Below are 54,698 nucleotides of genomic sequence, written 5' to 3' on the forward strand. Positions count from 1 at the left end.
GCAACCAGATCAGGGCCAGACTATCGACCAGCCCGATGAGAATCCCGCCGGCCATCGCCCCATATATCGAGCCGATGCCGCCGACGATGACAGCAGCGAAAATAAGCAGGAGTAGAATCCAGCCGAAGTTGAACGATATCGTGCCGCTTTCGAGCACAAGCAGGTAGCCGCCGATGCCTGCCAGGCCGCCGCCGAGAATCCACGTGAGCCGGATCACACGCTCGGTCGGAATCCCGGTCACGCGTGCGAGGTCTTCGTTGTCAGCCATCGCGCGCATCGCTTTGCCGAGCTTCGTCCGCTGTAACAGCAGGTGAACGCCCAGCATCAACAGGAGCGACACCACCAGGAGAGTGATCTCGTTGTCGGTTATCGAAATCATCGAGAACAGCGTCACCCGAAGCCCACCGCTTGCGACTCCGCTTGTCTGTGTGCCGAAGACGAACGCGATGAGATAGCGCAGTGCGAGCGCGACACCGATTGACGCAATCAGCAAAGAGATGTTGTCCGTATTGCGCATGGGGCGATAGGTGAGGCGGTCGACGAGCAACACGACGGCGACCGACCCGATACCGGCGACGACGAGTCCGAGAAGCACCGGAAGGAACGTCGAAACAGTGCTCAACTGCCGCCCCGAATTGAGCATGAACAGTTCGGAAATCGGGGCTCCGGTCCCGAGGCCGGCGGTGGTGTACGCGGTGACCCATCCCAGAAACGCCCCTGCAGTCACTGTGTCCCCGTGTGCGAAGTTGGCGAAGTCGAGGATGCTGTATGTCATCGACAGGCCGATTCCGGCGAGCCCGACCGCCAGTCCGACGAGCAGTCCGTCCACCACCATCGAGAGCAACGAGCCCACGGTGAGGGACCCACCCAGTAACCTGGTCCCGAGGAAGAACACGGTTGTCCCAGCGAGCTTTGCAACTAAATCCAGCAAGAGGAAGCCACTTACGGCGGCCACCACTGCTGCCCCCGGCCGGTCACCCATCACCACACGGCCATCTCTTGCGAACTCGGCAATTCCCATAGGTTACCGTTCGTTGGACCTTCCTGTCTAAATAACCCACCGGAAATTCATGTGAAATACCGGTGTAGAAGCCAAGACACCGGTGTCAAAACAAGAATCGCCCCCTCCCATGGTCGCGTGTCGAGCGAGAGACTAGTGATACCACGGTACAGACTGGCGAATAGAGCCACTTCGAACCCAGTGCGGACCGGGATATTCGAGCGCTCGTACGGCGCGCGATACCAGTTTCGGTCACCACCGATTTGAGCCGTACCGGTCTCGGAAAATCACCGGACACTGGCCGGATACTGGCTGAGAACAGTGCTATTCACAGCGCTTTTATGCGGTCCATCGATGATATACGACAGATGGTACGCCTGGTCGTCGCCAGTCTTGTGCTGGTTCTCCTGCTGGGGAGCGGTGCCGCGCCGCTGGCGATGTCACAGCCGGCCGACGAGAGCGTCGGCGTCCAGACGCCCGACAGGTTCGACCGGACGACGTTCCAGGTTACGCTGTATCAGAACGGGTCCGCGGAGTGGGCAATCATCCACAGGACCCCGCTCGAGAACGAATCCGAGCAACAGCAGTTCGAGGAGTTCGCCACGGAGTTCGAGCAATCGGAACAGCCACTGTACCGGAATTTCGTCGAGCAGTCGACGCTGCTGACACGGTACGGGGCGAACGTGACTGGCCGGGACATGAGTGCGACCGACTACGACCGGTCGGCGACAGTCGACCCGCTTCAGAACACTGGCACAGTGCGGATGTCGTTCCGCTGGCGTAACTTCGCGGTCGTCGAGGGCGACGCAGTCGAGGTCAGCGACGTGTTCGACGGCGGATTCTACATCGGATCGAGCCAGTCGTTCGTCTTCGAGCGCGGCCCTGGACTGAAATTCGCCGACGTCCGACCGACGCCGGACTCACAGAGCGCTCCCGATTCGCTCGAAAACAGCGAGAGCGTCACGTGGAACGGCGAGCAGTCGTTCAACGACCGCCGGCCTTACGTGGAACTGCAACCGCGCGAAACCGGTCAGAGCGCTGGCACTGAGCGAGCCACCACGGCGGGCGGTGACACAACTGGCGAGGCCGCCAGCGGTCCGTCGTGGATGCTCCCGGCCGCTGTCGTCGTGATCGTCATCGTCACCGGCGGTGCGGCCGCGTGGCGGTCCGGCGCACTGGGACAGATGCTGGGGCGTGACGACGACGAACCGCCCGCTGCGTCACCGTCGGCCGCTACGGACACGGAGCAGTCGTCGACGGCTCCGCCGAGTGATACTGCAGCAAACACCGACACAACGGAGGAACCGGCAGTCCCCGATGAAGAACTACTCACCGACAGCGACCGCGTCCGAAAACTGCTGGAGGAGAACGGCGGCCGAATGAAGCAGGTCGACATCGTCGACAGCACCGACTGGTCGAAGTCGAAAGTGAGTATGCTCCTCTCGGACATGGAAGACGACGGCGATATTTCGAAGCTCAGAGTCGGGCGTGAGAACATTATCAGCCTCGCCGGTCAGGAGCCCGACGCCGCCGGGTCGCCGTTCGACGACGAGTGATCCTGTTAGCTGTCCGTCTGTATAGAGCGGATATCTTGCCATAGTTACAGCCAACAGTATGAGTAACCAACACAGGGCGGGGCCGAAACGCAATGATTATACGTATCTCCTCGCTACGGATTTGTGTACGCTCCGTTGGTGTAGTCCGGCCAATCATATCACCCTCTCACGGTGATGACTAGGGTTCAAATCCCTGACGGAGCATTTCTCTCCGATTCAACGGATACACAGTTACTACGTTCTGTGACCGACAGTATTTGTGTCTCCCAGTCCAATCGGGCGATATGCGCGTCGCGGTAGTCACCGTCGGAGACGAACTGCTCAGTGGCGAGACGGTCAACACGAACGCCGCGTGGCTGGGACAACAGCTCGCGGAGCGTGGCGTCACTGTCGGCCGAACGACGGTCGTCCCCGACGAGATCGCGGATATCGCCCGCGTGGTCAACGAGTACCACGCGGAGTTCGACGCCGTCATCGTTACCGGCGGCCTCGGACCGACGCACGACGACAAGACAATCGAAGCCGTCGCCGCGGCGTTCGGGCGGGACGTCGTCGAGAGCGAGGACGCCCTCGCGTGGCTTGAGGAACACGGTGGGTACATGCGCGACGACCTGACCGACGGGACGGGGGACGTGCCGGAGGGGTCCCGTGTCTTGCCCAACCACGAGGGCGTCGCGCCCGGCTGTGTCGTCGAGAACTGTTACGTCTTGCCGGGCGTGCCAGCCGAGATGAAGCGGATGTTCGAGGAGGTTGCGGGCGAGTTCTCCGGCGAGCAGCGGTACGTTCGCACCGTCGACGCCGATGAGCCCGAGAGCGCACTGCTTGACCGACTCGCCGAGGTACAGGAGCAGTTCCCGGTCAAGGTCGGTAGCTATCCGGGCGACCACGTCACTGTTCGGTTCGAGGGGACAGAGGAAGAGCTAGTCGACGAGGCGGCGACGTGGTTCAGTGAGCGCGTCGAGTCACCGACGGCGGAGTGATTACCGGTAGAGGTGGTTCAGCCAGAGAAACGTAAGCAGCAGGCCGCCGAGCGTGATGACCGCGCCGGACGCGTTGATGATTCCTGTCTGGACGCCACTCTGGAGTACGACTGACATAGCAGTGCGTTCTGCGTGGGGTGGCTTGAAAGGCACGCTCCCGGGCCGCTTTTGCCGCGGGGTCGCGTAGTGACGGCGAATGCGACGAATCGGTGTCGTGGTCAACCCCATCGCCGGCATGGGCGGCCGCGTCGGCCTCAAGGGCACTGACGGGAAGATTGCGGAGGCGCGCCGCCGCGGTGCGGAGCAACGCGCACCGGACCGGGCACGAACAGCACTGGAATCGCTCGCCGAGGTCGGGGCGGACGTGGAACTGCTCGCGTACGGCGACCCGATGGGGGCGGGACTCGCCCGCGAGACAGGGTTCGACCCGACAGTGGTCGGCTCCCCGGCGAATCCAGACGAGACGACGAGCGAGGACACACGAGACGCGATCCGAGCGTTCGTCGAGGCGGACGTGGACGTGATTCTGTTCGTCGGCGGCGACGGCACGGCCGTCGACGTGGCGACGACGCTTGACGGACTGAACGCGGACATCCCGATTCTGGGTGTCCCGGCCGGCGTCAAGGTGTACTCCTCCGTGTTCGGCGTGTCGCCGCGCGCGGCCGGCCGAATCGTCGCCCGCTTCTCCAAGACGGAGCGCGCGGAGGTCAACGACATCGACGAGGACGCTTTCAGAGGTGGAGAAGTGGTCACTGAACTCCGGGCCGTCGCGGAGGTCCCCGTCGCTGACCAGCGCCAGTCCGCCAAGCAACTGGGCGGCGGCAGTGTCGACTCCCTCGCCGAGAGCATCGCCGACGCCGTCGAACCGGGCGTCACGTACGTCCTCGGGCCGGGGAGCACTGTCGGCGCTATCAAGGAACAACTCGGGTTTGACGGGACGACCCTCGGCGTGGACGTATGGCGTGACGGCAAGGTACTCGCTCGCGACGCCGCCGAATCGGACATCCTCGACGCCCTCGGGGATCGAAACGTCATCGTCGTCTCGCCCATCGGCGGGCAAGGGTTCGTGTTCGGTCGGGGGAACCAGCAGCTATCGCCGGCGGTCATCAGGCAGTGTGACCTCGAAGTCGTCGCCTCCCGCCGGAAACTGGACGGCATCGGCACGCTCCGCGTCGACACAGGTGATTCGGACCTCGACGAGGAACTGCGCGGCTGGCTGCGGGTCCGCGTCGGGCAACATGAACGGCGACTCGTCGAAGTCGTCTGATACGGATTGCTGTCGTGATTTACTGGCATGTGTCGATTTCAGACCGACACTATTCGGAAATAATCTATAATACTGTGTATAGGCCCCCTCAACCCAAAACAACAAGCCATGATACATCGCTCGCGGTATTTTATCATGTATAGTCAAGATTAAGGTATCTCACGCCCCACAAAGGACATATGGAAACCCGGAAAGTCCAGCGATTGGGACCGTCGACGCTCGCGATGACGTTGCCGGCGGAGTGGGCCAGTGAGCACGACGTTGAAAAAGGCGACGAGGTGTCGCTACGAATGGGCGGCAAAGGCACGCTGACAGTCATGCCCGAGTCTGTCCAGACTGAGGAATCAGAAGCTATCATCCACGCGGAGAACCTCGACGCCGATTCCGTCGAGCGGGCTATCGTCGCCCAGTACGTGCTCGGCCGGCGCGTCATCCACGTCGAAGCCCCGGAGGGCGAGACGCTGGAATCCTCGCACATCAACGCCGTCTACAACGCCGAAACCCAGTTGATGGGTCTCGGTGTTATCGAGGAGACGCCGGACCGGATCGCGATCCGCTGTTCCGTCGACCCGGAGGACTTCACGCTCAACAACCTCCTCGAACGGTTGGAATCGACCGGCTCGACGATGCGAAACGAGGCAGTGAAGTCTCTCGCTCACGGCAACCCCGACCTCGCGCAGCGGGCGCTCAACCGCGAGCGACAGGCGAACAAGATATTCGTCCTCCTGTTGCGGCTCATCTTCACGGCCTACCAGAACCCGAACCTCGCGCGGGCCATCGGTCTCAACGACGGCTTCCCGCTCATTGGCTACCGCTCCATCGCGAAGAACCTTGAATTGACGGCGGACAACGCCGAGGACATCGCCGAGATCGCGCTGGAGACTGACGACCACTCCCTCAACGTCGACAGTTCGACGATGCGGCGTATCCGCGAATTCACCGACCAGGTCAACGATATCACCGAACTGGCGGTGCAGGCGGCTGTCGACCGCAACTACGATACCGCGATTCAGGTCCGGGAGCTGTACAAGGACATCGGCGACAAGGAACACGAAATCCTCGACGACCTGCCCGAAATGGACAACGAGGCGCTACTGGAAGTGCGTGAAGTACTCGTCAGCCTCCAACAGACGGCCGAGTTCGCGGTCCGGAGCGCAGAGATCGCGACGAATCTCGCGCTCAACGAGGAGTCTGAACACACGACCATCGAGTGAGGCGGCTATCGCGGGAGGCGGTCGCAGTTCGCAGCGACTATCCTGTTTTCCGACTCCGTCGCCACGTAAATGAGGTTCACTAGTACGACAGGCTGCTGTGAAAAACACCTGTAGCTTTGATTGGTGAGGCTGAAGACTTCAGTATGCAGCGGCCTATTGACCCATCGACACCCATTCATGTCGCCGTCAAAGAAACGGTCGCGGCGCTCGAGGACTGTCATCCCACACAACTCGGGAGTCTTGACATGGCTGTCGACGGTGAGCGACTGGACGCGGTGCTGGACACCGCCCCAGAGGAGTTACCGATGCTGTTCCAGTACTGTGGCTACACAGTAACAGTCGATGACACAGGGACGCTCTGTGTCGAGAACTGAGGGAGCAGACAAATACTACCGGCTACCCGAGGAGGCCGTCATCGTCTGTCTCGGTTTCAGTCGGCGTGGCCGTCTCCGTCGCGGTTTCCGTTTCTGTCTCTCCACCATTCAGCAGACCCTCATCCGTTTCTGTGTCCCCTTCGCCCAGTAGTCCGCCGTCTGTTTCGGTTTCCGTGGGTGTCGGCGTTGGGGTTGCAGTCATGCTGTCGCCTGTCGAACTATCGGACCCATCGCTGGGGCTGCCAGCAGTCCCATCGCCGGTCGGGTACTGCGTCTTGGTGCCGAAGATATCTGTCTCTATCTCCTGTTGGTAGTCGATGGAGTCCAGATCGACTCTGAACTGCTCGCCGCCGCCCTCAAGCACGAGGTAGAAATCGATGTAGAGATCCGTCTGCTGATTTCGCTGGAGATGGGTCACCCACCAGCGGTCAAGGTTCTCGTTCTGAATGGCAGTGTTCGCTTCGAGTGTCGTCTCCTTGCCGGGGCTGAGGACGTAGCCACGATCCGTCTCGCCTTCGCCGACGGTCACGTCGTTCATCCGGATGGTGTAACCGACCTTGGTGATCGTGTAGGGGTACGGCTTGGGGTTGTACACGTCGAATGCAAGGTCAAGCGGCGTCTCGGACTGGGTGAGGTTCTCCGGATCCCACGTGCCGCGAGTCTCGTTGATGTAGAGAACGGGGTCCGAGACGAGCGGCTGGTCGGCCTCGACGGGACGTGTCTCGGTGGAGTTGAACTGGCTGATGAGGTCTGTCTCGATAGTGCGTTCCTGGCTAAATGACACTGACCGACCGCCGAGCGACGAAGACGTGACGGTAGCATCGATACCTACTGCTGTCGTCTCGCCGTTGTCGATGTGGGTGGCCCACCACGGCGGGATGCGGTCGTTTTGCATCTCGGTGGTGAACTGCAGCGTCGAGTTGCCGGTGCCGAGACCGATGCCTTGCCTGTCGCCCTGTGCTATCTCCACGCCGTTCATCGAAATGGTGTAATTGAGTCCGACACTGCCCAGCTGGACGCCGACGGGGTTGGGGTTGCTCACAGTCAGATCCGTCGCCACGGTGGTCGTCTGGTTCGAGATGCCCGCGAAGTGGTTGTCAACAGACGCGACGCTGGGTGTTCCCAGAACACCGAGCGCGACGCTGCCCCCTGCGACAGCGGCGACCGCGACGACCAGAACTCCAACCATTTTCAACCGTCCCATAGTTGTACACCCATCTTCTACGGGCCGGTATATGTCCTGTGGCCCCAGCCCGAATGAACTAAGTGGGCAACACCGAAAGCGTCGTACATGAGTTCCAAGGCGTCCAAAAGCGACATGGGGATGGGCCTGGCCCTGCTGTTCGGGCTCGTCTCGGTCGGCGCGGCCCTGTTCACAGCAACCAACAGCTACAACTACGCGATTCTGCACGCACAGGAGCTTGAGACGGGGAACCTGCTCGTGACCTCCGGCGGCGCGTTCGGGCTCGCGATGCTGGCCGCGGCCGTGGCTATCGTGGCGATTCACGCCTACGACGCCTGATATCGGTATCAGCCGCGAGACTGCGAAGGGAACCGTTAAAAACGCAGAGACCGTATCTCTTGTATGGCCGATTACAGCGAGGAAGACCGACGCATTCTCGAATATCTCCGGGACAGCGTCTCGCGTGGGGAGAGCTACTTCCGCGCGAAGAACATCGCTGAGCAGCTCGGCCTCTCGTCGAAGCAGGTGGGCGCGCGACTCCCGCGCCTAGCTGAGGAGGCCGACGAAGTCGAGATCGAGAAGTGGGGGCGGGCACGGTCGACGACGTGGCGCGTCACACCGACTGGATAGTCGCCGCTGGGTTTTGCACACTGTGACAATCGGTGGATTCATCGGCCAGTAGTCCTCAGTACCTTCCATGACTGTCCGGGTCGAACGAACGATGACTGTGCCGGCCACACCGGAACGTGTCTGGGAATTCATCACCGACCCGGATAAACGGGCCCGGCCGATTAGCGTCGTTACAGACTGGGATGTCATCGACGACACACACGCGAACTGGTCGATCGAGCTCCCGATTCCGGTGGTCAGCCAGACGATGGCGGTGAAAACCGAGGACGTCGAGCAGCGTCGCCCGGAGTACGCCCGCTTCATCGGTCGCTCGAAGGTGATGACCGTCCAAGGCGAACACGAACTCGAAGAGACAGCCGACGGCGGGACGAAACTGACGAACCGGTTCATCGTCGACGGCAAGCTGCCCGGCGTCGAGCGATTCTTCAAGCGGAACCTCGACGACGAGATGCAGAACCTCGAACAGGCACTGCGGGACGACCTCGAAGTCGAAGCATGAGGCTCACGCTTGCCCAGATCGACGTGTCGTCGGACTCGGTGGCCGAGAACGTCGGCCGTGCAACGACCGCCATCAGAGACGCGGCCGCGGACGGCGCGGACCTCGTCGTACTCCCGGAGCTGTTCAACGTCGGCTATTTCTCGTTCGACCGATACGCCCGTGACGCAGAGGGGCTGGACGGCGAGACGCTCAGCCAGATTCGCAGCGTCGCAACAGACAACGACGTGGCGGTGCTGGCCGGGAGCGTCGTTGAGGATCTATCGACGAGCGCCGACAGTGGGTTCGACGTGCCCGCAGATGAGGGGCTGGCGAACACCGCTGTGTTCTTCGACCGCGACGGGGAGCGCCGGGCGGTGTACCGCAAGCACCACCTGTTCGGCTACGACTCTGCGGAATCCCAGTTACTGGAGCCGGGTGAGACGGTTCCGACTGTCGACTTCGAGGAATTCACCATCGGAGTCACCACCTGCTATGACCTCCGGTTCCCGGAGCTGTACCGCCACCTCGTCGACGAAGGCGTGACGCTGACGCTCGTGCCCAGCGCGTGGCCGTATCCGCGCATCGAGCACTGGAAACTGTTCGGCCGCGCTCGCGCCGTCGAGAACCAGCTGTACGTCGCCGCGGCGAACGGTGTGGGGGAGTTCGAAGACGCGGAACTGCTGGGACGGTCGACGGTGTACGACCCATGGGGAACAACGCTCGCCAGCGCCGACGACCACCCCGCGCTGGTGACCGCCACCCTCGACCCGGCTCGTGTCGAGCAGGTGCGCGAGGAGTTCCCGGCGCTTGCTGACCGCCGGACGGACTGGCCGTAACTGCAGTCGCTGTTTGACAAAAAGCGGTTTTTGAGCGTTCGCTGTCGTTATGCTCCTCTCAGAACGAATCCATGCCGTATGGCTTCGCGAGTCAGGGTCCTCGCTGTCGTCGCGCTCCTCCTCCTTGCCGGCTGTGCCGGGTTGGGTGGGAGCGGCGACGCGAGCGAGGCACAGGGCGGCGGTGACGGCGCACAGATGTCCAGCGGCGGCGACGGATCAAGTCAGCCTGTCGCGGCGGATTCCGGGGCGAGTGCTGGCGATGACGGAAACATTCAGGCCGGCGACGCGGCGGCCGACCGGGCCATCATTCGGAACGGACGGATGGTGGTCGAGGTGGAGAACTACTCCACGACAGCCGACGCAATCGCCGCCCGCGCTCGCACGTCCGGCGGGTACGTGAGCGACTCCAACCGCGAACTCCACCGAAATGACGGCGAGACGTGGTACACCGGGTACATCGTCGTCAGAGTGCCAAGCGAGGAGTACGAACCGACGCAGTCGATGGTGGCCGAACAGGGAACGGTCCGCTCCGAGGAGACGACGACGAAAGACGTAACCGACAAGCTGGTCGACCTCGAAGCGCGATTGACCAACCTCCGGGAGCGCCGCGACCGATTGCGAACCTTCTACGAACAGGCCAACAGCACGGAGGAGCTGCTCCGCATCGAGGAAGATCTGTCGTCGGTCCAGAGCGATATCGAACGCCTCGAAGCACAGAAGCGCTCGCTCGAACAGCGGGTCGCCTATTCGACGCTCCGCGTCGAGATTCACGAGCCAGCACCCGAGCCGTCGGCGCAGCAAGTGCCGTACCACGAGCGGTCGCTGGTCGCTGCGTTTCTCTCGTCAGTCACCGACGTGTACGTGTTCACCCGGAGCCTGCTGGTGACTGCCGCGAGCCTCGCGCCGTGGCTCGTCGTCCTCGCCGTCCCAGTCGTCGGCGGCCGTCGACTCCTCCGCAGTCGGTCGCTCCCGCTGCTGGGCCGACGTGGCGGGTCGAAATCGGCCACAGAAGACGGCGACGGCGGCGGTGACGCCCCACAGCAGGAACCCACTGGCGAACCGACTGGTGAGTCGCCCGACGACGACGCGTAGCCGGAACCCGACAACCGGGCCTTTTTTGCGTGTGCATTTGCTACAAGTATCTGCCGGCAAGGCGCTTTTCACGTCGATGCCGGCGCTAACGCCCGTCTCGCTGCTCGGCCACTCGGCGTCGCTCGTCCGCCAAGGCTGTCCGGACAGCCTTTTCACTCCTCTCCCGGAGTCGACCCTTTCGCCTCTCCTCGCCTTTCCGACGGAATCGCACGGAGAAGTATCTCAGCAATAGGAACTGGCAAGCACGGTTCGACTGGGCCACGCCGCCCGGAGTATTATCGGGCCCGTTCCCGCTCCAGCGCTTTGCTGAAGTGCTCGGGTGTGATCTCCACTTCGTCGGCGTTTTCGGTGGCTTCCTCGGGTCCATAGGCGGACGCCATCTCCCGGATGGCCAGCATCGACGCTTCGCGGACGACGGCCTCCAGCTCTGCGCCCGAGAAGCCATCTGTTTCCTCGGCAAGGTCCCCGATATCGGTGTCAGCAGCGAGTGGCTTTCCGGCGGTGTGGACGGAGAGAATTTCCTCGCGTGCTTCACGGTCAGGGTTCGGGACCTCGACGTGCTGTTCGAGGCGGCCGGGTCGCAGCAGCGCGTCGTCGATCATGTCCCGGCGGTTGGTCGCGGCTAGCACGACCAGATTGGGGTTCTCGGTGATGCCGTCCAGTTCGGCGAGCAACTGGGAGACGACGCGCTCGGTGACTTCGTTGCCTTGGCCGCGGTGGCTGGCGATGGCATCGATCTCGTCGAGGAAGATGATGCTCGGCGCGGTCTGTCGGGCGCGCTCGAACAGTTCCCGGACCGCTTCTTCGCTCTCGCCGACGTAGCGGTCCATGATTTCAGGGCCGGCGACGTGGATGAAGTTCACGTCGCTCTCGCCGGCGACGGCCCGAGCAAGCAGCGTCTTCCCCGTCCCCGGCGGGCCATACAGCAGGATGCCGCTCGGTGGGTCGGTGTTCGTCGCGGTGAACAGTTCTCCGTACGACAGCGGCCACTCGATGGTCTCGGTCAGCGTCTGCTTGACCTCGGACAGCCCACCCACGTCGTCGAAGGTCGCCGTCGGCGATTCGGCGACGTACTCCCGCATCGCGCTTGGGTCGACAGTGGCGAGTGCGGTCTCGAAGTTGTCCTGGTGGACATCGCCGCCGTCGCGGTCTGCTCGGAGCGCAGCCATCGCGGCCTCGGTGGTCAGCGACGCGAGGTCAGCCCCGACGAAGCCATGGGTCTGGGCAGCGATGCGGTCCAGATCCACGTCATCGTGTAGCGGCATGTCCCGCGTGTGGACGTCCATAATCTCGCGCCGGCCGTGCTCGCCGGGGACGCCGATCTCGATTTCGCGGTCGAAACGGCCACCGCGGCGCAGTGCCGGGTCGATGGCGTCGACGCGGTTCGTCGCGCCGATGACGACGACCCGGCCCCGGTCTTCGAGGCCGTCCATCAGCGTGAGCAACTGGGCGACAACCCGGTTCTCCATGTCGGCGTCCTCGTCCCGAGATCCGGCAATGGAGTCGATCTCGTCGACGAAGAGGATAGCCGGCGCGTTCGCTTCTGCCTTCTCGAAAGCCTCCCGTAGTCGCTCCTCGCTTTCGCCTTTGTACTTGGATACGATCTCGGGACCGGAGATGGTGTCGAAATAGGCGTCGACTTCGTTGGCGACGGCACGAGCGATGAGGGTCTTTCCCGTCCCGGGTGGACCGTGGAGCAACACACCACTCGGTGGGTCGATACCCAGACGGCGGAACTCCTCGGGCTCCGACAGCGGCATCTCAATCATCTCCCGGATACGGTCCAGTTCCTCGTCAAGGCCGCCGATGTCTTCGTAGCTCACTCCGGACTCAGTCTCGGCGGTCGGTGTGTGCGCCGTTGTCGCCTCCTCGGACGACGACTGGCTTGCATCGCTGCCACCGTCGAGGCCGGGCAGCACAGTTACTGCTGTCGTGCCGGTGACTCGTACCGGTCCCGAGGGAGAGGTCTTGCGAACGAGGAACGTGCCTAGCCCTTCGATGTAGGTCCGCTCGTCGGCCTGGATTATCTGGTCGACAAGACGTTTCCTCACCAGACTGTCGTAGTCTTCGCTTTCTGGCATCGGTTCGACCGGCTGGACGGCGATTTCGATGGCCTCTGAGACCGACCCGCTTGTCACCGTGACCGTGTCGCCGATGTTGACGCCGGCGTTCGCCCGGGTGTCCGAATCGATGCGGACGAATGAGCCGTCATCGTCAGCCGGCCAGACCTTCACCACAGTCATACCATCCCCGTCAATGATGACGGGCGACCCGCTCAACACGCCCAACTCGTTCCGTGCGGACTCCGGTAGCCGTGCGATACCGCGCCCGGCGTCGCGCTTGTTCGCCCCCTCGACGGTGAGTTCGATACCGGCGTCAGTGGACCCGCTCATGCCGCCTTCTTGCAATCCGACTCCCTTGAGGGTTCTCGTTGTGTTGCGGGAAAATAATATACGGACGGCAATTCGAGTCTCTGATATGGTTGTCCAGACCGAGCGAGACGAGGTCACGTGGTACAAGTGCGAGACCTGTGGCCTGATGTTCGACGACCAGAGCGACGCGCGCCAGCACGAGGAGAACTGTGACGACGAAGACCCGTCCTACATCCAGTAACGGTTCTCACCCCACACAGTCGCACCTGCCCCACCGCAGGGCTCACCCCTCGACGATTTCGTAGCTCCGTTCGCCGAGTTCGTCCTCCTCGAAGACGAACACCCGGCCGTTCGTCACGCCGTAGTCCACCTCGACTTCCGTCCGCATCTGATTATCCCGGACCGTGACCCCCGGGAACAGTTCGTCCTCCTCACCGTCGTCGAGAATGACCCGTCCGACGCCTGTTTCTTCGAGAATGTCGTCGTGTGTCCGGAGGTCGTTGACATACACAAGGATGCCCGACGTCTCCGTCTCGTCGGTAATTAGGACGTGCGTGTCTTTGCCCGGCGCAGTCTGGATACTCCCTTCGACCGTCGTTGGGACGCCGTGGTAGAACGCTTGACGGCCGTCGAGGTACTCCACGACGACGCCGTCCTCGGTCAACTCGACCGAGACGGTGTCCGGTGCGATGTCCGACCGGTTGCTCATACCAACTGTTCCGGCGGCGCGCTCAAAAGTGACGCGTTGTCCGTTTCGGCCCGTAGTCGCCCGGCGACCCATGTCTGGAACGGGTGCGAAAGGGACTAGTGACTCGCCTGTCTCCGTCTCACCATGACGAAGACCCTCGTCGTCGGACTCGACGGTGCGAGCTGGGAACTGCTCGACCCGTGGATCGAGGCCGGCGAGCTCCCGAACTTGGCCGCGCTGCGGGACACCGGCACCTGGGCGGGGACGCGGAGTTGTCTGCCGCCTGTGACCTTCCCGAACTGGAAGTGCTACTCCTCGGGCAAGGACCCCGGTGGGTTCGGTGTCTTCTGGTTCGAGAACATCGACCTCGCTGCGGGCGAAATCAACGTGATGAACGGCAGCGACTACGACACCGCCGAACTGTGGGACTACCTCAACGACGAGGGACAGTCGGCCGGCGTCGTCAACATGCCGACGATGTACCCGCCGCGGGACATCGACGACCTCGTCGTCGCCGGCGGTCCGGACGCCGTCGAGGGGGAGTACAGATCGATCAGCTCCGGGTACACCTCGCCGCCGGAACTGGCCGAGGAACTCGAATCGCGGTTCGACTACAGCGTCCACCCGGAGCCGCTACTGTCCTCGAATGACGAACGCGGCGCTGAGGTCGAGGCTATTCTGGACCTGCTAGAGAAGCGCTTCGAGGTGGCGACGACGCTCATGGACGAGCGGGACCTCGATTTCGTCCACGTCACGCTGTTCTATCTCAATGTCCTCCATCACTTCTTCTGGGACGACGAACCAAGCCTGCGCGCGTGGCAGCTGGTCGACGACTGGGTCGGCCGGCTTGACGACCGCGAGGGCCTGAATCTCGTCCTGATGTCCGACCACGGCTGTGACGCGACTCAGACGGAGTTCTACATCAACGAGTGGCTGGCCGAGAACGGCTACCAAGTTCGGGATACGAGCGTCGACGCGCTCCTCACCCGAATCGGGCTCGACCGGGAGAATCTGCTTGCGGTCGCAAAACGCGCTGGACTGGTGGACACGCTCGCCCGCGTCGTCCCGGAATCGATCCAGCAACTCGTCCCGCAACGCGACGGCGTCAAACGAGATCGCAAGCTCGAAGCCATCGACTTGGAGCAGACGAAAGTCGTCGCCAGCGGACAGGGACCGGTGTACATCAACCCTCGATTCGACGTGGAATCGGTTCGTGAGTCGCTGATGGCCGACCTGCGCGAGGTGGAAGACGAGCACGGGCCGCTGTTCACTGACGTGTACAGCGGCGAAGACGTGTACAACGGCCCCTACGTCGATGCGGGCCCTGACGTGGTCGTCGACCAGCGCCCGGGCGTCCACGTCAACGACGGCATCGGCGGCGGGACCATCCAGAGCGGCCCGGACCGTTGGGCGGCCGAGAACACACCCTACGGTATCTTCGCCGCCAGCGGCCCGGATTTCGAGCCACAGGGCGAACTCGACCGTATCAGCATTCTCGACATCGCGCCGACGGTGCTGGCCGCCCACGGCTGTGCTGTCCCGACTGATATGCGCGGCAAGGTGCTCCCGGTATTCCCCGATGACCCTGATGTCGGCGAACGCGACCCACTCAGTATCGATGATGCACTCGGGAGCGACGATGGCGACGCCGTCGAAGACCGCCTGAAGCAGCTGGGATACATGGAGTAGTCCCGTCTGTGAGTTCGACCGGCGTTCAAATGAGCGAACCCAATGGGATAAGTAGCCGCTCCCGATACACACCGGTATGGTTAGCATCGATCTGAACAACAGCCAGCGAACGATGCTTACGACGCTGGTAAACAGGTATCAACAGACCGGTGAGGCAGTTACCGGCGAGACAATCGCAGAGGAGATCGACCGGAACCCCGGAACGGTACGGAACCAGATGCAGAGTCTGACCTCGCTGGGACTCGTCGAGGGTATTCCCGGACCGACTGGTGGGTACAAGCCGACGTCCGAGGCGTTCGACGCAATCGACCGCCAGCAGATCGACGAGGCCGAGAGCGTCGTCGTCGCCCACGACTACGAGCGGGTCGACGTCACCGTCGAGGAAATCAATTTCACGAACGTCCACGACCCGGAGAAGTGCCGCGCCCGGTTCCACCTCCAGAGCTCGGTTCAGGACTTCAGCGAGAGTCAGGCGGTCATTCTCGGACCGACGCCGATCTCGAAGCTCGTCGTCGCCGGGACGGTCGTCGCGGTCGACGAATCGAACAGCGAAATCCTCCTCGACGTCGCGAAGATCGAAGCGCCTGTGGAAGAACCGGAGAAATAAGCGTTCCGCGGGACCGCGTAGCGTGCTGTAGCGGTTTCAGGGGTCGACGCGGTCGATCCACAGCGTCGGTGTCTCTATCTCGTCTTCGGTGGGCAGCGTGTCCGGTGAGTCCCAGACGCGCCCCGCCGCAGCGACGCCGCGGGCATCGGCGACTGTGTCGAAGAAGGCCTTCCCGCGTTCGTACTGCTGGCGTTTCATCCCGAGGCCGAGCAGCCGTCGCATGAGCGATGCGATGGGGCCACGTCCCTGCCGGCGCTCGTCGACTTTCCGCCGCAGGTCGTCGTACTCGTCGTCGAAGGCACGGTCCATCAGCAGTTCCGCGTACCCCTCGACGGCAGTCATCGTCGTATCGAGTTCGCCAAGCGTCGCCCGGTCGATGTTGCCGTCGGTGAGGTTGTCGATGGCATCCTCCATCGCCGTTTCGAGGTGGTCAGACAGCCACGGGGCCGCGCCGAACTCAGCTGCGTGCGTGACCTCGTGGAACGCGATCCAGCGGCGGAAGCGGTCCCGCTCGACGTTCAGCTGGCTGGCGACCCGGTTGATGTTGGGGCGCACGAAGTACAGCGCGTGGGCGTCGTTGTCCGCGAGCAGGACGGGGTCGTACTGGCCCAGGACGTTGTTCCCCAGAAACGAGAGTGCAACGGCCATCGATCCGGTGTTGACCACGCGGGCAATACCGGGGATGTACTCGGCCTGTTGTTCGATCGGCTCCATCACGCGACTGAACGTGGCGACGTTGGCATCGATCCAGTGGTGGCGGTTCTGGATCTCGACGGTTTCGGGCAGGTCAAAGGCGAGTTCGCCGACCTCCCGGACGCGGTCTCTGGCGTCCCGAACGTCGGTCGCATAGCCGTCGCGTTCGGGCGTCCCGACGGTGAGGTCGCCCGTGTCCGTGGCGCCCTTCGCGGCGTCGGCGACGGCACTCCAGTCGATAGGGCCGTCGCCGGTCGCGCCGGCGACAGCCTGAACGCTGTGGTATATTCCCATACGTCTGAAATGTGGCGGGAGAAAATAGGCCTTCTCCCTGTGAAAATGACTCCCCGCGTTCGGTTCGAGAGCGGGACCTATCCGCTACAGGTCGACGTCGCTGTCAGCAGCGTCTTCTGNGTAGAACGAGCGCAACAACTGCGACGACACCGAGTACCGCAAGCGCGAGGCGACCGATACTGGGGCCACTGCCGTCTTCCGTATCTGTTTCGTTGCTCGATCCGTCCGCCCGCGACCACCGTGATTTGCTGTCTGATTCGTCGTCATCGTCGCCAGCGCTGAACGGAGCGTTCGCAGTGAACTCCGCACCGTCGAGATGTACTTCGAGGAAGGTGAATTCTGCCATAGTGACAGTTCGACGCCGCGACTCTTAGCCGTGGCGGTACCATGACCACGCTGAGATGTCCTAGACCGTATGCCGTCCGTTGTTTTCATCACCACGGGGCAATTATCTCGTGTATGGACACACGACGACGAGAGTTCCTTGAATCGCTGCTGACAACGCCCGGCCCGTCTGGATACGAGGCTGACAGCCAGCGCGTGTGGCTCGACTACGTCAGCGAGTTCGCCGACGAGGTCCGAACGGACGACTACGGGAACGCTGTCGCAAAGGTCGAGGGCGGCAACACGATCGTTGCGCTCGCGGGCCACGGCGACGAAATCGGGTTCATCGTTCGGGACTTCACGGACGACGGCTTCGTCAAACTGGGCCGCATCGGCGGCTCTGACAAGACCGTCTCGCGCGGGCAACACGTCACCATTCACACGGCTGACGGTCCCGTCTCGGGCGTCGTGGGACAGACCGCGATTCACCTCCGGGATTCGGACGACGATTCAGTCCCCGAAATCTCCGAACAGTACGTCGACGTGGGTGCAGCGGACGGCGACGAGGTGGAATCACTCGTCGACCGCGGCGACCCAGTGACGTTCGTCCAGACGCTGAGTGAACTGGAGAACGGCCGCCTTGCCGCACGGGGGATGGACAACCGTATCGGTATCTGGGCGGCCGCCGAGGGCCTCCGCCGCGCGGCAGAATCAGACCCCGACGCGACGGTGTACGCTGTCTCGACAGTGCAGGAGGAAGTCGGCGTACAGGGGGCGAAGATGGTCGGGTTCGACCTCGCGCCGGACGTGGCCATCGCGGCGGACGTGACGCACGCGACGGACGCACCGGGTTCGCCCGGCAAGGCCGCGACGGGTGTGGATCTCGGCGAGGGACCGGTCGTCGCCCGCGGGAGCGCGAACCATCCGGTCGCCGTCGACGCTCTTCGAGAGACGAGCGAGGCCGAGGACATCGACATCCAGTTGCAGGCGGCGGGCACTCGAACCGGGACCGATGCGGACGCATTCTACACCTCACGTGGTGGGATTCCGTCGGTCAACGTCGGGCTGCCGAACCGCTACATGCACACGCCGGTCGAGGTCATCGATCCCGACGACCTCGACGCGCTTGCAGACCTGCTAGCTGGCTTCGCCGTCCGAGCGGCCGATCGAGCGCCGTTTAGCGTCGACGTGTAAGACAGCGGAACGGTCTCGCGGGCCATCAGACAAACGGTACGTTTAAGCGGCCATCACTATCCAAACCGTACATGAGTGGACGACCGCTAGATGTACTCGAAGCGTCCCTCGGTGAGACAGTCACCGTACAGCTGAAGGGTGGCGAACTGTTTGAGGGTGAGCTCACCGGCTATGACCAACACATGAACCTCGTCGTCGAGGATGAAGACACAACGATTATACGCGGCGATAACGTCGTCTCAATTACTCCATGACTGGCGCAGGAACTCCGAGTCAGGGCAAGAAAAACACCACGACGCACACGAAGTGTCGACGGTGTGGTGAAAAGTCGTATCACACAAAAAAGAAGGTCTGCTCGTCGTGCGGTTTCGGCAAGTCGGCCAAGCGGCGTGACTACGAGTGGCAGTCGAAAGCGGGCGAATAACTCACTCAACACAAATGCACGAGAAGTGCGGCGTTGTTGGCATCTCTTTGGAGGACCGTGACGCCGCCCGACCGCTTTACTACTCCTTGTACGCGCTCCAGCACCGCGGCCAGGAATCGGCCGGTATCGTCACCCACGACGGGTTCCAGCAGTACAGCCACGTCGAGATGGGACTCGTCGGTGACGCATTCGACCCCGGCGATCTGGAGGCGCTCAACGGCTCGAACGGTATCGGTCACGTTCGATACCCGACTGCCGGGAGCGTCAACGCCTGCTGTGCCCAGCCGTTCTCCGTCTCGTTCAAGTCGGGGTCGCTGGGCCTGTCCCACAACGGGAATCTCGTCAACGCCGACGAGATCGGCGACGAACTGGCCGACCTCGGCCACGCCTTCACGTCCGACGGCGACACCGAGGTCATCGCCCACGACCTCGCGCGTAATCTCCTCGAGGAGGATCTGGTTCGGGCTGTCAAGCGAACGATGAACCGCATCCACGGGTCGTACTCGCTGACCATCATGCACGACGAGACGGTCCTCGGCGTGCGCGACCCGCAGGGGAACCGACCGCTGTGTATCGGCGAACTCGAGGACGGCTACGTCCTTGCTTCCGAATCAGCAGCTATCGACACGCTCGACGGCGAACTGATCCGGGACGTCAAGCCCGGCGAACTCGTCGTCTTGCACGCCGACGGCACCGGCTACGACACCTATCAGCTCGTCGAACCCGAGAACACGGCCCATTGCTTCTTCGAACACGTCTACTTCGCGCGACCGGACTCGACCATCGACGAAAACCTCGTCTACGAGGTCCGACGCGAACTGGGCCGGAAACTCTGGGAGGAATCCGGCGTCGACTCGGACGTGGTGTTGCCGGTGCCCGACTCAGGGCGCGCGTTCGCCTCCGGATACGCCGAGGCCGCACAGGACGACGGCTCGGATATCGAGTTCGCCGAGGGGCTGATGAAAAACCGGTACGTCGGCCGCACCTTTATTATGCCGACGCAGGACGAACGCGAACGGGCCGTCCGACTGAAACTCAACCCGATTAAGTCGACCATCGAGGGCAAAAGCGTCACCATCATCGACGACTCTATCGTCCGCGGGACCACTTCGACGCAACTGATCAAGTTGCTGAAAGACGCCGGTGCCGAGGAAGTCCACGTCCGCATCGGCGCGCCGCCAATCGTCGCCCCGTGTTACATGGGTATCGACATGGCCTCCCGCGATGAACTCATCGCCGGGAACCAGTCCGTCGACGAGATCCGCGAGGAAATCGAGGCGGACTCGCTGTCGTACCTCTCTATCGACGCCATCGCGGAGACGCTGGAGACGAGCCGGACTGACCTCTGTCTCGGCTGTGTCACCGGCGAGTATCCCTACGATATCGAGGGCGAGGCGACGGATCGGGACGTTGCCCGCCCGGATATCGGGACGCAGTCGAGCCCGGCCGACGACTAGCGTCGTCGGCGCTACACAGCACTACATTTTTGCCCAGTCCGAGCGAGGAGTCGCCAATGCCAGGGCCGTCCTTCCTTGCAACCGACCGAACCGCCCTCCGGTCCCCGGAACGAGACGACCGTGACTGGATACAGCGCGTCTTTCACGACGAGAAGGTCTGGGGGCTGGGGACGTACGCCCGCCCGCCGACCGGCGACCAGATGGAGACTTACTACGAAGAGACGCTTTCCGATGAGGACTCGGTCCATCTGCTGGTCTGTGTCGACCCGACCGGGAGTCCGGGCCCAGTCGAGGACCGAACCGAGCCGGTCGGACTCGTCGCCATGACGGACCACGACCCGGAGCGGGGCACAGCCGAACTGGCCTACTGGCTCGATCCAGACGCCTGGGGGCAGGGATACGCCACCGAGGCGGCGAGCAGGCTGGTCCAGTATGGCTTCGACCAGCGGGCGCTCCGGAAATGGTCGGCAAAGATTGTGGGCGGAAACGACCGCTCCGTCGCGGTGGTCGAACGCCTGGGATTCAAGAAAGAAGGCACCCACCGGGCGGAGTGGCATCTCGACGGCGCGTGGCGAGACATGTTGTGGTTCGGCCTGCTACGAACAGAGCGCGAGTAAGCTTACCAGACCAGATACAGCATCGCGTACACGACGATTCCCATCGAGAAGGAGATCAGCCACAGGCTTGCGGCTAGTTTCCCAGCACGCGGGTGGTTCGTCGACGACAGTTCCGAGGCGGGGTACGTGTAAGCCAGCAGCAAGACGTAGTACACCGCCGGGATGGCGATGATGGCAAGCAGGATGTGGACGGCGAGGAAGGGCAGGTAGAAGTAGGTCTCGACGACTGATGGCCCGGTGAAGTCCGTCGGCCCTGCAAGTGTTATCCGGTAGAGGTACAGTACGAGAAACAGAGCGAACAGTCCGAACGAGGAGAGCATCAGCGTCCGGTGTCGGGCGACGTCGCCGCGGCGGATCGCTCGGATACCGCCGACGATTGTGCCGATAGCGAGGGCGCTGACCACAGCGTTGGCGTGGGGGATCGCCCCGAGAACGCTCGCGGGTGCAGCGGGGAGAGCCGATCGGGGAATCGCCCCGAGAACGGCTCCGAAAACGAGCGCGAGCGACACGACCGTCAACAGGCCAGTGAGTGCTGGCACGCGATACCGAGCCTGAAGATCCATACCACAACTCCGGTCTGGATGCAAAATACGGTTTCGAGTCACGTACGGCGAGGCGGGGTCGCTACGTGGTTTTCGCTGCCGGCCGCTCGACGTCAGTGACGTTCAGCCGGACCCGCTCCGTTGATTCGTTGGAGATGGCGATTTCCCACCCGTGGCCCTGTGCGATTTCCCGGATCACAGCGAGGTGGAGCCCGACCCCCTCGTCACTGGAGGCGTAATAGAGTTCAAACGGCCCTTTGTTCCCCGCCTCCAGCGGGACACCGTCGTATTCGAGGGCGAATCCGTCAGCCGTGTCGGTGACCGTTATTTTGCCGGTGTCACCCTGCTCCATGGCGAGCCGGAAGAAGTTCTCCGCAAGCTGACACAGCCGGTTGCCATCGGCCAGTATCGTCTCGGTACAGTCGATTTCGATGGTCGACCCACCGGTGTCGACCGTCGTCCAGGCGTCCGCCATCACGTCGGAGAGCGTGACTGGTTCGACGGTGTACTGTCTGCCGCCCTGTCGAGCGATTTCCATGAGATCGTCGATGAGAAACGACATCCGGGTGTGGCTGCGCTGGATGGCGTCGAACTCCTCGGCGGCGTGTTCAGTGGCTAGCAGTTCGACCCGTCCCATCGCTGCCTGAAGCGGGTTCCGGAGTTCGTGTGAGATGATCTGTGCGAGTTCACGGAGCCGCTCTTTCTGTCGTTCCAGTTCGGTCGTCCGCTGCTGGAGCGCGTCTTTCGTCTGGCTCGCGTCGATAGCCAGCGCGATATTGTGGCCGACCTCTCTGAACGTATCCTGTTCTTCCGTGTCGAAGACATCGACACGGTCGGCGTACACTCCGAGGACGCCGTACGACGCCCCATCGTACACCAGCGGGACAGCGAGAACTCGGGAACAGTCCGTCTCCAGTGCGTCTGTGTCATCTGCGACCGTTGCTGGGTCGATGTCTGCAACGACCAGTCGGTCCTCCGACTCGGCCCGGCGCAACGGTTCCGGTGCAGTGATGGAGACGTGGTCACGCTGTGACCCCAGCGCTCGAACGACCGGTCTGTCGTGCTGACAGGTCACCGTACAGGCCTCGCTGTATCTGGCCGTGCCCGCCAGAACCGCCGTGATATCGCGTTCGATATCCATCCGTGACTGTGAGCGGACGAGGGCCTGATTGACCAGCCGGACGGCCTCGTTGAGCTGTTTTCGCTTGTTCGCCCGTTGGCGGGCGGGGCTGGACGCGACGGCGGCGTCGACCTGTGCCAGCAGTCGCTGGTGGGCGTCGTTCACGGTACTCGGAACGTAGCCGAACACGTCGCGGCTGTACGCTTCGCGGGCGATGTCGCCGTTTGTCACCTCGGCGAAAAGGACGACCGGGAGCTCGGGATGGCTCTCCCGCAGTCGTTCGATAACCGTCAGCCCACCGAGATACTGCGTCCTGTCCAGATTCTCCACTTCGCAGTTCGTGACGACGCAGTCCGCGTCGTAATCGCCGAGCGTACGCTCCAAATCACGAACCCCGTCGAACTCGTGAACGGTGAGACCACTGTCCCGGAGCATCGAAATCGCGGCCCTGTCCTGACTTGGACTGCGGACAAACAGGACGGTGGGCTGTGACTTCATCACCCTTCCGAGGAGATACATACATAAAGAAGTTACACCCTAACTATCGTCACTGATGACATTTCCCGCCACAGCGACGCTCTCTCCGAATTCAGGGGACGATTTATACACGTGGCACCGAATTCTCTGCTGATGGCACAATCGGGACTGCAAACCCATCGGACCCAGTCGGCAGTCATCGATGCGATGCACTCACTTATCGACAGTGCCGGGGAGAGTCTCACGATCGCGGTCCCAAAATCGGCCCTCCATGAGTTTGTGCCGCAGCTCGGCGCAGCTATCGAGCGGGATGTGCTGGTGTTGTTACTGGTCCATGGCGACGAGGCAGCACCAGCACCCGCATACGAGGAGATCGCCACGGCGGTGCGGACAATCGAGAGCGGCATTACCCCACTGCTCGTGACCGCTGATATGCAGCGCGGACTCACGGGGCATTCCGGACTGCTGACTAATTCGATGGCAGACTATCAGGCGACCGAATTCGATAACGAAAACCTCGCACACGATGAGTTCACGATGTTCCTCGGGAGCCACTGGCTGATGGGAGCGGAATGCTACATCGCCGACGTCTGTGTGTTCCCCCGGACGTTTTCCGCGTTCCAGTTCGCGGTGCTTGCGGCGGCGCTGGCGCTGCGCGAGGGAACGGCGATCACCGCTCGCGCCCGGGTACTCTCGACGGCGGACCGCACTGAGACGACGATATCAGGACCGGTAATAAACGCCCGGCAGAGTATCGTCTATCCCGCATCGAGTAAGAACCCGGCCGAACGGTCGCTCACCATCAAAACCGATTCCGGACCGGTCACCGTCGGCGGGTCAGGTGCGACGAGAGAAGTCTACGAGTGTCGCGAAATCACGCTGGACAGGGCTGCTGAGCAATAACGAAGCGGGAAACGTGCCGACAGTGCAGAAAAATCAGCAGTAGTGTGCTAACCGTCGCTACTGGAAGGTTCGGCTGGCCGTGCTCTCCTCGGTGACGCCGGGTTCAGCCCGGTCGAAGCGCTGTTCGATCTCGTCGTAGCGCTCGCGGGTCTCCTCGGTGACGCTGGGGCCGACTTCTTCGAGCGCGTGCTCAAAGTGGTCCATCGTCACGCGGACGTTGCTGACACTGTCGCCGATCTCCTCGGGGTCCACGCTGTTGATGAACTCCCGGGTCGCGGCCATCGACGCCTCGCGGGCGACCGCTTCGATGTCTGCGCCGACGTAGCCGTCCGTTCGGCTGGCCAGTTGGTCGAGGTCGACGCCGTCGGCCAGCGGCTTGTCGCGAGTGTGAACCTGGAAGATAGCGCGCCGGGCTTCCTCGTCCGGGACGGGCACGTGGACGTGCCTGTCGAGTCGGCCGGGGCGCAGGAGCGCGTCGTCGATGAGGTCCGGCCGGTTCGTGGTCGCGACGACGACGACGTTTTCCATGTCCTCGATGCCGTCTAGCTCTGTCAGGAGCTGGGAGACGACGCGCTCGCCGACGCCGGAGTCGGTCGTGCCGCCGCCACGTTCGCCGGCGATAGAGTCGATCTCGTCGAAGAACACCACGGTCGGGGCGTTCTCGCGGGCCTTGCTGAACACTTCGCGGACGCCCTTCTCGGACTCACCGACGAACTTGTTCAGGAGTTCCGGCCCCTTCACGGAGATGAAGTTGGACTGGGCCTCGTTGGCGACGGCTTTCGCCAGGAGCGTCTTCCCGGTGCCGGGCGGGCCGTACATCAGCACGCCCTTTGCGGCTTCCAGATCCATCGACTCGAACACGTCCTCATACTCAAGCGGCCACTGGATGGTCTCCCGGAGCCGCTCCTTGGTGCCTTCGAGGCCACCGACGGAGTCCCAGGTAACGTCCGGGACTTCGACGAAGACCTCCCGGAGCGCGGAGGGTTCGATGCCCTTCATTGCCTCGCGGAAGTCCGTATCGCTGATCTCCAGCCGTTCCAGTACCTCGGCGTCGATCTCATCGGATTCGAGGTCGAGTTCGGGGCGGATACGTCGGAGTGCGTTCATCGCACTCTCTTTCGTGAGGGAGGCGAGGTCAGCGCCGACGAAACCGTGGGTGTTCTCGGCGTAGTTCTCGATGTTGATCTCCTCGGAGAGGGGCATCCCGCGGGTGTGGACCTGCAGGATCTCCTTGCGACCCTCCTTGTCCGGGACACCGATCTCGATCTCGCGGTCGAAGCGGCCACCACGGCGCAGCGCCGGGTCGATGGCGTCGACGCGGTTCGTCGCCCCGATGACGATGACCTGCCCGCGCTCTTCGAGCCCGTCCATCAAGCTGAGTAGCTGGGCGACGACGCGGCGTTCCACATCGCCCTGGGTCTCGCCGCGCTTCGGGGCGATAGAGTCGATCTCGTCAATGAAGACGATAGCGGGGGAGTTCTCCGAGGCCTCGTCGAAGATCTCGCGGAGTTGCTCCTCGCTCTCGCCGTAGTACTTCGACATGATCTCCGGGCCGGAGATAGTGGTGAAGTAGGCGTCGATCTCGTTGGCGACAGCCTTGGCCATCAGCGTCTTCCCGGTGCCAGGCGGGCCGTGCAGGAGGACGCCCTTCGGCGGCTCGATACCGAGCTGCTGGAACAGTTCGGGGTGGCGCATCGGCAGCTCGATCATCTCACGGACCTGTTCGAGCTCGCGGTCGAGGCCGCCGATGTCCTCGTAGGTCACGTCAGGCGTGTCGCGGGCTTCGGGTGCGCCCTCGCCGCTGTGGACCTGCTCGGCGGGCATCTCGCTGACCTGTATGTCTGTGGAGTCGGTCACGACGACCGTCCCAGAGGGCTCGGTTTCGGCGATCTTCAGCGGGATCTTCTGGCCGGACATCGAGGAGAGCGGTCCGAGGCCGAAGCTCACCGGAACGGTCTGGCCCTGTGTGACGGCTTGACCGCTGAGGTTGTTGCGAATCATCGGGCCGACGTTGCCCCGAACCCGGAGGTTTTGGGGCAGCGCGACGGTGACCGAGGTCGCGGGGTTGACATCGGCCTTTTCGATGTTGACCTGGTCGTCGATACCGACGTTGGCCTCCTGACGAAGCTGCCCGTCAATGCGAACGATACCCTTCCCCTCGTCCTCGGGGTAGCCGGGCCAGACGCGGGCGACTGCGCGGCTGTCCTGTTTGCCTTCGAGAACGATGTAGTCGCCGTTCTCGAGTTCGAGTTCGTCCATCGCGGCGCGGTCGATAGCCGCGAGGCCACGGCCGGCGTCTTTCTGTTTGAGTGGTTTGACAGTAAGTCTCATCAGTTATCTCCCTCGTCCTCTGACAGTTCGATAGTGAGAACCCCGTGATTGATAAACGCTCGTGCGTCACCGGCAGGGATCTCTTGTTCGTGTTGATGGCCGTCAGCGACGACGATGACGGTCCCATCGACCACATCGACACTCGCATCGGCAGCGGGTCCCACGTCCGCCGCGAGCACGACGCTGTCGTCGTACTCGAATCGGCGGAGGGGCGTCTCGTCGAACAACTGCTGTTCTGAAGTCATGCTAACTCAAAGTAAGCGTGATAGATATATAAACCTATCGCCAAAATACGCCGTACGGCGGGAAAATTTTGGGAGTTGCTTGAATGCGGTTCACACCTGTCCTGGGCGCGCCAATCTTTTATCCACACCGCTTCCGAACGGTGTCGCATGAACTGGGTCGAGCACGACGGGCGAGTCACGGCGTACAGAGAGACGCAGTCTGCTGCAGCGGGACCGACGGCGCTGTATGTTCACGGTAGCGGCGCGACACACCGCGTGTGGGGTCGACAGTACGCACCCTCCGGACCGACTCATCCCGCTGTCGCGCTGGACCTGTCCGGGCACGGTGACTCCGACGACATCGACACCGAGGCCGGGATCACGACACTCGACGCCTACGCGGACGACGTGGTCGCTGTGGGACGGGAAACAGAGGCGGACGTGCTGGTCGGTAATTCGCTGGGTGGGGCCGTCGCCCAGTGGGTGGCGCTGGAGCGGGACTGGACGCCCGCGGCGATAGTGTTGCTGGGGACCGGCCCCGGACTCCCGGTGTTCGAAGGGCTACAGGAGTGGCTCACGACTGACTGGGACCGCGCTGTCGAGTTTCTGCACGAACGGGACCGCCTGTTCCACGACACGGACCACGAGGCCGCGTCCCGGTCTCACGAGCAGATGGCGGCAGTCGGGCAGACAGTGACCCGCCGCGATTTCATGACCTGTCACGGATTCGACGTGCGCGACCGGCTCGGCGAGATTGACGTCCCCGTGTTGGCCGTCTGTGGCGAGCACGACAAGCTGACCCCCCGTGCGTATCACGAAACACTGGCCCACGAGATCCCCGACGGCGAGGTGTCGTTCGTCCCCGACGCCGCACACCTCGCGATGGTCGAACAGGCCGAGGCGTTCAACGACAGCTTGCAGGAGTTCATTGAGGACACAGTCTGAGCAGAGCGCGACTGGCGAGGGCTACTCGCCGGGGTAGATCCACGGTCCGAGCGTGAAAAACAGCAGGGCGATAGCGAGCATCGCTCGCGGCCCGGCCCGGAAGAACGCCGTCGGCGCAACGACGGCAACTGCCTGCACGACACCCATCGGGATGGCATGTTTCGGCCCCGGCTTCGGATAGTCGAAGGGCGCGATCATCGCAAGCGAGAGACCGATCGCACCGACACTCAGAACAAGCGGGTTCGTGATGCCGCTCAGATACGCCGTCGCGATGATAATGCTTCCGAGCGTGTTCGGCATGCCCGGCCGTTCGTCAGGTGCGTCGAAATACGTCGAGTAGAACGCCGTCCTGACGATGGAACACACGACGTACGCAGAGGCGAGCAGGGCAAGGCCGACGAACACGGCCGGATGTGCGGCCTCGATACCGCCGTAGGCGTCCGTCAACAGCACGTAGAGAAAGAGGCTTGGTGTCGCACCGAACGAAACCACGTCAGTCACGGAATCCAACAGCGGGCCGACCGCCGAGCTGTCACCGTTCCGGGCAACGATCCCGTCGATTGCATCGGCGATGACCGCCAGTAGAATGAGGCGAGCGGCCAGATGGGGGTCAGTGAAGGCGATGGCTCCGGCGACGAACCCGACGACGGCGTTGAACAACGTCACCGTGTCGGCAACACTGAGTCGTCGGCGTACCTCGAAGCCCATGGTTTCCCGGTGTGCCAGGTCGTATATGAAGGACTCGAAAGCGAACGCTCCGCAGTGCCGACCGGCGGTCCATCACTCGTTGGGGAGGTCGTGGCCGATGCAGAGGCGAGCAGCGGTGGCAAGCGACCCGACGACGAGGATGACCAGCTCCCAACCGCTCCGGGCGATGGGGAACACGCGGTCGACGGTTTCGGGTTCCGGCTGTCCCGGATTGGGGTCGATGCCAGTACTCATCTGCACCTCGCTTGAGTTACCCATCGACTGCGTGGTCGACCCGCCGCTCGCGCCGCTCGTACCGGTACCACCAGGCGTCTGAGTGCGCGGCTCGGGCAGTTCGACGAACGTCTGGACGATGCCGCGCTGGCTCGACAGCTCTAGGTGGCCGCTGAGCTGATAGAACTGGTCGTACAGCGGCCAGAAGAGGTTCGCACCGCCCGTAATCAGGTCTAGCAGTACGTGACCCACCGCGTACACCACGACGCAGAACCAGCTGACACGAACACCGTAGGCCCCCCAGCGGCCCCTGATATACGATTCGTCACGCACGTACAGATCGACTCCAATGAGGAGCGCCAGCACTGCCGGGATGACGAGATTCGTCGTCGCAGCCCGGTGGCCGGCCTGCCAGTAGAGGCCGAGGAACGCGTCTACATCAGGGAACGTGACGACGAGTATCGACAGGAGCAGCGACCGCTTATCGAATGCAGCACCCAGCAGCGTTGCAGCAAGTAACCCAACAAAAGCGTAGTGAACCACCAGCGAAGGCATATAGATATCAACACGACCACAGAAATGAGCGTTGTGGTGGGCTCTATCAGAATCAGAAACTACCCCACCTGATTAATATGGCCACAGTAAATACATTGTCAGTGGGGAATCGGTGGGGTGGAACGGCACCCACTATCATTTCTGTAGACCGGTTCGACACGTCGCGTCAAAACAGCAAAAACGAGAACTGCTCAGTCTGCCGTGATTTCTTGTTGTGTCGTGGCCATCTCAGTCTTCATTGGGGCGACGAGCCTGTAGACCCCGTACAGGGCCAGGACCAAGAGGCCGGCCAAGACCAGCCCGGTCCGGAGCGTCGGATCGATCATCGGCGTCGCGATGATCTCGCCTGCGTCGTTCGTCAGCGGTGCCGCGCTGTAGGGCTTCCCCGCCAGTATCTCCACGATGCCGAGGACGACGACGCCCAGCAGCATCAGTCCGCCGCTGAGTGCCATCGCCGCTTTGTCGATGACGGTGGTGTGTTGTTGCATTGGTGGTCACCTCGTTAACCGAGCAGGTACCTGAGTTTCGGGTGTCGTTTGACCAGTTTGGTCTTCTCGATGATCGCATCGAGGCCGTAGTAGCGACCGGTGGCCAGCACGATCATCGTCACGAACAGTAGTATGCCCATGAAGTCGCTGTTGACCAGCCCGTGGCCGAACTCCGCGTTGCCGATCCAGAACAGGGACATGAAGAAGACCCCGAACACGGAGGCGAGTCGGACCAGTGCGCCGACCATCAGCCCGAGCCCGATGAGCGTCTCGCCCAGCGGGACCATCGCCTGAATGACCCAGCCCAGGTATTCGCCCATCAGCACGGGGATCGGACCGAGTGCCGTGCCAGTCATCTGCTTGAGGTAGGTCGGCCCGTACGTGTAGGCCAGCCCGTTCTCGATGAGCTTCGTTACGCCTGCGTGGAAGAACCACCAGCCGGTTACGACACGCAGGAACGCCAGCCAGTACGCGGTCCAAGCCCCGCCGAGCTCGAGCTCGAAGTCGTCTGCCAGGGGGTTCGCCGCTTGATAGGACATCTGTGTCACCTCACATGTGAAGTTCCGCACCACGGTGGCATATAAGGGGCAGGGTGTTCTCACAGACTGAAAACCCATCTCAGCGGCTGAGAAGGGAAACATCAACGGTTTAGCGTGTCCTCGCCCGTTCGGCTGTGGTTTTTATTTGCTCCGGAGGGGAGGCACCCACTCACGGGCCACCGTGAGGTTCAAACCCTCTATGCGACTACGATACGACACCAATGGTACTCGAACTGACGGGCGAACACACCACGGCGCGAGTGATGGTCGATGACGAATCGCTCGTCGAGAGCGGGTGTCGGGAGCAGATCGAGACGCTCATCGACCACCCCGCGTTCACCGAACCGGTGCGGATCATGCCGGACACGCACTGGGGAGCCGGCGCACCCATCGGCTTCACGATGCCGCTGGGCGAGCGCGTCGTCCCGAACATCGTCGGCGTCGACGTGGGCTGTGGGATGGCCGCGACGAACCTCGGACCGGAACTCCCGCTGGAAGACGAAGAGCGCGAGCGTCGCGTCCGCGAAGCTGTCCCGATGGGGCGGAACGTTCACGACTACGACGACGCGGTCCACTTCGTGGAGGAGTTCCCGTTCGAGCGGGCCAACCGCGTCTTCGAGCAGTTCGACACGGCCTACGCCGAGCGGTTCGGCGAACACATCAATCCCGTGGAGTTCGACTTTGACGGCTACGACGAGGACTACTTCGAATCACTGTGTGACCGCGTGCTGGCGGATCAGCGCCAGAGCATGGGGTACATCATCAAGAGCGCGGGGACGCTGGGCGGCGGGAACCACTTTGTCGAGTTCGGCCAGGCACGCGAATCGGGCGACTACTGGCTGGTCATCCACAGCGGTTCCCGGTATCTGGGCAAGTCCGTCGCCGAGTACTGGCAGTCGACGGCGACGGACCGCCGGACTATCGGCGAGATCCGCGACCAGATTCCCGAGGAGTACGTCGAGTACCTGAAGTTCGACCCCGATATGGTCGAATCCCGAGACCTCTACGCCTGGGTCACCGGTGGCATGGGTGAGTCCTACATCCGGAAGGACCGTCTCCGCCGCGAACTAGATGGCAAGGAAATCGAGAACGCCTTCGACGCGCTGGGACAGGTCCAGAACGCCATCCACAGCAGCGACGACGAGGACCGCAACACGGACCTTGACTGGCTGGAGGGTCGCGAGGCCCACGGCTACCTCGTGGACATGCTGTTCGCCCAGCAGTACGCCCGCTGGAACCGCGAACTGATGAGCGATGCCGTCTGCGACGCACTTGACATCGACCCCGTCGACCGCTTCCAGTCGATTCACAACTACATCGACTTCCGCGACCTGACCATCCGCAAGGGCGCGACCCCAGCCCGCGACGGACAGCGGCTGCTCGTCCCGTTCAACATGGCCGACGGGTCGATTATCGCACGCGGGAAGGGCAACGACGAGTACCATCAGACAGCGCCACACGGTGCAGGCCGCGTGATGAGCCGGCGGCAGGCACACAGCGAGGTCGACATGGACGAGTTCGCCGCGGCGATGGACGGTATCTACTCGGAGTCTGTCATCAAAGGCGTCCGAGACGAAGCGCCGATGGCGTACAAGGACGCCGACGCGATACTCTCGGCTATCCAGCCCACTGCCGAGGTCGTCGAGTACGTCGACGCCGTCCATAATCTGAAGGCAACTGAGTGAGCGAACCTGTTGGTCTGGCAGAAAGTGATTAGGACACGAAGGCCCTGTCTCCTGTATGACCATTCTTGTGGCTATCGCCAACGATTCGGTCTCTCCGGCAGTCATTGATACGGCGGTTCGACTCGCCGACGGACTGGACGAGGAACTGTACGTCGTCCACCTCGTCGACGAGAACACCGCTGATGGCACAGCCATGCAACTCCGGGACGAGATGCGTGACCGGTTCCGCGACGCCACCGTCGTGGCGACGGTCGCTATCGAACACGTCGGCCGGTCAGCAATGCGTTCGGGCACGCGGATCGGCAACGAACTGCTCGAACTCGCGGCTGACGTGGATGTTCAGCACATCGTCATGGGTCACGAGCCGAAGGGGCTGGCCGGGAGACTCCGGGAAGGCGACGCCGCAGTTGCTGTCATCGACGCCGCCGACGTGCCCGTTACTATCGTCCCGGAAGGTCCGTCCGACGTGTAGGCGTTCCGAAGGTCGTTACATGCCCAGTTCTCGGCCGAGCACCATTCGCTGTATCTCGCTCGTTCCCTCGCCGATCTCCATGAGCTTCGCGTCCCGGTAGAACCGCTGCGGGGCGAAGTCCGTCGTGTAGCCGTAGCCGCCGAGCACCTGCACGGCGTCTTCGGCGACCTCGCGACAGATTTCGCTGGCGTCGAGCTTTGCCAGCGAGGACATGCGCGTCACGTCTTCGCCCTGGTCGTACATCGTCGCGGCCTTGTGGGTCAGCAGGCGGGCGCGCTCGATTTTGCGGTCCATCTCGACGATTTTGTCACGGACAGCATCGAACTTCGAAATAGGGCGGTCGAACTGCTCGCGTTCGGTAGCGTAAGATTTCGCGGCCTCGAAAGCACCCTGTGCTAGCCCCGTCGAGAGCGCAGCGATGGAGATGCGCCCACCGTTGAGGGTCTTCAGCGTCTGCGCCCAGCCGTCGCCCTCCTCGCCGAGCAGTCGGTCTGCGGGAATCCGGCAGTCGTCGAACTGGAGTTCGCAGGTCGGCGAGGCGTTGAGTCCCATCTTGTCCCACTCGGTCGTCACTTCCCAGCCATCGTCTTCCGGGGCGACGATGAACGTCGAGATACCGTCGTAGCCGGTCTCTGGATCGGTGACGGCTTTGACTAGCACCGACCCGGCGACAGAAGCGTTCGTGATGAACTGCTTGGTGCCGTTGAGGACGTACTCGTCCCCGTCCCGCTCGGCCGTCGTGTCCATGTCGCTGGCGTCGCTCCCGCTGCCCGGTTCCGTTAGCGCCCAGCCGCCGAGCTGTTCGCCGGAGGCAAGCGGTGTGAGCCAGCGCTCTTTCTGTGCGTCCGTGCCGAACAGCTCTATCGGCTTGGCCCCAAGAGAAGTATGGGCCACGTACGAGAGTCCGATGCTCCCGGAAACGCGTCCGAGTTCCTCGGCGACAAGCGCGTACATCAGTGTGTCGCCACCGAGTCCGCCCCACTCCTCGCTGATCGGCACGCCCATCACGTCCAACTCGCCGAGTTCGTCGAATACCGCTGCCGGGAAACGGTGCTCCTCCTCGATCTCCTGGGCTATCGGCTGAATCTCGTTCTCGCAGAACTCGCGGACCGAATCTCGGATCATCCGGTGTTCGCCGGGAACGTCGAACTCCATACTCGACTTATGGCTTATGTTAATAAATACCACACGGGGCGGACGCAAGCCATTTGCCCGTCCATAGCCTTCCCTAACGGGAATGGCGTTCCGGCGATTCCTCCGCGGGACGGTCCCCTGGGAGCAACTCGAAGGCGTGGTGCAGGCGGTAATCGAACGGTACGACGAGCCCGCGGCCCACGTGACGTTTCTGGAAGCGGAGAACTGGCTCTCGACACCGCTGGTCGTCAACGATCAGTGGTTCGTGAAAGTCATCACGGGGCAGAACTCGTTGGTCCATACGCTGCTGACCGCCGGCCGCAACATCGGCGCGTTCTCGTCTGGCACAGAGGGCTTTTTCGAGCACTTCGGGACACCTTACGAGATGGCGGAACACGAACTTGCGGCAACCCAGCGGATGCGGGAGATCGGCGTCAACGCTCCCGAGCCCATCGAAGCCTTCGAGTACGACGGAATGGGAGTACTGGTACTTGAATACATTCCCGACTTCGAGCCGCTGGACGACCTCCCGGCCGAAACCGTCGAGCGACATAGCCCGACGGTATTCGACTTCCTCCACCGGATGCACGAGGACGGTCTGGCCCACGGTGACTTCCGCTGTGAGAACGTACTCGTAGCCCACGACGACCTGTACTTCATCGACGCCACGAGCGTCCGCGAGGCGGCCATTAGTGACGCTCGCGCATATGACCTTGCGTGTGCGCTGGGTGCACTGGAACCGCTCATTGGTGCGCCGGCCGCTGTCTCCGCCGCTGCATGCCACTACGATACGTCTGAACTACTGGCTGCGGAGGAGTTTCTGGACTTCGTCAACATCCGCCCGGACCACGACTTCGCCGCCGCAGAAATCCGCGGAGCCGTCGAAAAACGTGCATAGACCGACCCGGAACGGCCTCAGTCCGCCGGTGTCGCACCGACGGCCCGGCTTCTGGCGACGACACCGATACCAACGAGCACGACGACCCCGCCGGCGACAGTCGATGGACCCGGTATCTCCGCGAGCAACAGCAACGCCAGCAGCGCGCTCCCGACCGGCTCGCCAAGCAATGAGACGCTAACCATGCTGGATTCGACGTGTGCCAGTGCCCAGTTGAGGACGGTGTGGCCGAACACGCCGGGACCGACGGCCATCGCGAGAAACAGCGCCCACTCCCGCGGCGGGTAGCCTGTCACGGGGTGTCCCGAGGCAACGACGAAGATGAAGAGGCATACAGCGGCGACGCCGTAGACGACGGTCACGTAGGGAATGAGCGGGAACCGCTGGCGGAGCGAGCGCCCGGCGAGCACGTAGCCGGCAGCCATGACACCGCCGACGAGGGCCAAGGCGTTGCCGTACAGTGGACGCTGGCCGACAGTCCCGCTTCCGAGCAGTTCGCCGACAGACATTACGATGATACCGCCGATAGCGACCAGAATGCCCGCCGTCGTGCCACGCGTGACACGCTCGTCCAGCAGTGCCCACGCACCGACGGCGACGAACAGCGGCTGGCACTGGACCAACGTGACCGACGCCGCGACGCTCGTCCACGCCAGACTCTCGAACCACGCGGCGAAGTGCACTGCGAGCGCGACACCAGTCGCCGCAGCCGCCAGTACGTCCCGTCGAGCGAGTCGCCCGAACGCCGACCGATGCCGGCCTAGCGCCAGCGGCGCTAGCAGTACGGTCGTCAACAGAACGCGGTAGAACGCCGCCACAGACGCCGCGGCCCCGCTCCAGCGGACGAGAATCGCGCTCATGCTGACTGCGAGCACAGCAACAACCAGCCCGATTCGCGGGTCGATTCGCGGCTCAGTCACGCCGATTTCGCTCCATTATCGCGCGGAAATCTCACAGCCCCATCAACTACCGCAGCGACACGTCCACGCATCCTGTGGCAGTATCCGACACTGGGATAAAGAAACACCGGATACCATAGTCGGGCCCGTGCCGTCCGCGGACAGGCCACGTTACCCTTCGAGCAGTTCCTTGGTTTGCTGGTGGCGGTACCGGAACATCGGTTCCATCCCGAGACAACCAAAGGGGCCAAGCGCCCGCCCGAGCGGCCCGCCAGGCAGTTCGAACTCGACATGGTCGTGGACGAGCGTCTCCCTGTCGCTCAGCGCACGGAAGGTGTGCGTGTGCTCCCAGTGGGGGAACGGCCCCTTGTCCATCACGTCGCGGAACATCGCCTCGTCGTCACCTTCTTCCCGGGCAACGATGTTCGAGACCCACTGCTGGCGCGGTGGCACGCCAAAGGGCTTGATCGAGGATTCGACGACAGACCCGGCAGTCAGTTCCTCGGGGTTCAGCTCGCCGTCCGGTCCCCGCTCTTCCTCGATGCGGATGTTCATCCAGTCGGGGGTCAGTGCGACCAGCCCGTCGCCTGTCGCGTGGAATTTCCAGACCTCTGACAGCGGAGCTTCGACGCGGATCTGCCGCTCGTAAATGTCCATACACACAGTAGGGGAAGCGCTGGCAAAACACCCGCGGTAGCCGCGACTGCTTCCGGAATGCGGTCAGGGCCAGATACCGCCTTCCTCGGCCGCAGCGACGACGCGCTGGATAGCGACGACGTACATCGCGGTCCGGAAGTTCGGCGCGCCGGTCTCCTCGTAGGTCTCGACGAGGTCGTCAAACGCGTTCGTGATGATGGTCTCCAGTTCGTTGTTCACACGCTCCTCGGACCAGTAGAACCGCTGGCGGTTCTGGACCCACTCGAAGTACGACACCGTGACACCGCCAGCATTGGCGAGGATGTCAGGGAACACGGCCACGTCTCGCTCGGTGAGGACGTCGTCCGCGTTCGGCGTTAGCGGGCCGTTCGCCGCTTCCACGACAATGTCGGCCTGTACATCCTGCGCGAGGTCGCCGTTGATGGCGTTTTCCAGCGCCGCCGGGACGAGCAGGTCCACGTCCATTGTCAGCAGCTCTTCGTTCGTCAGCTCTTCCGTTGCGCCCTCGTAGCCGGCCAGCGACCCGGTCTCGCTCTTGAACGCCTTCGCGTCGCGTGCATCGAGTCCGTCGGGGTTGTAGACAGCTCCCGAGGAGTCCGATACGGCGACGATGTTCGCGCCCAGATCCTCGATGAGCTTCGCCGCCACGGAGCCGGCGTTGCCGTAGCCCTGCACGGCCACCGTCGCGTCCGCCATGTCCTTCCCGAGATAGTCGAACGCCTCACGGGCCGTGAGCATCACGGACCGGCCAGTCGCTTCGACGCGGCCCGCGCTTCCGCCCGACTCCGGTGCCTTGCCGGTGATGACGCCGGGCTCGGTAGTGTTCTCCAGCGTCTCATAGGTGTCTTTGATCCAGTTCATCTCGCGCTGGCCGGTGTTGACATCGGGCGCGGGGATATCTTGGTCCTCGCCGATAATCGGGCGGAGTTCTTTCGCAAACGACCGGGTTATCCGCTCGATTTCGCCCGCCGAGTACTGGCGCGGGTCGATCTCAATGCCGCCTTTCCCGCCGCCGTAGGGGATGTTTACCGCAGCGCACTTGTACACCATCCAGCCAGACAGTGCCTTGACCTCGTCGCGTGTGACCTGTGGGTGATAGCGAATCCCACCTTTGTACGGCCCTCTGTCACCGTTAAACTGTGACCGGTAGGCACGAAACACCTCGACGGACCCGTCGTCCATCTCCACAGAGAGGTTCGCCTCCAGCACCCGCTCGGGGTGTTTCAGCCGCTCAAGCACGTCGGTCGAATATTCGAGATAGTCCGACGCGTCGTCGATCTGCTCCTGTAAACTCTCAAACGGGTTTACCTCAGGCGACATACAGTCTATATCTCAGACTGTGGGCAAAAGGGTACCGCCGTCCATGGGATTCCTATATGGCAATTACCCACAAGGGATCTGATCAGTTAGACGGAGTGTCTGCGACTGACTCGTCCACGGCGACACGATACGTTCGGGGTACTAGTCCAGTGAGAGGACGAAACTGGAGGATAAAACAATCCGGCATGGCTACAAGCTGAGCAGGAGTGTCGCATTGATCACGACGGCCGCAACCCACGGAAGTGCCAGCCCGAGTGGCACGACGACGCCACGCTGGTCGCTCAACAACTGGCGGATCAGCCCTGCCATCCCGAGGACGCCAACCTTCGTCAGGCCGAGAACCGCGATTCCGAACGTCTCTATCGCGGCCCGCATCAGCGGATTTCCCTCCTGCAGGCCGTGCTGGAGGCCGACGTGTGTCAGCCACACGTCGATGATGAGCGTCACGGCGACGACAAGCCATAGCTCTCGCTCGACGGCCACAAGTTCGTCGAGCAGGGCGCTACACCATCCGTCGATGGTCCCTATCGAGACCGTTCGGTCCGTTCTGAGCACGTCACCCTCCGCAACCACGCCCCCACGTGGTCTGTTATCTCGTTGTCATCCCACGTATTAAATACACACTGTTTACTGCTGAAACCGGTGGAGTAGGGACTGCATACCCACGGGAAACCCGATGGCTCCGGATCGAGTTTGAACGACGCGTTCGATGCACCCAGTGCATATAATGTAGCAGCTACCGTGCATGCGATTATCACCTCTCATAATGGTGGCGCACCATTGATATCGGGTGCCGGACTACTCACACATCATGAGTGCCACCGGCTACGCCCGAGAGACGCCGCCGTCGGCCTGGCGTCGTCGCTGGTGGCTTCCGCTTCTCCTCGTGCTGCTTTTGCTTCCACTGCTCGGTATCATTGCTTCGGGCACGGCCGCGGCCGAAGACACAGAATCGCCGGAATGGGGCAATGCGACGCGGGGCAATTCCACGACTATCGAAGTGTCCCTGTACGACGACGGCGGGTCGATAGACACGAGTACGATTCAGGCGGCGGATTTCGCGCTAACTGCGGGCCGAGTGGAGAACGTCTCGGTCGCATCGATCAACGCCTCCGGAGCAAACAGGACAGGGGTACACGTCTCCCTGCTGCTGGAGAAAAAAGTCGACACAGACAACGTCACCGTCAGCCTCCGTGACACTGGCAGTATCTCAGACAAAGCGGGGAACGAGCTTCCCCACGAATCAGTCACTGTCACCGGGATGGACTCCGTCGTACCGAAGTACCAGTCGTTCGAGGTAAGTCGCGTCAATAGCTCTACTGCCCGTATCTCTGTCGGGATTCATGAACCGATACAGCAACTCGAGATCTCCGTCGGTGGCCCGTCGATAGACACACTCAACATCTCGGGGTTCACCGAACGCACCGGCAATACGCTCACGTATACACGAAAGTACACCTTCCCGGAGGAAGGCGAGTACTCGCTGCTGTTGCTGTCGGTGACCGACGAGAACGGAAACGAGAACTCCTTTGGCCGACAGCAGACGTTTCTCTATGACGACTCCGCGCCGAACGTCACCGTCAGTGGGCCAGAGAACGCAACGGTTGGCGAGTCGGTGACCTTCTCGGCAGCGGAGACGACAGACGACCAGGGCGTCGACTCGGTCCGGTGGCAAGTCGGGAGTGATACAATTCTCACCGGCGAGAACATCACCGTAGCCTTCGCTTCACCCGGCAGTCACGAGGTTACGGTGACAGCCGCTGATCCGCTCGGGAACACGGAAACAGTGACCAAAGTCGTGTCTGTGACGGGGAATGGTCCCGCCGGAAACGTGACCGTGCAGCAGCCGAACGCGACGATGGCGAACGTCTCGGTGAACGGGTCCGGGCAGACACAGCGGATTCAGCCTCCGGAGGGGGCACTCGTCACCGGTCAGAACGGAACCCTAGAGCGGCTCGCCGTGTCGTTCCCGCGTAACGAATCTACGATACTGACGATTCGCTCCCGCCGGCCTACACCAGCATTCGCGACCGCCACCGGCTACACCGGTATCAGCCAGTTCGATATCGACCACGGCTCCGTTCCGGCTCAGGACGCGACGTTCACGTTTACTGTGGACCGTGACGCGCTGGCGGCGGTCGGCGCGATGCCCGATGCTGTGACGCTGTTCCGGAGCGGCGACGGGTGGATGCCGTTGTCGACTGAGATCGCGAGCCGGGGCGAGTCACACATCGTCTATCGGGCTGAATCGCCGGGTCTCTCGACGTTCGTCGTCGGCGTCGAACAGACGACAGCGACAGACATGAATGCGGAGACGGCGACGAACGACTCGGAAGCATCGACGTCCGAACCAGAAACGACAGAGAAATCGACAGAAAAGCCCGGACAGCCGGATATCGTGGTTACGAACGCCACGGCGGTACCATCGACACTCGGTCCCGGCGACCGGACTGTCATCACGGTCAAGCTGGAAAACCGGGGCACCGCGAGCGGCGACCACAACGTGATCGTCGCGCTCAACACGTCGATACTGACGACGCGGACAGTCACCGTCCCTGCCGGTCAGACGCGAACGACGGAGTTTGCCCGCTCAGTTCCTGAAAACAGGACTGGCGAGCTAACGGTCGACGGGCAGCGCGTCGGCAACGTAACGGGTGACAGCGGTGGCCTCCCGATTCCAGCGCTCCCGTCGATCGGAATTCCGAATCCCCTCTCGCTGTGGCCTGACGGCATCGTCGGAACTGTCCTCGGTGGGCTTCTGGGCGTCGCTGTCGGACTGTACGGCGTTCTCAAAGCGCTGGCGATCTATCTCGGCTACTGAACGACAGAATACAGGTCGTCAGTCGATATTCGCTTCGAGCCGGTCGATCAGGTCGTCGTTCCCGAGATACAGCGGCGTCCGCTCGTGCAGCCCGTCGGGTTCGATTTCGAGTAGTGACTGGTCACCGTCGGAGGATCGACCGCCGGCCGATTCGAGGATGTAGGCCATCGGGTGTCCCTCGAATTGGACTCGGAGTTTCCCCTCAGGGCGTGACTCCAGTGCAGGGTACGAGAAGATACCGCCGTAGGTGAGCACCTGATTGATGTCCGCGACCATCGCCCCGCCGTAACGGAGTTTCAGCTCGTGGCGGACCTCCTCGGCGTAGGATTCAAATTCGTCGGTCCAGGAGTCGACGCCGCCGCCGAACCCGAACACTGTTGGGTCTTCAGGGACCGTCACCTCGTCGTCGACGACCCGCTTGTCGCCGTCTTCGAGGATGTACTCGCGAACGTTGCCGTCCCGGGCAACGACCATGGAGGTGATCGGGCCGTAGATGACGAACCCGGCGGCGAGGAGATTGGTGCCGACAGTCGGCGGCTGTTCGCTGTAGATGCCGAAAATCGTTCCCATCCCGCTGTTCGGTTCGAGGTTGCTCGATCCGTCGAGGGGGTCCATCGCGATGTGGAGGCGACCGTCTGTCGTTTTCACCGCTGCGCGTTCCTCGCTGGCGTAGGAGGCAACGCCGTCGATGCCCAGCACCTGCTGCTCGAACAGTTCGTCGGCGCGCAGGTCAGCCGCAAGCTGGTCGTCGCCGGTGGGGTTGACGGAGTTGCTCTGGCCACGGTAGTCGGCAACAGCGCGGCGGACGTCCGGCGTCGTCGCGGCGATGGTGTCGATGACTTCCGTGACTGTCTGCGCGGCTTCGGTGGTCGAGGTGTCGAGTGACTTACTCATTTGTCAGATGTAGGGGCAGAGACTGGCCATCCAGTGACCAGTCGAATTTGTCTCCAAGCCTGCTGCCCGCAGGGTCTCTCATCACCAGTTGGTTCTCCGGCACATCATAAGTATCTTTTTGCTGACATTTACTACATTTCGAGTGAATATTCAGCCGCGGGGCAGTGCTTGCCGCTAAGCCTGTGACTGGTTAACTCGGGGAACTCCGGCCCCGCGATGATCCGATACCGTCGGCAGACTTACACGACCACCGGACGAAGGCGCGGGTATGCATCTCGAAACAGTCGACACTGTCGGCGTCGTTGGAGCTGGAACGATGGGCAACGGCATCGCCCAGGTCGCCGCGACGGCCGGCTACGATGTCGTCATGCGCGATGTGACAGAAGAACTGGTTGCCGCCGGGTTCGAGGAGATACAGTCGAGCTTCGAGACACTCGTTGCGCGCGACACAGTGACAGAACAGGAGGCAGAAGCGGCAACAGCCCGCATCACCNGCCAGCCCGCTCAGAGATGTGTATAAGAGACAGGGCCGTAACAGAAAACATGGACATCAAGCAGTCTGTGTTCGAGGACCTCGACGCAGTCTGTGGGCCTGACACAGTGCTTGCCAGCAACACGAGCACGCTCTCGATTACGACAATCGCCAGTGCTACCGAACGACCTGAGCAGGTCCTCGGACTGCACTTCATGAACCCCGTACCGGTCATGAAAGGCGTCGAACTTGTCATCGGTGAGAAAACTAGCGACGAGACAGTGACGCTGGGCCGAGAGTTCGCCCACGACATCGGCAAGGAAACCTGGGAAGCCGACGACAAGCCCGGATTCGTCGTGAACCGCGTGCTGATGCCCTGGATCAACGAGGGAATTCGCGCATACGATGAGGGTGTCGCCGACAAGGCCGACATCGACCGCGGGCTAACGCTCGGGACGAACGTCCCCATGGGGCCGCTCGAACTAGCCGACCACATCGGCCTCGATGTGGTCCTTGACGCCTCTGAGACGCTATATGAGGAGTTGGGTGACCGCTACAAGCCTGCATACCTGCTCAAGCGCAAGGTTGCAGCCGGCGATCTCGGCAAAAAGTCCGGTAAGGGCTTCTACGACTACGATTGACCGATCCGCGGTGACAAAGGCCGACAGTAGCAGTCTGAGTACGATACCCGGCAACGGGCCGAGCGTTGGCCAACAGTAAAGACCCAACCAGCGTTAGAATCTGTCATGGACTTTAGCCCCACACAGGAACAGCGCCAGATACAGGAGATGGTCGCGGACTTCGTCGACGAGGAGGTCAAGCCGCGGGCAGCGGAGATCGACGAAACCGACGAGTTCCCGTGGGACCTCGTCGACGAGATGGCCGACCTCGGTCTGATGGGAATGCCGATTCCGGAGGAGTACGGCGGGGCCGAACTGGACTACCACAGCTACGCTATGGCCCTCGAAGAGATTTCGCGTGGAAGCGGCGGGCTCGGCACAATCGTCGCCGCACACATCTCGCTGGCCTGCAACATGATCTATGAGTTCGGGAACGAGGCCCAGAAAGAGACCTACCTCACACCGCTTGCCGAGGGCGAGGAGATCGGCGCGTTCGCCCTCTCCGAAGCAGGTGCGGGCAGTGACGTGCCCGCGATGGACACCACTGCCGAATCGGTCGACGGCGGCGACGCCTATCTGGTCAACGGCGGCAAGCTCTGGATCTCAAACGGGTCCGTCGCCGACACCGTCGTCCTGTTCGCCAAGACTGACCCCGAGGCCGGCAACAAGGGTATCTCCTCGTTCATCGTTCGCCCCGAGGAGGACGACGGCTTCATCGTCGAAGGGACCGAGCACAAACTCGGTGACAAGGGCTGTCCGACTGCCGAACTGCGGTTCGACGATATGCGCATCCCTGCCGACCGTATGCTCGGTGAGGAGGGCCGCGGGTTCGTCCATGCGCTCAAAACGCTCAACGGCGGACGCATCACTATCGCGGCCCGCGGTGTCGGCATCGCCCAAGCTGCGCTGGACGAGGCACTGAAATACGCCCAGGACCGTGAGCAGTTCGACCAGCCGATCAGCGATTTCCAAGCCATCCAGCACAAGCTCGCCGACATGGACACGAAGACGCAGGCGGCCCGCCTGCTGATGCACCAGGCTGCCGATAAGAAGATGGCCGGCGAGTCGTTCGTCAAGGAGGCCGCCCAGGCCAAGCTCTACGCCTCCGAGGTGTCCCGAGAAGTGGCGAACGAGGGCATTCAGGTCCACGGCGGCTACGGCTATACGAAGGACTTCCCGGCCGAGCGGTTCTACCGCGACGCCAAACTCAACGAGATCTACGAGGGGACCAGCGAGGTTCTTCGGAATACGATTGCCAGCGAGCTTCTCGACTAGGGCAGCGAGAGGAGCCCTTCGACCACGACCGCACGCGTGAAGTAGAACGGTTTTCCGTCCGCACGGTAGCATCTCGCGCTGGCAATTCCAAGCGCGAGAAGCACTGCCACACCGACGGTCCCGGCGAGCATGCCAACAACTACTGACGGCTGGATGGTTGTGCGTGCGAACACGTACGTCGCGACGCTGGCGAGGGCCGCAAACGGGAGCGCGTCCAGACCTGCTAGGAGGAGTGAGCGGGACAGGGACATACCTGTGTTCTGTGGGAGCGCTCACAAAAAGGATATCCCATCCATCAGTGCCGGCGAAACGAAATTCGGCAGGGCCGAGAATGAATAGTTAGCTATCCTCGCCGAGCGCCTCACGCATCCACTCGAACTGGTCCCGGAGCCGCCGCTTGCCGGCCTCGGTCAGCGAGTACTTGTCGGCGATGCCGTCCTCGCGGTGAGCGACGAACCCCGCCGACTCCAGCGCGTCGAGCGCGCCGTAGAAGCTCTTCGGTTCGATTCGCGTGTCGTAGCGGCGTTCGAGCCGCGTTTTCAGCCGCTGGCCGGAGAGTTCCCCGTCCTCGGCAGCAGCCAGCAAGACGCACATATCGCGTCGGCGACCGCTCTGGAGCCACTTCGCCATAGGTGTCCGGTCACGGCCGCCCGGTTTCGCGTTTGCGGTTCCGAGTGGACCGCCAAGTTCGCATACCCCCGGTCCCTAGAGCCGCCGATGACCGATTCCGAACTCCCCGTCGAGGCGTCAGCCGACGGTATCACGGCCACCTACCGAGAGACCGACGAGGAACGGCTACTGATATTCGAGAGCGACAGCGGGAGCGCCGCGGTCGCACAGAACATCGAGGGATACGCGATGCTGAAGGTCCGGCCGACACCTGACGGCGACGAACTGGAGCGATACTACGGCTTCGACATGGCGCTCGACCACGCGGCAGAACTGATTGGTGTGTCCCCGAACGTGCTTCCAGTCCCCGACCCGGCTGCTGACATGGGGATGTAGCCATCTGACTACGTGACTGTGCGTTCGACTCGTGACGTGAGGCAGTGTGGGTTCGGACTCTGTCGACCAGCCGATTCGCCGACTGGTACGTAGGTGAGTACGAACTGGATTCTGACCGGATGACGTCGAGTTATTCAGTACGTATCCTATGATAATAGCAGTATTTGAGATATGTCCCGAAAATTAGAACTATAGATAGAACTGGTATCACAAGAGCGCTCTATATACATCATATAAGTATTATAAATTCGCTTTAATAATCACTGCTACTCCTCACTCGTATGGTCGAATTCACTCGACGGCAGGTACTCTCGAAATCGGTGGCGGCTGCGCTTGGGGCCAGCGTCATCGGTGTGGCGAGTGGCGAAGAGGTCGACGAATCCGACACACCCGGCGCACCGAGTGTGAAAGGGGAACTCAAGCGGTTCTCAACGACGGCGTTCGGGGCAGAAGTGACAGGGCCGTTTGTCTTCCAGAACGGCTCACTCCTGTACAGTCTCCAGCATCCTGAAGCGGAAAATCCGGAACCGTTCGACACTGCTGGAATCGGCTATTTCAGTGGTTTCCAGTTCGAACTCGATGGGACTAACGACGACTTCGACGAACTGTCGACGCCACAGACCGAGGCAGAACAGCGTCAGGTCCGGTCAGGTAATGGAGAGTACGAAATCCTCGCACACGGTCGGGATGAAATTAACAGCGGCGAAGAGCGCCTTGGCGTGACACAGACGCCGGACGGAACGGACATCACGCTTGACAATTTTGAAGGGACACAGTACGGCGCCGCAGGGACGAACCCAGACTGTAATCAGTTCGTCCCGACAGACGAGGACGGGACTGAAGGCTACCTGTTTACGAACTGGGAAAACAGTCCAGGCAACATCAGTCGAATCCCGCTGCGCCAGACCAGCGATGGCGAGTGGGAAGCCGACCTTGAAGACGCGATCAACATAGCGAATACAGAGCCGTTCCGTGAGATCGGTGGCACGCGGATCAACTGTTACGGTGATCTGAGCCCGTGGGGAACAATGATCTCTTCAGAGGAGAACTACGCCCACCCCCGTGTGTCGCTGACCAACCAAGTTGGTGACATCGTCGACGCTGGTACCGGAAAGGGACGCATCGGCGGGTGTCAGTTCTGGAACCGACCGAACCCGACTGGTATTCAGAGCGCTGTCGACGACTATTACGGCGACGAAGCCTGGAGCATCCAGGGGTACTGGGCGCTGGACGGCGTGGAGTTCCTCGCATATTATCTCGGTTCTGAGCAGTCCGACCAGAACTCCAACAGCAATAGCACCGAGCCGATCTCTGATACGTATCCGAACCCGTACCGGTATGGCTACCACGTCGACTTCCGCGAGCCGACCGCCGACCCGCCACAGCCAGTCAAGTACTACGTGATGGGGCGGGCTTCGTGGGAGGCACCGAACATTCAGGCCGATGAGCAAACTGTCTATATGTGCTCAGACGGCGACAGCAAGGGCATCTACAAGTTCGTTGCCGACGAGGTCATTCCGGAGTACGACGACCCGATGGAGGTGTCGGGCACGCTGTACGCGCCGAAGATTACGAACCCACAGGCGGACGCATCGACAGTTGGCACACGGAAGTCCCCGGCTGAGTACTCGCTTGACATTGAGTGGATTCCGCTAGGTAGCGCAAGCAACGCGGAGATCGAAGAGTGGATCGCCGAATACGATGACATCACGCAATCTGACTATCTCCGAGCCCACGCCGAATCTGATTGGGTGGAGGACCGCGAGGCCGCTCTTGAAGAGGCTGATCGAGAAGTCATCGAGAACGGGAACCAGAACTACATCACGAACGAGGAAATTGTCGAGTGGGCCGACCAGTACTACGCCAAAGGCCCCGACAACGTCGACGAGGAACTCCGCCGCGTTCCCTTCCTCGAAACCCGTGCGGCGGCAAAGGAAATCGGCGCATCTATCGAGTTCAACAAAGCAGAAGGTGTCGACAGCAAGGACGGTGCCGGACCGGGCGACCCAGTCTACTTCGGTATTTCGGAGTTCAACGACGATCTCGCAAACGACACCGGTGACATCCAGATGGACCGTGTCGACGGTGGTGTCGTCTATCGCGGCGTGCTGGAATCGGACTATAATATCTCGACCCTCGAGCCGGTCATCGTCGGACCAGACTTCACCGACGAGCCGGAAGACGCCGATGACGCGCTCCGGAACGTAGATAACGTCTACGTGATGGACGACGGACGCGTTCTCTGCTGTGAGGACGGCTTCGGCGGCCCCGCGCGTTCGTACCCGAACGATGGGCTCTATATCTACGAACCCGAGCCAGAAGAGGAATCAGAGCGAAACGAGAATGGCGGTAACGATAACAACGGCAACGGGAACGGCAACAACGGCAACGGGAACGGCAACAACGGCAACGGTACCAACAGCTAACGAGACAAGACGCTGACCAGACATCACTCAGACAGCTACACAGCTTTCGATTTCACCCAAGACATGGCTCAGACTGACATCTCAAACACTGTAACCGACTTAGAGACGTATCGCGAGTATATCCTCGGCGTCCGAATCACCGAACGGACCACTGCTGACGGCGAGACCGGGTACCGATTTGAGGCCCCTGATCATCAGGGAATTGAATTCGGCGACCCCGAGATGGCGACGCTGTATGCCGACGTGTACTTCGATGTGAACGGCTTTCAGGAGGCCGGAACTGGTGAACGTGGCGTACCACCGACAGTGATACAGGCGGGACGCGATACGCTCGTCGCGTATTTTCTCACACAGGACGGTGTCGACGTCCACTGGGCAGCGTCGTTCTACGGCGAGAAACCGGAGAAGATCGAACGGTACGTCTCGCGCGTCCGTAAGCGGTCGAAGAAGATCCGCGAGGGGGCGAAAGAACAGGGCTACGTCTGAGTCGCCACTGCAGCGTCTCCGGCAGTTCCAGCGGCAAAGTCCACCGCAGAGACACGCCTGCGTACGAACGCAATACGCCTCGAGAACGGAACAGAGACCGCATCGAACTGACGCCGTTCACGAGTGAATCCGCCGGAAACAGCACTGTTGGAACGTGGGGCTTTTTCATATCGGGAGTGTGAGCGTCAGGTAATGGTCGGTGATTAGTGATGTCGGTTCGCGTCGACTGGCGACAGAGCGTCGCTCTGACCGGCACTGTCATCAAGTATCTCGCCGTCGCAATGCTGGTCCCGCTCGGGATCAGTTTGCTGTACGGGGAGGACACCGTTGTCTTCCTGATTTCTATCGGGATCGCCATCACACTCGGCGTAGCGATAGAGCAAGCCAGCGACAGCCACGAACTCGGGCCGCGCGAAGCGCTGTTGTTCGTCGGTCTCTCCTGGGGTGCTGTCGCGGTTATCGGCGCGATCCCATACGTCATCGCTGGGTACGGGACTGAATCAGCACTCGGTGAGCCTGTGAACGCGCTGTTCGAATCGATGTCCGGATTTACGACTACTGGCGCGACCGCTACCAACGAAATATCGTTTGCTCGCCACTCGCACGCGCTGTTGATGTGGCGACAGCTCACCCAGTGGCTCGGCGGCATGGGTATCATTGTCCTGATGGTCGCCATTCTTCCGGAGGCAGCCGTCAACGGGGCGCAGTTGATCGAATCCGAAGCGCCTGGCCCCGAACTCCAGAAGCTGACGCCGAAGATAGCCGAAACCGCACGGCTCCTCTGGCTGTTCTATCTGGGCTTTACCGTGCTGTATATCTTCATTCTGCTCGGCCTCCATTACAGGGGCTATGCGCCGAATATGAACGCCTACAACGCCGTCGCCCACGGGTTCACGACGCTGCCGACCGGTGGCTTCTCGCCACAGGCTGAGAGCATCGCCTACTTCTCACCGGCTGTCCAGTGGGCCGTCATTCCGTTCATGCTCATCGCCGGGATGAACTTCGCGCTGTTTTACCTCCTGTTGCAGGACGAGTACGCCGCTTTCCTCCAGGACCGCGAACTACAGGCGTACCTCGGTGCAAACGCCGGCGTGGCCGTCATCCTCTGGGGACTGCTCTTTACCGGGTCCGCGCCGCCGCTCGAACTCGGTGGCATCACGCAGGGGGGGCTGGAGAACTCGCTCCGGCAAGCCACGTTCCAGGTCGCCTCGCTGCTGAACTCGACCGGGTACGCGACGAGCGACTTCGCCCAGTGGGGCAACACCGCACAGGGAGTCCTGTTGTTCGCGATGTTCATCGGTGGCTCCGCAGGGTCGACCGGTGGCGGTGTCAAGATCGTCCGATGGCTGGTCGTACTCAAGAGCATCCGCCGCCAACTGTTCACGACAGCCCACCCCAGCGCCGTCAAACCAGTTCGGCTCGGCGGGCAGGTCATCGACGAGGACGTCATCAACGCGATATACGGGTTCACGCTACTGTACCTGCTCACCTTCGGTGTCGCAACGGTGTTTCTCCTCCTCGATGCCGGCCGTGTCGGGCTCGAACTGACTGTTTTCGAAGCCATCAGCGCAAGCCTGGCGACCATCGGGAATATCGGTCCCGGGTTCGGGTTTCTGGGGCCGTTCGGGACCTACGAGCTCTTCCCGGAGACCAGCAAACTGCTGATGATCTTCCTGATGTGGATCGGTCGACTGGAGATCATTCCGGTGTTCGTGATATTTACCGGGGCGTTCTGGAACGAGTGAGTCCGGAGGACTCGTTCCGCCACCAGCTCTAGCTGACAGTTCAGTTATGTACCTACGCGACTGAGATGTTGATATGTCCCGTCCTGAAAACGAGCCGACACCGCTTGAGGGAGTCCCGGATAAAGTGGCGACAGAACTGCCACAGTTGACGCCTGACGAACTCCGCAACACGATCATTTATGCACAGGAACTACTGCGCTTCCACGACGAGACGGCCTCACCGGTAGAGCCGGGCCCCAACGAGGAAATCCTTCGTGCGACCAAACGCGACGGCTACACCGAGGTGGTGAAGCGGACGACCTGTGCTGAAGAATGTGATGACTGTCCACACGGGCCATATCTCTACCACGTCAAGGAGGAGACCAGACCCGAAAGTGGAACGAAAGTCCGCTGGATGTTTCTTGGCGAAGTGTATCCTGACGAAGAGTGAGAGACAGCGGGCGACCGCTCAGTTACGGGTCGAGCCCGTACAGTCCAGCGCGGATGAACACGAGTATCGGGATAATCTCCAGCCGGCCGACCCACATATTCAACACGAACATTCCCTCCGCAAGCGGGGACATCGACGGCCCGGTGATGCCCGAGGAAAGGCCGACGTTCCCTTGGGCGCTGGCGACTTCGAACAGGGCATCGGCGTAGCCGAACCCCGGTCCCGCGACGTTGGTGAGGACGATACTGCTGGTGACGAGAATGATTAGCCACAGCAGCGTCACGATGGCCGCTTCGCTGAACTCCCGCTCCATCGACTCGCGGTCGAGCGTCCGGTCGCCGATGCGGGCCGTAATCACCGTGTTCGTCGGGAGGAACACTCGCGAGAACTGCCAGATGATCCCGCGAGCGATGGTGTATCCTCGGATGATTTTGATGCCCCCAACAGTGGACCCCGCAGCGCCGCCAAGCACCATTGCACCGGCCACGAGCACCTTGCCGCCGGCGAGCCAGCGACCGATCGGTGCCGACTGGAAGCCGGTACAGCTGAGGGCGCTGACCCACTGGAACGTCGAGTCCCGGACCGCATCAAGCTGTGCAGCGTCGAGCATCGGCACCGAAAACGGCAGGAACGACTGGGTGGCAAACGCCTCAGTCGTCGCAGGAACGGACCACGCGTTTTGTACTGAGAGCCCGACGACGCCGAGCGCGAGCAGGATAAACAGCCAGCGAGTCTGCAGGTCCGACACCAGTTCGCGAATCTGCCTGTCGTGTAAGACGACGTAGTGGACCGGGAACGCGATTGCACCGAGAATCATGATCGGCAACAGGACGGTCTCGACGAGCGGCGAGTTGTATGTCGCAATCGAGTTGTCCGTCACCGAGAACCCGCCGGTCGTGAGCCCGGTCATGGCGTGATTGAGCGCCTGCCAGGCGGCCTCCCACAGCGACAGCGACGCCGCGTACTCGCTGTCGCTGGCGAGGATAGCACCGAACAGCAGCGCGAACGAGAGAACCGTGTAGCCGGCGACGAGTTTCCAGACCGTTCGGACGGTGGAGACGACGCTCGGGTGGATCTTCTCCTCGCGGGCCTCACTCTGGTAGAGCGCGTAACTGCCGCTGCCAGGCCGTGACAGGATAGACACGGTCAGGACAATGACGCCGACGCCGCCGACGTACTGGATGAACGACCGCCACCACTGGACTGCGCGCGGGAGCGAGGGCTCGTGAATCGCCATCGTCAGGCCGCTCCCGGTCCACCCGCTCATGCTCTCGAAGAAGGCATGGAGCGGGTTCCGGAAGTACGCCAGGCTGGAGAGCGTCGTCGTTCCGCCGACTTTGATCGGCTCCCACGTACTCGTGTCCGTCCCGACTGGAACGAACGTATCCATGACGGCAGGGGGCGTGAACCACGCGGTCAACAGGAACGGCAGCGAGCCGAACGTAGCGACCAGCAGCCACCCGCCGGCGGCGATGACCATACCGTGTTTCATCTCTGGGGCTGGGGCATCGGTGAACCCCCGGTTTGCGAGGCCGCCGACAGCGGCGGTCACCCCGGCCGCAGTAAAGAACCCGAAAGCGGCGTAGAACTCCTGAAAGCCCAGCGCAATCGCGGCTGTGATCGTCATCAGTCCGGCCTCCATCAGCAGGAGCGAGCCAATATCGTGGGCGATCGTTTTCAGGTCCGTCGGGATCAGCCCGCCGTTCCGTCGCGACATGTCAGTTGTGATCCTCGGAGTGACCGAAGATGTCGGTCACCTCCGGTGTCGCACCGTCTCCCGAGTAGACCGTGAGGAGGTCGTTCGCCTCGATGCGCGTATCGCCGCGGGGCGTTATCGGATCACCGTCGCCGTTGCGCTCGATGGCCACGATGAGCGTCTGGCCGCCAATGAGGCCCTCCGTGTTGGCCTCCTCTAGCGTCTTGCCTGCAATCGGAGCATCTGGTGTGACTGTTATTTCGAACACCTCCGCCCGATCGCCAATGCGCATGAAGTCGACGATAGACGGCCGTTTGACAGCCCGGTAGAGATACTCGGCGATGAGCCGCTGTGGGTTCTGCATCGTGTTGACGCCGATCTGGCGGAACACGTTCATGTGCTCGGGATTGTGGACGACGGAGACGATGTCCGGCACCTCCAGTTCCTGTGCCAGCAGACAGACCATGATGTTGGTCGCGTCCTGATCGGTCGTCGAGATGAGCGCGTCGGCACGGTCCGCACCGGCGTCCTCCAGCGTATCCTTCACCGTCGCGTCGTCATTGATAACGAGACAGTCGTACTGTCTCGACGCACGTTCCGCCCGCTCTTTGTCGCGTTCGATGACGACGACCTCGTTCCCCCCCGCTGTCGCAATCTCAAGCAACGGCGACCCGATATCGCCGGCACCGACGATGACAATATACATTTTTGCCAGTGTACTGAATCGATCGTTGAAAGCCTACCGTTCCCAGTCGCAGTGAGGACACTGCAGTAGTTCGGGTACGTCTCGCTCCCAAACCACTATACTGTCGCCGATTGAACCGCACGGTATGGCACACGTAACCGAGCAGTTCGACCATCCGGCCTGGCTGACAGCCGCCGGGACGCTCGCCGGCTACGGCATCATCCTCCTGTTCATGTTCCTGTTGCTGTTTATGCTGCCGTACCTCCTGTTCCTGGCCTGAGCGGAACCCGAGTCACCCGATTTCACTCGTATCTCGAATCGATGAGAAACCCGAGTGAGATGAGTCCACAGACCATCGACAGGAATCCAACGATAGCGAGGCCGAACGGCGGGTCGTCGCCGGGGTAGGTTATGAGTCCGCCAAAGGAGCTAATGCTGATGCCCCACAGGCCGACCGTTAGCACGAGGTCCGCATACGTGTTCCAGACGTCTTCGAGCGCGGGTTCGACGCGAGCGAGCCACCATCCGGACGTGTCTGCTTGAGAGGACGACCCGCGACCCAGAAGTTGGCGAACTGCGGGCCGGCCACCAGCAATGACGAGCGCAGCAGTGGAGAGCACCGCAATTCCCGCCAGCGCTGATACTGGGGCCGCCTGGACCTGCAACAACAGAAACAGGCTGACGTAGCCCAGAACCGCGATGCCTGCTGCGAGTCCACGAAGTACGTTCCCGATGCTCATTTCCCGTTGCTGGCTCCCTTCGAACTGGTCGGTATAGTGTTGTCCGTCTTACTGTGACGCGATCGCTTCGCTGCTGCGGTCAATGTGGCCGCTACAGGGGTATCGCAGTTAGTAAATAGGTCCGTGTGAGAGTACACGTCGATGGAAGGGAAGGCAGCAGCGCCCGCAGCAGGGACGGTCCTCAACGCGCTCGCGACCGGCCACGGCGCGGCGTTTGCTATCGACGAGTACACGACAGCGACCGTCACGCTCTCGACTGAGACCGACGGTGTCACCGGCGAGGTTGCCGACGCGCCGGACGCCGACACGCGGCTCATCGAGCGCTGTGTCGAGTACGTTATCGATGCCCACGGCGGTCCGCAACACGTCGGTGTTCCAGCGGTCTCCGGCGGAAGCGTCCGCACCGAGAGCGAGGTCCCGATGGCCTCCGGACTGAAAAGCTCCAGCGCGGCCGCAAACGCGACCGTCATGGCGACGCTCGACGCCCTTGATGCGACCGAGCGGATGAGCCGTGAGGACATGGCCCGTCTGGGTGTCATGGCTGCTCACGACGTGGGCGTCACCGTTACCGGGGCCTTCGACGACGCGTCGGCGTCGATGCTCGGCGGCGTCACCGTCACCGACAACGAGGACGACGCGCTCCTGGCTCGCGAGGAAGTCGACTGGGACGTGCTCGTCTGGACGCCGCCGGAACAGTCGTTTAGTGCCGACGCGGATGTCGAGCGATGCCGGCAGATCGCACCGATGGCTCGCCTCGTCGAGGACCTCGCGCTCGACGGCGACTACCAGCGGGCTATGACAGTCAACGGACTCGCGTTCTCGGCCGCGCTGGACTTCGAGACGGACCCGGTACTCGACGCGCTCCAGCACGTCGAGGGCGTCTCCCTGTCGGGGACCGGACCGTCGTTCACCGCCGTCGGCGAGCGGGCCGCACTCGAAGCCGTACAGGACGCCTGGGACGAGCGACCCGGAGCGACCTGGCTGACGACGACACAAACCGAGGGAACACACACAGTATGAGCACGAATCCGAACCCAGAGGACATGTCGCTGGACGAACTGCGCGACGAAATCCGGACTATCGACCGGGAGATCGTCGAGAAAATCGCACAGCGAACCTACGTGGCTGACACCATCGCACAGGTCAAAGACGAGAAGGGGCTGCCGACGACCGACGAACAGCAGGAGCAGGCCGTCATGGACCGCGCCGGCGACAACGCGGAGCAGTTCGATGTCGACGAAAACCTCGTGAAAGCGATTTTCCGGTTGCTGATCGAACTGAACAAGGTCGAACAGCGAGAGAGTAGGTAGACGACGGGCACTTCTGGCACCCGAACGACAGAGTATATCTTCGCAGTCTCTGATAATCGCGTATGGCTCCTGAATGTCGCGTTCGCACTGCAACGACCACCGAAGTGGAGGCGATCTTACTCATTCACGTCGCTGCCATCTTCGCTCATGGGCCGTCTGCCTATACTGATAGGCAGGTTGCGGCGTGGGCAGCAAAGACAGAAGGGACTGAGAGGTATGAGAACGCTGTTAAAGACGCTACGACCGAACTCGTCGTCGCAGAATCCGACAGTCGCGTTGTCGGATTCGGCGAACTTGATGTGGAAAGCGGGGAAGTTGCGGCTGTTTTTGTAGACCCGGAGCACGATAGAGAAGGAATCGGGTCATCTATCCTCCATCACTTCGAGCGGCGTCTTCGAGACGAAGGGTTCGATGTGGTTCGTTTACGCGCTGTTCTCAACGCCGTCAAGTTCTACGAACAGCAGGGGTACCAGAAGGTAGAGCGCGTGACAAACACGACTACGAACGACATCGATGTAGATTCTGTGTGGATGGAGAAACCCCTTTAGTAAGGCTGCTTCACTTCGCTCGACTCCCCGTATTTGTCTATTGGGAGGGCGAAATCGACAATTTGTACATGCCTTGTAACACCAGTTTCAGACCCGAAAAAGGTCGAGTAGCGAGAGAGCAGATAGCAAGAATCCGTTGCGCTGGGGGCGGTCTAGTCCGAGACTCAGCTTCAACGCTCCGTCCACCATCTCCAGTGTTCTGTTAGTACTCCCAGAGGCGGTTGATCCGTGAGTCGATGTCGGGGTGGGCTGCCCGGAGTGCGTGGGCATCGGTTTCGCCGTCGACGTTGATGACGTGGACCTCACCCCGTTGCCCCCCGTACACGTCTTGAAAGTCGTAGACGACGCCGAACACGTCGACAGCGGCGGGAACATCGTCACTATCTCGAAGAAACTCGACTTGCCTGTCGACGTTGTACTCAACGAGTTGGTTGACGGCTGCTGCCCGCTCAATATCCTCAGGGAG

At 62.1% G+C, this 54,698-nt stretch carries 59 protein-coding genes, 1 tRNA gene and 1 pseudogene (2 of these 61 cut by a window edge); 36 read left to right on the forward strand and 25 right to left on the reverse strand.

Annotated elements, in window-relative coordinates; genetic code table 11:
• Positions 1-1,021, reverse strand: partial view of a branched-chain amino acid ABC transporter permease gene (locus C443_RS05280; protein ID WP_049943911.1) — the 5' portion only. 95 nt of this gene lie to the left of the window's left edge; the window shows 1,021 of its 1,116 coding nt (coding positions 1-1,021); the start codon lies at positions 1,019-1,021; the stop codon falls past the left edge of the window.
• Positions 1,022-1,341: 320 nt separating this feature from the next.
• Between C443_RS05280 and C443_RS05285 the strand changes: the two genes are divergently transcribed.
• From C443_RS05285 to C443_RS05310, 6 genes are all read left to right on the forward strand, one after another.
• Positions 1,342-2,556 carry a helix-turn-helix transcriptional regulator gene (locus C443_RS05285; protein ID WP_049943912.1) on the forward strand — a complete coding sequence of 405 codons (1,215 nt, stop codon included), beginning with the start codon at positions 1,342-1,344 and terminating at the stop codon, positions 2,554-2,556.
• 129 nt (positions 2,557-2,685) lie between these two features.
• A tRNA-Glu gene (locus C443_RS05290) sits at positions 2,686-2,760 on the forward strand.
• Between the two features lie 80 nt (positions 2,761-2,840).
• Complete coding sequence (locus C443_RS05295) at positions 2,841-3,536, forward strand: competence/damage-inducible protein A (RefSeq protein WP_005534473.1); 696 nt, start codon at positions 2,841-2,843, stop codon at positions 3,534-3,536.
• Positions 3,537-3,732: 196 nt separating this feature from the next.
• On the forward strand, positions 3,733-4,803 hold the full coding sequence (locus C443_RS05300) for an ATP-NAD kinase family protein (protein WP_005534475.1): 1,071 nt from the start codon (positions 3,733-3,735) through the stop codon (positions 4,801-4,803).
• A gap of 179 nt (positions 4,804-4,982) precedes the next feature.
• On the forward strand, positions 4,983-6,017 hold the full coding sequence (locus tag C443_RS05305) for a phosphate uptake regulator PhoU (RefSeq protein WP_005534477.1): 1,035 nt from the start codon (positions 4,983-4,985) through the stop codon (positions 6,015-6,017).
• Between the two features lie 143 nt (positions 6,018-6,160).
• Complete coding sequence (locus C443_RS05310) at positions 6,161-6,391, forward strand: HalOD1 output domain-containing protein (protein WP_049943913.1); 231 nt, start codon at positions 6,161-6,163, stop codon at positions 6,389-6,391.
• Between the two features lie 22 nt (positions 6,392-6,413).
• Here the strand turns inward: C443_RS05310 and C443_RS05315 are convergent, their stop codons facing one another.
• Complete coding sequence (locus tag C443_RS05315) at positions 6,414-7,595, reverse strand: LEA type 2 family protein (RefSeq protein ID WP_049943914.1); 1,182 nt, start codon at positions 7,593-7,595, stop codon at positions 6,414-6,416.
• Positions 7,596-7,682: 87 nt separating this feature from the next.
• On the opposite strand from C443_RS05315, the gene C443_RS05320 reads away from it, so the two are divergent.
• The 5 genes from C443_RS05320 to C443_RS05340 all read left to right on the forward strand — a co-directional run bounded on the left by C443_RS05320 (position 7,683) and on the right by C443_RS05340 (position 10,610).
• Positions 7,683-7,913, forward strand: a complete 231-nt coding sequence (locus tag C443_RS05320; RefSeq protein ID WP_229727241.1) for a DUF7525 family protein — start codon at positions 7,683-7,685, stop codon at positions 7,911-7,913.
• 63 nt (positions 7,914-7,976) lie between these two features.
• Complete coding sequence (locus tag C443_RS05325) at positions 7,977-8,204, forward strand: DUF7123 family protein (RefSeq protein WP_004592831.1); 228 nt, start codon at positions 7,977-7,979, stop codon at positions 8,202-8,204.
• Between the two features lie 67 nt (positions 8,205-8,271).
• Entirely contained in the window at positions 8,272-8,703 is a 432-nt protein-coding gene (locus C443_RS05330) for an SRPBCC family protein (RefSeq protein WP_005534484.1), read from the forward strand.
• Positions 8,700-9,518, forward strand: coding sequence for a carbon-nitrogen family hydrolase (locus tag C443_RS05335; RefSeq protein ID WP_005534485.1), 819 nt, complete (start codon positions 8,700-8,702; stop codon positions 9,516-9,518). The genes C443_RS05330 and C443_RS05335 overlap by 4 nt, the downstream gene beginning before the upstream one ends.
• A 78-nt stretch (positions 9,519-9,596) precedes the next feature.
• Positions 9,597-10,610, forward strand: coding sequence for a DUF4349 domain-containing protein (locus C443_RS05340; RefSeq protein ID WP_005534487.1), 1,014 nt, complete (start codon positions 9,597-9,599; stop codon positions 10,608-10,610).
• A 275-nt stretch (positions 10,611-10,885) separates the two neighbouring features.
• Here the strand turns inward: C443_RS05340 and C443_RS05345 are convergent, their stop codons facing one another.
• A complete protein-coding gene (locus tag C443_RS05345) occupies positions 10,886-13,003 on the reverse strand; it encodes an AAA family ATPase (RefSeq protein ID WP_005534488.1) in 2,118 nt (705 codons plus the stop codon).
• Between the two features lie 85 nt (positions 13,004-13,088).
• On the opposite strand from C443_RS05345, the gene C443_RS22090 reads away from it, so the two are divergent.
• Positions 13,089-13,223 (forward strand): DUF7128 family protein, encoded by a 135-nt coding sequence (locus tag C443_RS22090; protein WP_004517924.1) that lies wholly within the window; start codon positions 13,089-13,091, stop codon positions 13,221-13,223.
• Positions 13,224-13,265: 42 nt separating this feature from the next.
• Here the strand turns inward: C443_RS22090 and C443_RS05355 are convergent, their stop codons facing one another.
• Positions 13,266-13,691 carry a DUF5796 family protein gene (locus C443_RS05355; RefSeq protein WP_005534490.1) on the reverse strand — a complete coding sequence of 142 codons (426 nt, stop codon included), beginning with the start codon at positions 13,689-13,691 and terminating at the stop codon, positions 13,266-13,268.
• A 123-nt stretch (positions 13,692-13,814) separates the two neighbouring features.
• On the opposite strand from C443_RS05355, the gene C443_RS05360 reads away from it, so the two are divergent.
• Both C443_RS05360 and C443_RS05365 read left to right on the forward strand, forming a co-directional pair.
• Entirely contained in the window at positions 13,815-15,359 is a 1,545-nt protein-coding gene (locus C443_RS05360; RefSeq protein WP_005534493.1) for an alkaline phosphatase family protein, read from the forward strand.
• Between the two features lie 76 nt (positions 15,360-15,435).
• Complete coding sequence (locus C443_RS05365; RefSeq protein WP_005534495.1) at positions 15,436-15,966, forward strand: Rrf2 family transcriptional regulator; 531 nt, start codon at positions 15,436-15,438, stop codon at positions 15,964-15,966.
• Between the two features lie 36 nt (positions 15,967-16,002).
• On the opposite strand, the gene C443_RS05370 is transcribed toward C443_RS05365, so the two are convergent.
• A complete protein-coding gene (locus C443_RS05370; protein ID WP_005534496.1) occupies positions 16,003-16,953 on the reverse strand; it encodes a zinc-dependent metalloprotease in 951 nt (316 codons plus the stop codon).
• A gap of 459 nt (positions 16,954-17,412) precedes the next feature.
• Here C443_RS05370 and C443_RS05380 point away from each other — a divergent pair, with 459 nt between their 5' ends.
• The 5 genes from C443_RS05380 (at position 17,413) to C443_RS05395 (ending at position 20,969) form a co-directional block, all read left to right on the forward strand.
• On the forward strand, positions 17,413-18,471 hold the full coding sequence (locus tag C443_RS05380) for a M20/M25/M40 family metallo-hydrolase (protein WP_005534498.1): 1,059 nt from the start codon (positions 17,413-17,415) through the stop codon (positions 18,469-18,471).
• Between the two features lie 71 nt (positions 18,472-18,542).
• Positions 18,543-18,725 carry an LSM domain-containing protein gene (locus tag C443_RS05385; RefSeq protein WP_004517917.1) on the forward strand — a complete coding sequence of 61 codons (183 nt, stop codon included), beginning with the start codon at positions 18,543-18,545 and terminating at the stop codon, positions 18,723-18,725.
• The gene (locus tag C443_RS20755) at positions 18,722-18,895 is read left to right on the forward strand and encodes a 50S ribosomal protein L37e (protein WP_004517916.1); all 174 of its coding nucleotides are present in this window, start codon (positions 18,722-18,724) and stop codon (positions 18,893-18,895) included. The genes C443_RS05385 and C443_RS20755 overlap by 4 nt, the downstream gene beginning before the upstream one ends.
• A 14-nt stretch (positions 18,896-18,909) precedes the next feature.
• Positions 18,910-20,352 carry an amidophosphoribosyltransferase gene (purF, locus tag C443_RS05390; RefSeq protein WP_005534501.1) on the forward strand — a complete coding sequence of 481 codons (1,443 nt, stop codon included), beginning with the start codon at positions 18,910-18,912 and terminating at the stop codon, positions 20,350-20,352.
• Positions 20,353-20,408: 56 nt separating this feature from the next.
• Positions 20,409-20,969 (forward strand): GNAT family N-acetyltransferase, encoded by a 561-nt coding sequence (locus C443_RS05395; protein ID WP_005534502.1) that lies wholly within the window; start codon positions 20,409-20,411, stop codon positions 20,967-20,969.
• A gap of 2 nt (positions 20,970-20,971) precedes the next feature.
• On the opposite strand, the gene C443_RS05400 is transcribed toward C443_RS05395, so the two are convergent.
• Together C443_RS05400 and C443_RS05405 are read right to left on the reverse strand one after the other, a co-directional pair.
• Entirely contained in the window at positions 20,972-21,532 is a 561-nt protein-coding gene (locus C443_RS05400) for a DUF420 domain-containing protein (RefSeq protein ID WP_005534504.1), read from the reverse strand.
• A 61-nt stretch (positions 21,533-21,593) separates the two neighbouring features.
• Positions 21,594-23,129: a hybrid sensor histidine kinase/response regulator gene (locus tag C443_RS05405; protein ID WP_049943915.1), complete on the reverse strand. Its 1,536-nt coding sequence runs from the start codon at positions 23,127-23,129 to the stop codon at positions 21,594-21,596.
• Between the two features lie 129 nt (positions 23,130-23,258).
• Here C443_RS05405 and C443_RS05410 point away from each other — a divergent pair, with 129 nt between their 5' ends.
• Positions 23,259-24,011, forward strand: a complete 753-nt coding sequence (locus C443_RS05410; protein WP_049943939.1) for a TrmB family transcriptional regulator sugar-binding domain-containing protein — start codon at positions 23,259-23,261, stop codon at positions 24,009-24,011.
• Between the two features lie 57 nt (positions 24,012-24,068).
• Here the strand turns inward: C443_RS05410 and C443_RS05415 are convergent, their stop codons facing one another.
• Positions 24,069-26,342 carry a CDC48 family AAA ATPase gene (locus tag C443_RS05415; RefSeq protein ID WP_005534509.1) on the reverse strand — a complete coding sequence of 758 codons (2,274 nt, stop codon included), beginning with the start codon at positions 26,340-26,342 and terminating at the stop codon, positions 24,069-24,071.
• A complete protein-coding gene (locus C443_RS05420; RefSeq protein ID WP_005534511.1) occupies positions 26,342-26,587 on the reverse strand; it encodes a DUF7127 family protein in 246 nt (81 codons plus the stop codon). Before C443_RS05420 ends, C443_RS05415 begins: the two co-directional genes overlap by 1 nt.
• A gap of 147 nt (positions 26,588-26,734) precedes the next feature.
• Between C443_RS05420 and C443_RS05425 the strand changes: the two genes are divergently transcribed.
• Positions 26,735-27,511 (forward strand): alpha/beta fold hydrolase, encoded by a 777-nt coding sequence (locus C443_RS05425; protein ID WP_005534513.1) that lies wholly within the window; start codon positions 26,735-26,737, stop codon positions 27,509-27,511.
• Between the two features lie 21 nt (positions 27,512-27,532).
• On the opposite strand, the gene C443_RS05430 is transcribed toward C443_RS05425, so the two are convergent.
• The 4 genes from C443_RS05430 to C443_RS05445 all read right to left on the reverse strand — a co-directional run bounded on the left by C443_RS05430 (position 27,533) and on the right by C443_RS05445 (position 30,014).
• Positions 27,533-28,219: a protein sorting system archaetidylserine synthase gene (locus C443_RS05430; protein WP_005534514.1), complete on the reverse strand. Its 687-nt coding sequence runs from the start codon at positions 28,217-28,219 to the stop codon at positions 27,533-27,535.
• Between the two features lie 72 nt (positions 28,220-28,291).
• A complete protein-coding gene (locus C443_RS05435) occupies positions 28,292-28,987 on the reverse strand; it encodes a metal-dependent hydrolase (RefSeq protein ID WP_005534516.1) in 696 nt (231 codons plus the stop codon).
• Between the two features lie 191 nt (positions 28,988-29,178).
• Positions 29,179-29,475 (reverse strand): hypothetical protein, encoded by a 297-nt coding sequence (locus tag C443_RS05440; protein ID WP_005534517.1) that lies wholly within the window; start codon positions 29,473-29,475, stop codon positions 29,179-29,181.
• A gap of 14 nt (positions 29,476-29,489) precedes the next feature.
• Positions 29,490-30,014, reverse strand: coding sequence for a DoxX family membrane protein (locus C443_RS05445; RefSeq protein WP_005534519.1), 525 nt, complete (start codon positions 30,012-30,014; stop codon positions 29,490-29,492).
• Between the two features lie 221 nt (positions 30,015-30,235).
• Here C443_RS05445 and C443_RS05450 point away from each other — a divergent pair, with 221 nt between their 5' ends.
• Both C443_RS05450 and C443_RS05455 read left to right on the forward strand, forming a co-directional pair.
• Positions 30,236-31,699, forward strand: a complete 1,464-nt coding sequence (locus C443_RS05450) for an RNA-splicing ligase RtcB (RefSeq protein ID WP_005534521.1) — start codon at positions 30,236-30,238, stop codon at positions 31,697-31,699.
• Between the two features lie 55 nt (positions 31,700-31,754).
• Positions 31,755-32,171, forward strand: coding sequence for a universal stress protein (locus C443_RS05455; protein WP_005534523.1), 417 nt, complete (start codon positions 31,755-31,757; stop codon positions 32,169-32,171).
• Between the two features lie 15 nt (positions 32,172-32,186).
• Here C443_RS05455 and C443_RS05460 read toward each other — a convergent pair whose 3' ends face one another.
• Entirely contained in the window at positions 32,187-33,326 is a 1,140-nt protein-coding gene (locus C443_RS05460) for an acyl-CoA dehydrogenase family protein (RefSeq protein WP_005534525.1), read from the reverse strand.
• Positions 33,327-33,408: 82 nt separating this feature from the next.
• Between C443_RS05460 and C443_RS05465 the strand changes: the two genes are divergently transcribed.
• On the forward strand, positions 33,409-34,203 hold the full coding sequence (locus C443_RS05465; RefSeq protein WP_005534526.1) for an RIO1 family regulatory kinase/ATPase domain-containing protein: 795 nt from the start codon (positions 33,409-33,411) through the stop codon (positions 34,201-34,203).
• Positions 34,204-34,220: 17 nt separating this feature from the next.
• Here the strand turns inward: C443_RS05465 and C443_RS05470 are convergent, their stop codons facing one another.
• The 4 genes from C443_RS05470 to C443_RS05485 all read right to left on the reverse strand — a co-directional run bounded on the left by C443_RS05470 (position 34,221) and on the right by C443_RS05485 (position 37,652).
• The gene (locus tag C443_RS05470; protein WP_085944910.1) at positions 34,221-35,129 is read right to left on the reverse strand and encodes a DMT family transporter; all 909 of its coding nucleotides are present in this window, start codon (positions 35,127-35,129) and stop codon (positions 34,221-34,223) included.
• Between the two features lie 144 nt (positions 35,130-35,273).
• A complete protein-coding gene (locus tag C443_RS05475; RefSeq protein ID WP_005534529.1) occupies positions 35,274-35,759 on the reverse strand; it encodes an SRPBCC family protein in 486 nt (161 codons plus the stop codon).
• A 63-nt stretch (positions 35,760-35,822) separates the two neighbouring features.
• Entirely contained in the window at positions 35,823-37,079 is a 1,257-nt protein-coding gene (locus C443_RS05480; RefSeq protein ID WP_005534530.1) for a Glu/Leu/Phe/Val family dehydrogenase, read from the reverse strand.
• 189 nt (positions 37,080-37,268) lie between these two features.
• A complete protein-coding gene (locus C443_RS05485) occupies positions 37,269-37,652 on the reverse strand; it encodes a DUF5658 family protein (RefSeq protein WP_005534532.1) in 384 nt (127 codons plus the stop codon).
• Positions 37,653-37,890: 238 nt separating this feature from the next.
• Between C443_RS05485 and C443_RS05490 the strand changes: the two genes are divergently transcribed.
• Positions 37,891-39,900 (forward strand): PKD domain-containing protein, encoded by a 2,010-nt coding sequence (locus tag C443_RS05490; protein ID WP_005534533.1) that lies wholly within the window; start codon positions 37,891-37,893, stop codon positions 39,898-39,900.
• Between the two features lie 18 nt (positions 39,901-39,918).
• Here the strand turns inward: C443_RS05490 and C443_RS05495 are convergent, their stop codons facing one another.
• On the reverse strand, positions 39,919-40,794 hold the full coding sequence (locus tag C443_RS05495) for a class 1 fructose-bisphosphatase (protein WP_005534535.1): 876 nt from the start codon (positions 40,792-40,794) through the stop codon (positions 39,919-39,921).
• Between the two features lie 268 nt (positions 40,795-41,062).
• Between C443_RS05495 and C443_RS05500 the strand changes: the two are divergent.
• Together C443_RS05500 and C443_RS05505 are read left to right on the forward strand one after the other, a co-directional pair.
• A pseudogene (locus C443_RS05500) lies at positions 41,063-41,907 on the forward strand (3-hydroxyacyl-CoA dehydrogenase family protein).
• A 105-nt stretch (positions 41,908-42,012) separates the two neighbouring features.
• The gene (locus tag C443_RS05505; RefSeq protein ID WP_005534537.1) at positions 42,013-43,161 is read left to right on the forward strand and encodes an acyl-CoA dehydrogenase; all 1,149 of its coding nucleotides are present in this window, start codon (positions 42,013-42,015) and stop codon (positions 43,159-43,161) included.
• On the opposite strand, the gene C443_RS05510 is transcribed toward C443_RS05505, so the two are convergent.
• Both C443_RS05510 and C443_RS05515 read right to left on the reverse strand, forming a co-directional pair.
• Positions 43,158-43,412, reverse strand: coding sequence for a hypothetical protein (locus C443_RS05510; protein ID WP_005534539.1), 255 nt, complete (start codon positions 43,410-43,412; stop codon positions 43,158-43,160). The genes C443_RS05505 and C443_RS05510 overlap by 4 nt on opposite strands.
• Positions 43,413-43,500: 88 nt before the next feature.
• Positions 43,501-43,791 (reverse strand): PadR family transcriptional regulator, encoded by a 291-nt coding sequence (locus C443_RS05515; protein WP_005534540.1) that lies wholly within the window; start codon positions 43,789-43,791, stop codon positions 43,501-43,503.
• Between the two features lie 87 nt (positions 43,792-43,878).
• On the opposite strand from C443_RS05515, the gene C443_RS05520 reads away from it, so the two are divergent.
• The 5 genes from C443_RS05520 (at position 43,879) to C443_RS05540 (ending at position 49,253) form a co-directional block, all read left to right on the forward strand.
• Positions 43,879-44,166, forward strand: coding sequence for a DUF7111 family protein (locus C443_RS05520; protein WP_005534542.1), 288 nt, complete (start codon positions 43,879-43,881; stop codon positions 44,164-44,166).
• Positions 44,167-44,447: 281 nt separating this feature from the next.
• Positions 44,448-46,592, forward strand: coding sequence for an alkaline phosphatase PhoX (locus C443_RS05525; RefSeq protein ID WP_005534543.1), 2,145 nt, complete (start codon positions 44,448-44,450; stop codon positions 46,590-46,592).
• Positions 46,593-46,655: 63 nt separating this feature from the next.
• Complete coding sequence (locus tag C443_RS05530) at positions 46,656-47,078, forward strand: hypothetical protein (protein WP_005534545.1); 423 nt, start codon at positions 46,656-46,658, stop codon at positions 47,076-47,078.
• A 209-nt stretch (positions 47,079-47,287) separates the two neighbouring features.
• The gene (locus tag C443_RS05535) at positions 47,288-48,823 is read left to right on the forward strand and encodes a TrkH family potassium uptake protein (protein WP_005534547.1); all 1,536 of its coding nucleotides are present in this window, start codon (positions 47,288-47,290) and stop codon (positions 48,821-48,823) included.
• Positions 48,824-48,896: 73 nt separating this feature from the next.
• Positions 48,897-49,253, forward strand: a complete 357-nt coding sequence (locus C443_RS05540) for a hypothetical protein (RefSeq protein ID WP_005534548.1) — start codon at positions 48,897-48,899, stop codon at positions 49,251-49,253.
• 22 nt (positions 49,254-49,275) lie between these two features.
• On the opposite strand, the gene C443_RS05545 is transcribed toward C443_RS05540, so the two are convergent.
• Both C443_RS05545 and C443_RS05550 read right to left on the reverse strand, forming a co-directional pair.
• Positions 49,276-50,970, reverse strand: coding sequence for a potassium transporter TrkG (locus tag C443_RS05545; protein WP_005534550.1), 1,695 nt, complete (start codon positions 50,968-50,970; stop codon positions 49,276-49,278).
• Between the two features lies 1 nt (position 50,971).
• Positions 50,972-51,655 (reverse strand): potassium channel family protein, encoded by a 684-nt coding sequence (locus C443_RS05550; RefSeq protein WP_005534551.1) that lies wholly within the window; start codon positions 51,653-51,655, stop codon positions 50,972-50,974.
• Positions 51,656-51,779: 124 nt separating this feature from the next.
• On the opposite strand from C443_RS05550, the gene C443_RS22095 reads away from it, so the two are divergent.
• Positions 51,780-51,914, forward strand: coding sequence for a hypothetical protein (locus tag C443_RS22095; RefSeq protein WP_005534553.1), 135 nt, complete (start codon positions 51,780-51,782; stop codon positions 51,912-51,914).
• Positions 51,915-51,936: 22 nt separating this feature from the next.
• Here C443_RS22095 and C443_RS05555 read toward each other — a convergent pair whose 3' ends face one another.
• Positions 51,937-52,374, reverse strand: coding sequence for a hypothetical protein (locus tag C443_RS05555; RefSeq protein ID WP_005534554.1), 438 nt, complete (start codon positions 52,372-52,374; stop codon positions 51,937-51,939).
• 141 nt (positions 52,375-52,515) lie between these two features.
• On the opposite strand from C443_RS05555, the gene C443_RS05560 reads away from it, so the two are divergent.
• The 3 genes from C443_RS05560 to C443_RS05570 all read left to right on the forward strand — a co-directional run bounded on the left by C443_RS05560 (position 52,516) and on the right by C443_RS05570 (position 54,232).
• A complete protein-coding gene (locus C443_RS05560) occupies positions 52,516-53,394 on the forward strand; it encodes a shikimate kinase (RefSeq protein ID WP_005534556.1) in 879 nt (292 codons plus the stop codon).
• Entirely contained in the window at positions 53,391-53,684 is a 294-nt protein-coding gene (locus tag C443_RS05565) for a chorismate mutase (RefSeq protein ID WP_004592890.1), read from the forward strand. Before C443_RS05560 ends, C443_RS05565 begins: the two co-directional genes overlap by 4 nt.
• A gap of 62 nt (positions 53,685-53,746) precedes the next feature.
• Entirely contained in the window at positions 53,747-54,232 is a 486-nt protein-coding gene (locus C443_RS05570) for a GNAT family N-acetyltransferase (RefSeq protein WP_005534559.1), read from the forward strand.
• A gap of 202 nt (positions 54,233-54,434) precedes the next feature.
• Here C443_RS05570 and C443_RS05575 read toward each other — a convergent pair whose 3' ends face one another.
• A protein-coding gene (locus tag C443_RS05575) for a carbonic anhydrase (protein WP_049943916.1) crosses the window boundary here: on the reverse strand, positions 54,435-54,698 show its end. It continues 417 nt past the right edge of the window; only the last 264 of its 681 coding nucleotides appear in the window; its start codon lies beyond the right edge, outside the window — the gene reads right to left on this strand; the stop codon is at positions 54,435-54,437.

Origin of the sequence: Haloarcula argentinensis DSM 12282 (assembly GCA_000336895.1) — an archaeon.
GTDB lineage: Archaea > Halobacteriota > Halobacteria > Halobacteriales > Haloarculaceae > Haloarcula > Haloarcula argentinensis.

What these genes read in the sequence shown, in the direction of transcription:
- C443_RS05540 (WP_005534548.1), top strand. Translation starts at nt 48,897, where the DNA reads ATGTCCCGTCCTGAAAACGAGCCGACACCGCTTGAGGGAGTCCCGGAT.
- C443_RS05385 (WP_004517917.1), top strand. Translation starts at nt 18,543, where the DNA reads ATGAGTGGACGACCGCTAGATGTACTCGAAGCGTCCCTCGGTGAGACA.
- C443_RS05510 (WP_005534539.1), bottom strand. Translation starts at nt 43,412, where the DNA reads ATGTCCCTGTCCCGCTCACTCCTCCTAGCAGGTCTGGACGCGCTCCCG.
- C443_RS05330 (WP_005534484.1), top strand. Translation starts at nt 8,272, where the DNA reads ATGACTGTCCGGGTCGAACGAACGATGACTGTGCCGGCCACACCGGAA.
- C443_RS05285 (WP_049943912.1), top strand. Translation starts at nt 1,342, where the DNA reads ATGCGGTCCATCGATGATATACGACAGATGGTACGCCTGGTCGTCGCC.
- C443_RS05480 (WP_005534530.1), bottom strand. Translation starts at nt 37,079, where the DNA reads ATGTCGCCTGAGGTAAACCCGTTTGAGAGTTTACAGGAGCAGATCGAC.
- C443_RS05545 (WP_005534550.1), bottom strand. Translation starts at nt 50,970, where the DNA reads ATGTCGCGACGGAACGGCGGGCTGATCCCGACGGACCTGAAAACGATC.
- C443_RS05315 (WP_049943914.1), bottom strand. Translation starts at nt 7,595, where the DNA reads ATGGGACGGTTGAAAATGGTTGGAGTTCTGGTCGTCGCGGTCGCCGCT.
- C443_RS05520 (WP_005534542.1), top strand. Translation starts at nt 43,879, where the DNA reads ATGACCGATTCCGAACTCCCCGTCGAGGCGTCAGCCGACGGTATCACG.
- C443_RS05525 (WP_005534543.1), top strand. Translation starts at nt 44,448, where the DNA reads ATGGTCGAATTCACTCGACGGCAGGTACTCTCGAAATCGGTGGCGGCT.
- C443_RS05535 (WP_005534547.1), top strand. Translation starts at nt 47,288, where the DNA reads ATGTCGGTTCGCGTCGACTGGCGACAGAGCGTCGCTCTGACCGGCACT.
- C443_RS05450 (WP_005534521.1), top strand. Translation starts at nt 30,236, where the DNA reads ATGGTACTCGAACTGACGGGCGAACACACCACGGCGCGAGTGATGGTC.
- C443_RS05420 (WP_005534511.1), bottom strand. Translation starts at nt 26,587, where the DNA reads ATGACTTCAGAACAGCAGTTGTTCGACGAGACGCCCCTCCGCCGATTC.
- C443_RS05300 (WP_005534475.1), top strand. Translation starts at nt 3,733, where the DNA reads ATGCGACGAATCGGTGTCGTGGTCAACCCCATCGCCGGCATGGGCGGC.
- C443_RS05335 (WP_005534485.1), top strand. Translation starts at nt 8,700, where the DNA reads ATGAGGCTCACGCTTGCCCAGATCGACGTGTCGTCGGACTCGGTGGCC.
- C443_RS05415 (WP_005534509.1), bottom strand. Translation starts at nt 26,342, where the DNA reads ATGAGACTTACTGTCAAACCACTCAAACAGAAAGACGCCGGCCGTGGC.
- C443_RS05325 (WP_004592831.1), top strand. Translation starts at nt 7,977, where the DNA reads ATGGCCGATTACAGCGAGGAAGACCGACGCATTCTCGAATATCTCCGG.
- C443_RS05395 (WP_005534502.1), top strand. Translation starts at nt 20,409, where the DNA reads ATGCCAGGGCCGTCCTTCCTTGCAACCGACCGAACCGCCCTCCGGTCC.
- C443_RS05445 (WP_005534519.1), bottom strand. Translation starts at nt 30,014, where the DNA reads ATGTCCTATCAAGCGGCGAACCCCCTGGCAGACGACTTCGAGCTCGAG.
- C443_RS05345 (WP_005534488.1), bottom strand. Translation starts at nt 13,003, where the DNA reads ATGAGCGGGTCCACTGACGCCGGTATCGAACTCACCGTCGAGGGGGCG.
- C443_RS22095 (WP_005534553.1), top strand. Translation starts at nt 51,780, where the DNA reads ATGGCACACGTAACCGAGCAGTTCGACCATCCGGCCTGGCTGACAGCC.
- C443_RS05365 (WP_005534495.1), top strand. Translation starts at nt 15,436, where the DNA reads ATGGTTAGCATCGATCTGAACAACAGCCAGCGAACGATGCTTACGACG.
- C443_RS05360 (WP_005534493.1), top strand. Translation starts at nt 13,815, where the DNA reads ATGACGAAGACCCTCGTCGTCGGACTCGACGGTGCGAGCTGGGAACTG.
- C443_RS05310 (WP_049943913.1), top strand. Translation starts at nt 6,161, where the DNA reads ATGCAGCGGCCTATTGACCCATCGACACCCATTCATGTCGCCGTCAAA.
- C443_RS05370 (WP_005534496.1), bottom strand. Translation starts at nt 16,953, where the DNA reads ATGGGAATATACCACAGCGTTCAGGCTGTCGCCGGCGCGACCGGCGAC.
- C443_RS05295 (WP_005534473.1), top strand. Translation starts at nt 2,841, where the DNA reads ATGCGCGTCGCGGTAGTCACCGTCGGAGACGAACTGCTCAGTGGCGAG.
- C443_RS05405 (WP_049943915.1), bottom strand. Translation starts at nt 23,129, where the DNA reads ATGAAGTCACAGCCCACCGTCCTGTTTGTCCGCAGTCCAAGTCAGGAC.
- C443_RS05465 (WP_005534526.1), top strand. Translation starts at nt 33,409, where the DNA reads ATGGCGTTCCGGCGATTCCTCCGCGGGACGGTCCCCTGGGAGCAACTC.
- C443_RS22090 (WP_004517924.1), top strand. Translation starts at nt 13,089, where the DNA reads ATGGTTGTCCAGACCGAGCGAGACGAGGTCACGTGGTACAAGTGCGAG.
- C443_RS05490 (WP_005534533.1), top strand. Translation starts at nt 37,891, where the DNA reads ATGAGTGCCACCGGCTACGCCCGAGAGACGCCGCCGTCGGCCTGGCGT.
- C443_RS05565 (WP_004592890.1), top strand. Translation starts at nt 53,391, where the DNA reads ATGAGCACGAATCCGAACCCAGAGGACATGTCGCTGGACGAACTGCGC.
- C443_RS05380 (WP_005534498.1), top strand. Translation starts at nt 17,413, where the DNA reads ATGGACACACGACGACGAGAGTTCCTTGAATCGCTGCTGACAACGCCC.
- C443_RS05305 (WP_005534477.1), top strand. Translation starts at nt 4,983, where the DNA reads ATGGAAACCCGGAAAGTCCAGCGATTGGGACCGTCGACGCTCGCGATG.
- C443_RS05530 (WP_005534545.1), top strand. Translation starts at nt 46,656, where the DNA reads ATGGCTCAGACTGACATCTCAAACACTGTAACCGACTTAGAGACGTAT.
- C443_RS05460 (WP_005534525.1), bottom strand. Translation starts at nt 33,326, where the DNA reads ATGGAGTTCGACGTTCCCGGCGAACACCGGATGATCCGAGATTCGGTC.
- C443_RS05560 (WP_005534556.1), top strand. Translation starts at nt 52,516, where the DNA reads ATGGAAGGGAAGGCAGCAGCGCCCGCAGCAGGGACGGTCCTCAACGCG.
- C443_RS05355 (WP_005534490.1), bottom strand. Translation starts at nt 13,691, where the DNA reads ATGAGCAACCGGTCGGACATCGCACCGGACACCGTCTCGGTCGAGTTG.
- C443_RS05555 (WP_005534554.1), bottom strand. Translation starts at nt 52,374, where the DNA reads ATGAGCATCGGGAACGTACTTCGTGGACTCGCAGCAGGCATCGCGGTT.
- C443_RS05550 (WP_005534551.1), bottom strand. Translation starts at nt 51,655, where the DNA reads ATGTATATTGTCATCGTCGGTGCCGGCGATATCGGGTCGCCGTTGCTT.
- C443_RS20755 (WP_004517916.1), top strand. Translation starts at nt 18,722, where the DNA reads ATGACTGGCGCAGGAACTCCGAGTCAGGGCAAGAAAAACACCACGACG.
- C443_RS05440 (WP_005534517.1), bottom strand. Translation starts at nt 29,475, where the DNA reads ATGCAACAACACACCACCGTCATCGACAAAGCGGCGATGGCACTCAGC.
- C443_RS05455 (WP_005534523.1), top strand. Translation starts at nt 31,755, where the DNA reads ATGACCATTCTTGTGGCTATCGCCAACGATTCGGTCTCTCCGGCAGTC.
- C443_RS05430 (WP_005534514.1), bottom strand. Translation starts at nt 28,219, where the DNA reads ATGGGCTTCGAGGTACGCCGACGACTCAGTGTTGCCGACACGGTGACG.
- C443_RS05515 (WP_005534540.1), bottom strand. Translation starts at nt 43,791, where the DNA reads ATGGCGAAGTGGCTCCAGAGCGGTCGCCGACGCGATATGTGCGTCTTG.
- C443_RS05400 (WP_005534504.1), bottom strand. Translation starts at nt 21,532, where the DNA reads ATGGATCTTCAGGCTCGGTATCGCGTGCCAGCACTCACTGGCCTGTTG.
- C443_RS05425 (WP_005534513.1), top strand. Translation starts at nt 26,735, where the DNA reads ATGAACTGGGTCGAGCACGACGGGCGAGTCACGGCGTACAGAGAGACG.
- C443_RS05505 (WP_005534537.1), top strand. Translation starts at nt 42,013, where the DNA reads ATGGACTTTAGCCCCACACAGGAACAGCGCCAGATACAGGAGATGGTC.
- purF (WP_005534501.1), top strand. Translation starts at nt 18,910, where the DNA reads ATGCACGAGAAGTGCGGCGTTGTTGGCATCTCTTTGGAGGACCGTGAC.
- C443_RS05340 (WP_005534487.1), top strand. Translation starts at nt 9,597, where the DNA reads ATGGCTTCGCGAGTCAGGGTCCTCGCTGTCGTCGCGCTCCTCCTCCTT.
- C443_RS05495 (WP_005534535.1), bottom strand. Translation starts at nt 40,794, where the DNA reads ATGAGTAAGTCACTCGACACCTCGACCACCGAAGCCGCGCAGACAGTC.
- C443_RS05475 (WP_005534529.1), bottom strand. Translation starts at nt 35,759, where the DNA reads ATGGACATTTACGAGCGGCAGATCCGCGTCGAAGCTCCGCTGTCAGAG.
- C443_RS05320 (WP_229727241.1), top strand. Translation starts at nt 7,683, where the DNA reads ATGAGTTCCAAGGCGTCCAAAAGCGACATGGGGATGGGCCTGGCCCTG.
- C443_RS05570 (WP_005534559.1), top strand. Translation starts at nt 53,747, where the DNA reads ATGGCTCCTGAATGTCGCGTTCGCACTGCAACGACCACCGAAGTGGAG.
- C443_RS05435 (WP_005534516.1), bottom strand. Translation starts at nt 28,987, where the DNA reads ATGCCTTCGCTGGTGGTTCACTACGCTTTTGTTGGGTTACTTGCTGCA.